The organism is Nocardioides sp. YIM B13467, from assembly GCF_042788075.1.
GTDB lineage: Bacteria > Actinomycetota > Actinomycetes > Propionibacteriales > Nocardioidaceae > Nocardioides.
Window position 1 is genome coordinate 1,358,552 of the sequence record NZ_JBHZPJ010000046.1, and the last position, 57,671, is coordinate 1,416,222.

Sequence of the window (57,671 nt, forward strand, 5' to 3'; positions counted from 1 at the left end):
GGCTTCTCGACGCGCACCCTGATCCGCCGGATCGGCGGGGCGAGCTACGGAGACCTGGAGAAGTTCAGGCTGGTCGTCGACAGCCGCAAGGTCTCCCCGGTCGACCGCAACATCTGGGGCATCACCTTCGCCGACGACGACCGCACCTTCTACGCCACCGTCGCCACCGGCGGACGGACCTACCTGGCCCGCGGCGACCTCACCGAACGCTCGCTGACGACCGTCGCCGACCACGTCGAGTGCCCCTCGCTCTCCCCCGACGGCACCCGGATCGCGTTCAAGGAGGCCGACAAGGACGGCACCCGGTGGACGCCCGCGGTCCTCGACCTCGCCACCGGGAAACGGACCGTGCTCGCCGGTGAGACCCACAGCATCGACGACCAGATCGAGTGGCTCGACGACGACACCGTCCTCTACGGCCTGGAGCGCGAGGGCGAGCCGGTCAGCGACATCTGGGCGCTCGACACCTCGGCCTCGGCGACCCCTCGCGTGCTCGTCCCGGAGGCGGCCTCGCCCGCGGTTCTACGCTGAATCGGGTACTCCATCGCGGGTCTGTCCAATCGCCGTCCGAGTCCCGGTTTGCTGTGGGAATGACCGTTGAGGAGACTCACGCCGCGCCCAGGATCGAGCCCAGGATCGAGCCCAGCGCGGACGTCGACGACCGTGCCACGATCGGCGACGGGACCCTCGTCTGGCACCTGGCCCAGGTCCGCGAGCACGCCCGGGTGGGCAGCGAGTGCATCATCGGCCGCGGGGCGTACGTCGGTCCCGGCGTCGTGGTGGGAGACCGCTGCAAGATCCAGAACCATGCGCTGGTCTACGAGCCTGCCGTGCTCGAGGACGGCGCGTTCGTCGGGCCGGCGGTGGTGTTCACCAACGACTACCTCCCCCGTGCCGTCAACCCGGACGGCACCCTCAAGGACGGCGAGGACTGGGAGGCCGTCGGCGTGACCGTACGCACCGGCGCCAGCATCGGCGCCCGGGCCGTCTGCATCGCGCCTGTCACCATCGGTGCCTGGGCGATGGTCGCGGCGGGCGCCGTGGTCACCCGCGACGTACCCGACCACGCGCTGGTCGTCGGGGTCCCGGCGCAGCGGATGGGCTGGGTCGGGCACGCTGGCGCGCCGCTGGTCGCCCAGGGAGATTCCTGGCGCTGCCCGAAGACCGGCACGCTCTACGGTCTGCGCGGGACGAGCGAGGACGACGGCCTGGTCGCGCTCTGACGAGCCGATCGACCGCGGGTCAGGCGGCCCGCCACTCGGCCTTGTGGGCGATGCTGACCGCGGCGATCTGCGAGGAGACGCCGAGCTTGGCGAGGATCGACTTCACCTGGGTGCGCACCGTCGCCTCGGACACGACACGGAGCTTGGCGATCTCGCCGACGGTGAAGCCGGCCATCAGGTGCTCGAGCACCTGCGACTCACGCGGGGAGAGCTGGGCGAGCCGGCGACGGATCTCGATGACACCCTGCTCCTGCCCCACCCAGGCCCGGATCAGGCGCTCACGGTCGTCGACGTCGAGCACGCTGAGGCCGTAGTTGAGCCTGCGTACGGTGCCCAGGATCTCGCCCAGCGGCACCGTCTTGGACAGGACCGTACGGGCCCCGACGTGCAGGGCGTGCCCCCAGCGGGTCTCGTCGGTCGAACCCGTCACCACGACGACGTCGGCACCCGCCCGGGCGAGCGGGGCGATGAGGCGTACGCCCGAACCGTGCTGGCCCAGGTCGAGGTCGAGCAGGACGATCCGCGGCTGGGAGCGCATGATCAGCGAGGTGAGCTTGGCCTCCGACGGCGGTTCCTCGGGAAGGTCGACGCGGTGGGCGTCGTAGCCCTCGAAGGTGAGGGCCAGCTCGAGAGACTCGGCGAACAGGGTGTGGTCCTCGACGATGGCCACCTTCACCCTTTTACGCGGCGACACCACGGTGACCTCCCCGGGTCGGGATGTCGTGCTGGTCGGCCCCGTCGCCTGCCCTGTCGCCTGCCCTGCCATCAGCACAGCCGAGCATCGGGATGCCGAGGACGAAGGCGGTGCGCTCGCTCGCCTCGACCAGCTCGAGGTAGCCGCCCTGGCGTTCCATCAGGTCTCGCGCGGCGTGCAGGCCGATGCCCTGGCCCGTCGACCCCGGTCGGCTGACGCCCCAGGCGAAGATCCGCCGGCGCAGCTCGGGCGCGACCCCCGGGCCGTCATCGGTCACCGCGATCTCGACCGAGGTGCTCGCCGGCTCGGCGGCACGTACCTCGATCCGGACCGATCCGCTCCCGTGGGCGGCGGCGTTGTCGAGGAGCACGTTGAGCGCCTCGGTCAGCTGGTCGGAGTCGCCCAGCGCCAGCATCCGGCTGGGGCGCCACACCACGTCGGTCCCCTTGGCCTCGTGGGCGAGCACCATGGTGGCCACCACGGAGTCGAGGTCGATCACCTCGGCCCGCATCTCAGCGGCCTGCGGCTCCGGGATCCCCGCCCGCGCGGCATCCTGCTGCCGGCGGACCATCCGCTCGAGTCGCTCCAGCTCGCTCTGCACCATCGCCGTCATCGCGGCCCGCCGGTCGTCACCGATCGCGCCGGGTGAGTTGAGCAGCGTGGTCGCCGCCCGGATCCCGGCCAGCGCGGAGGCAGCCTCGTGCAGCCGGGCACGCTCATCCCGACCGACTCTTGACATTGACACAGCTCTCCCCTGGTCATCCTCTTCGTGCCACGCCCTCCCAAGACGCAGCCAGGCGGCATGAAACACGCGTGGACCCGAGGGTCCGACGTGAACAGCGCCGTACGGCAAAGGGACTGTACTCACTCAATCCGGGGGACGTATCGCCTACCTATTTTTGGTTACCGGCCGTTACCGACTGGTGCCTCAAATTGAGGAATGGCGAGCATCTGGACCCCATCTGGAGGGAGTCCCGGGTCCCATACTCAGGTGGCCATCCTCGATCATCCGCCCGTGCCGCCGCAGCCGGAACCTGCGGACGAGCCCCCCGCGCGCGGATGGCGTCGTGCCCGCAAGCCGCTGATCGGGCTGCTGGTGTGTCTCCTCCTGCTCTGCGCCGCGGCCCTGACCGGGATCCTGTGGCTCCAGGCGAAGGTGGAGGGAAACATCCAGCGGCTGCCCGACACGTTCACCGGGCTCACCGACCGGCCTGCCAAACCAACCTCCGGGTCGGCCGCCGACGCGATGAACATCCTGGTCCTCGGCACCGACACCCGCTCTGACATGCCCACCACCGGGGCCGAGGCCCCCGGCTGGGAGCCGGGCCAGGCACGCTCCGACACCATGCTGCTCGTCCACATCGACGGCGACCGCGACTCCGCCTCGGTGATCTCGATCCCGCGCGACTCCTGGGTCGACATCCCCGGTCACGGCAAGGGCAAGGTCAACTGGGCCTACTCCTTCGGTGGCCCCAACCTCACGGTCGAGACCGTCGAGAAGATGACCGACGTACGCATCGACCACCTCACCGTCATCGACTGGGACGGCTTCAAGGCCCTCACCGATGCGATCGGTGGCGTCGACATCGACATCCCGAAGACCGTCTACGACTCCGCCCGCGACGTCCGCTGGGAGGCCGGCCGCCACCACCTCGACGGCGAACAGGCCCTCCTCTACGTACGCCAGCGCTACGGCCTTCAGGACGGCGACCTCGACCGCGTCGCCCGCCAGCAGGCCTTCTTGCGGACCCTCCTCAAGCAGACCCTCGAGCAGGAGCTGCGCAAGAACCCCGACCAGGTCCTCGACCTTCTCACCCTCTTCTCGAAGCACGCCTCCGTCGACGACGAGTGGTCCACGACCCAGATGGCCAAGCTCGCCGCTTCCCTCCGCAACCTCCGCACCGACGACATCAGCTACCTCACCGTCCCCACCGACGGCACCGGTATGGTCGGCGACCAGTCAGTCGTACGCCTAGACCCCTCCCGCGACCGCGACCTATGGCGCGCTGTCCGTGAGGATCGGATGGGCGATTGGGCCGACGACAACCAGGACCTGCTGACGCCCGACGTGGTGCGCTAAGTGTCACTCGGCCCATCGTTCTCTTAGGGCCGGCGGCCGCCGACCCTGCCCGGATCAGCCGGCCAGGGCGCGCCGAGTGAACCGGATCCGCCCGTCCGGGAGTCGCTCATACCCGTAGTTGGCGTCGTGGATCCGGCGATGGTCGCTCGGGCAGAGCAAGACCATGTTCGCCAAGTTCGTGAGGCCGCCTTCGGACCACGGTTTGAGGTGGTGGGCTTCTGTCCAGGCTGCGGGTGCGTCACAGTCCTCTGCTTGGCAGCACTTGTCGCGTAACCGGAGTGCACGGTGTTGGATCGGATGCGCCAACCGGGCGGTACGCCCGAAGTCGAGGATCTCGGAGTCGGTGCCCAACACGACCGGGACAAGATCGGCCTTACAGGCCATCCGACGAGCCTCAGCGGCAGTGATCTGCTCGCCATCGAACCCCAGGGCAGCGGTGCCGAGATCCTTGCGGAGGTCCTCCACGCTCATCGTGATGAACACCGTGGTCCCATGCCCACCGTGGCGGGGCAGGTTCTCGACGTCGTAGGTCTCGACCACCCGGGCAAACGCCTGACCCAGCAACCGGTCATACGGCGCTTTGCGGCCACGGTTCTCGGCCGAGAGCTTCCGCGGCTGCGCCAGGGAGTCCAGCAGGGTCCGCAACCTCATCCCGACCGCACGGGAGACGCGGGCGTGGATGTCGATGGTGCCGTCGCCGTTGTCGCGGGACGAGAAGAAGGTGCGCCGCTGCGCGTGCTCCTCCTCCCGCTGCAAAGCCTTGGCCTCAGCCTGCTCGAACCGCTCGGGGTCGATCTCGGCCAGGATCCGGCGCCCGACGATCTTCAACTCGTTCGCCGTCAACCGGGTCGCATAGTCGACCAGCAGCTTCTCGGCCAGGACCAGGTCCTGGGCACTGGCGGCGGGGTCGGCCTCGATGGCGTCGAGGGCTCGGGTGATCACCCTCGCCTTGTCCTGGGACACCACACCCTCAGCCAGACCGGCGGCCACGAGGTCGTACTTCGCGATCCCGGCGGCGAGTTTGACCTGGGAACGGGCTACGGCCTTGTCGACCATGAGCTCGGTCCGCATCCACCCAGACGCGTCCTTGGCGCCGGTCTCCTCGGCGATGTCGCCGGCAGAAGCGAGCACCCGCAGCGTCAACGCGGCCTGCTGAGCCTGGAGCTTCTCCAACCGCTCCAGCAAGTCCTTCTTCTGCCCGGTCCGCCAGTAGGCGGGATCGGTGGCCAGCAGGTCGTGGAGGGCGGTCTCGATGGCCTTCAAGGCAGCGTCAATCACCTCGCCGGGGTTGGTTCCCCAGGGGTCGATCTCGCGGCCGAGACTCATCGCCATCCCCCTTCAAAGAGGTGTTGTGATAGGCCTGATTCTACTCCTCGAACACCTCAAGGACCAGACATTTATGCAGGTCAGACGCCATTTCGCGGCGAGCGAACGACCTCAAACCTATGGATGGTAAGTGGCCCGAAGGGCCACCCTTCCACCCCATCAACCTCACCCTTCCCAGCAAGAATCCGCTGCGCCACACCCGGGCCGCCGCCCCGATAGCCAGCCAAATCTTTCTCGACGGGCCCCGGTGTCAAGGACCGCGAAGCGGCCGGCGAAGCCGGCGGCCGAAGGCCGTCCTTTACTCCGGGGCCCGTCGAGAAGACCCTCAANGCACTGGGTGACAGAATCGGACACATGGCCGATCGCAGTGCTCCCGACCAGCCCGCCAAGGGAAAGGTCCTCGTCGTCGATGATGATGCCTCGCTGAGCGAGATGCTTGCGATCGTGCTGAGACAAGAGGGGTTCGACTCACAGCTCGTCGCTCGTGGTGACATGGCGCTGCCGGCGTTCCACGACTACAAGCCCGACGTGGTGCTGCTCGACCTGATGCTTCCCGGGATGGACGGCATCGAGGTGTGCAAGCAGATCCGCAAGGAGTCGGGTGTGCCGATCGTCATGCTCACCGCGAAGGGCGACACGGTGGACGTGGTGGTCGGGCTCGAGTCGGGGGCCGACGACTACGTGGTCAAGCCGTTCAAGCCCAAGGAGCTGATCGCCAGGATCCGGGCGCGGGTCCGCAGGCACGGCGACGCCGTGCCCGAGGTGCTGGAGATCGGCGACCTCACCATCGACGTGGCCGGCCACCAGGTGACCCGTGGCGAAGAGCAGATCCAGCTCACGCCGCTGGAGTTCGACCTGCTGGAGTGCCTGGCCCGCAAGCCTCACCAGGTCTTCTCCCGCGAGGTGCTGCTGGAGCAGGTGTGGGGCTACCGTCACGCCGCCGACACCCGGCTGGTCAACGTGCACGTCCAGCGGCTGCGCTCCAAGGTCGAGCACGACCCGGAGAACCCCGAGATCGTCGTCACCGTCCGCGGCGTCGGCTACAAGGCAGGGCCCGTGTGACACTCCAGCAGGTCGTCCGCACGACAGCCCGGACGCCCAAGAGGCTCCTGACCACCTGGCGCCGGTCGATCCAGACCCGCGTCGTGGTCTACACCGTGCTCCTCACCGCGGCCGCCGTCAGCCTGGTCGGGCTGATCCTGCTCGAGCAGATCGGCGACGAGCTGGTCCAGGACCGGGTCGCCGCGGCGAAGGCGGAGGCCTCCGAGGAGCTCTCCGCGGCCCGCTCGAGCATCGCGGAGACCTCGGGCGCCAACGGCGGCACCCCGCTGCAGCGCAACGACCTGGGCGACCCGATCATCCAGCGCAGCGTCTCGCGCGGCTACGGCGTCGTCATGGCCGGTCCGGTGACCTCGACCTCCGGCCGGATCAGCGACGACGGTGTCGAGTGGACACCCGGTGTGGACGTACGCAGCGTCCCGCGCACCCTCGAGGACCGCTTCCAGACGATCCGCGCCGAGCCGGCCTGGACCTACACCCGGATCTCCTACGACGACGGCGAGCGGTCCTCGACCCCCGGCATCGTGATCGGGTCGCAGCTGGAGCTGCACGACGACACGTACAACATCTACTTCCTCTTCCCGATGGACCAGGAGCAGGAGACGCTCGGCGTCATCACCCGCGGGCTGCTGGCCGCCGGCGCGATCCTGATCCTGCTGATCGGTGTCGGCAGCTGGATCGTGACCCGCCACGTCGTCACGCCCATCCGGATCGCCCGCAGGACCGCCGAGCGGCTCGCCGCCGGCCGCCTCGAGGAGCGGATGGTCGTCCACGGCGAGGACGACCTCACCGGCCTGGCGATCTCGTTCAACCAGATGGCCAGCGGGCTGCAGAACCAGATCCGGCAGCTCGAGCACCTCTCCCGCGTCCAGCGACGGTTCAGCTCCGACGTCTCCCACGAGCTGCGTACGCCGCTCACCACCGTCCGCATGGCCAGCGACGTCCTCTACGAGGCCAGGGACACCTTCGACGCCCCGACGGCCCGGGCGGCAGAGCTGCTGCAGACCGAGCTGGACCGGTTCGAGACGCTCCTGAGCGATCTGCTCGAGATCAGTCGCTTCGACGCCGGCGCGGCCGTGCTCGACCTCTACGACACCGACCTGACCGCTTTGGCCCACGCCGTCGTCGAGGCCTACACGCCGCTCGCCGACAAACGTGACATCGAGCTGAAGGTCGTCGCTCCGAGCCATCCGTGCATCGCCCAGGTCGACCATCGCCGGGTCGAGCGGATCGTACGCAACCTGGTGGCCAACGCCACCGACCATGCTCTGGTGGGGCAGACCGTCACCATCCGGATCGACAGCGACGAGCACGCGGCGGCCCTGACCGTGCGCGACCACGGTGTCGGGCTGGCCCCGGGGGAGACCGCTCTCGTCTTCAACCGGTTCTGGCGTGCCGACCCCGCCCGGGACCGTTCCAGCGGCGGCACCGGCCTGGGCCTGTCGATCTCCCTCGAGGACGCCCATCTCCACGGAGGCTGGCTGCAGGCCTGGGGCCGTCCGGACCAGGGTGCGCAGTTCCGGCTCACGCTTCCGCGCTACGCCGGCGCGGCGCTGCGGCACAGCCCGCTCCCGCTCGTCCCGGCGGACGCCCGCGACACCCTGGAGGCATCGTGAGACCCGTCTTCGCAGTCTTCCTGGCCGCGCTCGCGCTCTTCGTCTCGGCGTGCTCGGGCGTGCCCGACTCCGGCCCCGTCCAGAGCGTCGACCTGGCCGCGCCGGACGCGCAGGAGGAGGTCATCCCCTACAACCCCGGCGCCCCGCGCGCGGGAGCGTCCCCGGGCGAGATCGTCGACGGGTTCCTCGATGCCATGAAGGCCACCCCGATGAGCACGGCCTACGCCCGCCGCTACCTCACCAAGGACGCGGCGATGAACTGGGCGCCGGCCGGCCGCACCCTGGTCTACGGCGAGCTCGGCAGCCACGTCAGCTCCTCGCCGCGGGTGTCGGTGGAGCTGGAGGACGCCGGCTGGCTCGACGAGCGGGGCGTGTGGCGCGGCAAGCTGGCAGCCTCACAGGCGATCCTCGACTTCGAGCTGACCCGCGCCGAGGGCGAGTGGCGGATCAGCTCGGCGCCCAACGCTCTGGTGGTCGAGGAGGACTGGTTCCTGACCCACTTCGCCCGCAGCAACCTCTACTACGTCGAACCGACCGGTCACACCCTGGTGCCGGAGCCGATCTTCGCCCCCAAGGGCACCTCCTACGCCACCACCCTGGTCTCCAGCCTGCTGAGCGGGCCGGGGGAGGAGGCGCAGGGCGTGATCCGCAGCGCGCTCCCGCCAGAGGCGGACGAGCCCCGCTCGGTGGACGTACGCGACGGGGTGGCCGAGGTCGACCTCGCCGGTGACCTGGATGACCACAGTTCCGAGGACCTTCAGCTCATGGGCGCCCAGCTGGCCTGGACCCTGCGACAGGACGTCAGCGTGGAACGCATCCGGCTCACGATCGACGGCGAACCGGTGATGCTGCCGGGCTACGGTGAGACGTTCAGCGTCGACAGCGGCGGCGGCTACGACCCCAACGGCAACACCGCCAGAGTCGACCTCTACGCGCTCCGTGGCGGAGCGCTGGTGACCAGCACCGGCGAGAACGGCGACCCGTGGGTGCCGGTGCTCGGCGCCTGGGCGAAGTCCCACGGTGTCACCGATGTCGCCGTCGACGCCGACGGCTCGACCGCCGCCGCGATCACCGCCGACCGCACCGGCGTCGTCGTCGGCCAGCTGACCAGCGATGGCGAGCTCACCAGGGCCCCGGTGAAGGGCACCCGGCTGCTGAGGCCCTCCTGGGACCTCGCCGGCCGGCTGTGGCTTGTCGACAAGGACTCCACCGGCGCCCGGGTGATGTACGTCGACGGCGGCCGCCGCGTCCGCGTCGCGGTGCCCGGCGTGACGGGGGAGAACGTGACCCGGTTCCTGGTCTCCCGTGACGGCACCCGGTTCGTGGCGGTGATCGACGGCGAGTCCTCGGACCGGATCGTGGTCAGCCGCCTGCAGTCCAGCTCGAAGGGCGAGATCACCACCGCGACGTCGGCCGTCCTGCTGCCGCACCCCGACTCCGCGACGATGCGGGTCACCGACATCGCCTGGACCTCGCCGACCACCATCGTCGCGGTCCAGCAGATCAGCTCGACCGCGCTCTTCCAGTCGGTCTCGCTCGACGGTGCCCCCAGCGGCGAGCGCTACACCCTCAGCGACCGGGTCACCGGCGTCGTCGGTTCCCCGGTGGCCTCGGCCCGCCTCTACGCCGTCTCCAGCTGGACCCTCCTGGACCCCCTCGACCGGTTCGACCTGGAGCTGCCCTCCGACCTCTCCGACATCACCTACCAGGGCTGACTCTCCACAGCTTCATCCACAGGTACGCAGCCCCTGGTTGCCCCGTCGCGCGCGCCCTGGTCGACTCGGGCCATGAGCTTCGCTGCGCTCGATCGCTTCGACCTTGCCGACGCCTGGCACGACCTTGTCGTCGGCGGCCGCTGCGTCGCCTGCCGGCGGCCCGGCAGGCTGCTCTGCCACGACTGCCGGGCCGACCTCCCGGACACGGCCCGGCCGAGCCCGCCGAGCCCGGCGCCGACGGGCATCGCCCCGGTCTTCGCGGCAGGGCCCTACGAGGGCACGCTGAAGCAGCTCGTCATCGGTCTCAAGGAGCACCAGCTCCTCGGGCTCCGCAGGCCTCTGGCCAGCCTGCTCGCGCTCTCCGTCCTCGAGGCGATGGCGACGACCGGTGCCGGCCCGACCGTCCTCGTCCCGGTCCCGTCACGCCCGGCCTCCGTCCGTGAGCGCGGCCTCGACAGCACCGCGGCGATCACGCGCGGGGCAGCCGCGATGCTGAGGCGGCACGGGCTCGGCGTACGCCACCACCAGCTGCTCCGCACCAGACCGGGCGTCGCGGACCAGGCCGGTCTCGACTCCAGGCAGCGACAGGCCAACCTCGACGGTTCGATCACCTGTCCCGCGTCCGGCATCCGGACACTTGCCCGGAAGATCCCGCGAGCGACGCTCATCGTCTGCGACGACGTGATCACCACCGGCGCGACCGCGCGGGAGGCTCAACGAGCGCTGGAATCGGTCGGTCTCGGCGTGAAAGCGATTGCGACCGTCGCGGCCACCCAGCGTCGGTCTCGCGTTCAAATGTAGGAAACCGTCATGTAATTCTGTTGAAGGGCTTTCGTGGGGCAGATCGGCGAACTACCGTCACTACATGGAGTCCGCCTGGGTCCGTGGTTGCGTCGCAGAGAGGTCCGCATTGCGGGCATCCGAGCGGCAAGCCGATGCCAGTCGCAGGCGAAACGGTCCACGTAACCCTGGAGACAGGGGATCACGGTGCGGCTTAGAGATAAGTCCTGCCCTTGCCCTCCCGTCAGATACGGGAACCAGCAAGGAGAAGGTGGAGTGGCATCAAGCTGCTAAGCCTCAGCAGGCGATTGTGGGGTCGAAAACCAGGTCGGCCGGGCGGACTCCGTACCCCGGAGGTCACATGCGCTGACCGTCCGGGATCCCGCCAACCCCGAAACACCGGGAGGTACCGATGGAAGTTGTCGTCACGGCTCGCAACGCCGAGGTCTCAGACCGCTATCGCGCTCACGTAGCAGAGAAGCTCGCGAAGCTCGAGAAGCACGACCACCGCATCATCAGGATCAACGTGGAGGTCGACAACGAGCCCAACCCGCGCCAGCACAAGGGCGCCGTACACGTCGAGCTCACCGCATACTCGAAGGGTCCGGTCATCCGGGCCGAGGCGTGTGCCGAGGACAAGATGGGGGCGCTGGACCTGGCTGTCGACAAGATGGCTTCCCAGATGCGCCGGGCCGCCGACCGCCGCAGAGTCCACCGCGGCCGTCGTACGCCGGTATCCGTCGGACAGGCACTCGCGGGCATCGAGCCCGACGGCCTGGCCACGACGTCCGAGTCCGAGCAGCTCGAGGAGGAGACCGTACGCGAGCACCAGGTCGGTCCGATCACGGTGACGGGGGAGGGGCCCTTGGTGGTCCGGGAGAAGACGCACACCGCGGAGCCGATGACGCTCGACCAGGCCCTCTACGAGATGGAGCTGGTCGGACACGACTTCTACCTCTACATCGACAAGGACTCGATGCGGCCGGCGGTCGTCTACCGCCGGCGGGGGTACGACTACGGGGTGATCGCGCTCAACCGCGCAGACCTCGTGTGACGGCTGTGGCGAGCGACTGCTCGTAAGCACGTCGGCCGGGACTTTTCCATCCCTCAGATGGATCAGTCCCGGCCATTCTCTTTGCATTCATCAGTTACGTGCCATGATGCTTTCGTGTCATCTACATCTGGTGCCGATCGTGAGCCGGTCCGCGTCCTGGTTGTCGACGACCAGGAGCTCTTCCGAAGGGGCCTGGTCGCGCTGCTCGCGAGCGAGCCCGGCATCGAGGTCATCGGAGAGGCGACCAACGGCATCGAAGGCACCGAGCGCGCCGCGGCTTCCGCTCCGGACGTCGTGCTGCTCGACGTACGCATGCCGAAGCAGACCGGACTGGAGGCCTGCGTCGCCATCAAGGAGGCCGTTCCCTCGGCCAACATCATCATGCTGACCGTCTCCGACGAGGAGGCCGACCTCTACGACGCGGTCAAGGCCGGCGCGATGGGCTACCTCCTGAAGGACTCCTCGATCGACCAGGTCGCCCAGGCGATCCGGGTCGTCGCCGACGGCCAGTCCCTGATCAGCCCTTCCATGGCGGTCAAGCTGATGGAGGAGTTCAAGCAGATGTCCCGGCCGGACCGCTCCCCGGTCCCCGGTCCCAAGCTCACCGACCGCGAGCTCGAGGTCCTCGGCCTGGTCGCCAAGGGCCTCAACAACCGCGAGATCGCCAAGCGGCTGTTCATCTCGGAGAACACGGTCAAGAACCACGTACGCAACATCCTGGAGAAGCTCCAGGCCCACTCGCGCATGGAGGCGGTCATGTACGCCGTGCGCCAGAAGCTCCTCAACGTCGACTAGGCTGACGCCAGCGTCGCGTGCCGGTGGCAGACCGTGTCAGGCATGGAGGCGCCGGATTCGAAGGAGCACGACTGATGTTGTCGTCCCCTTCGCCCTCACGTGACTGAGGGCGAGAAGACCAGGCTGATCGCCTGGAGCAACGAGATGCGCGACGTGCACGAGCGTCTGCGCAAGGCCCTGCGGGTGACGCAGGAGGCCATCGCCGCGGGAGATCCCGCCGAGCCCGCGGCTCGCGACCTGCTGCTGTTCTGCCATGGGTTCTGCGCGGCCCTGACCGGCCATCACGAGGGCGAGGACCGGGAGCTGTTCCCGGCGATCGCCCGGTCACACCCGGAGCTGCGCGAGACGATCCGCTATCTCGAGCAGGACCACTCCATGATCGGCCATCTCCTCGGCGGTCTCCAGGCCGCCGTCGATCGGGCCGCAACCCCCGAAGACCTCGGGAAGCACCTCGAGGGCATCGCCGCGATCATGGAGTCCCACTTCCGCTTCGAGGAGCGCAAGCTGCTGAGCGTGCTGGAGACCTTGGAGCTCGAAATCGACCCTGGCAGGGTCTTTGGGCCGCTCTGACGAGTCGGTTCCGGACGAGACTTGTCCGGAACCGGCTCTAGAGTCGGACTCGTGCCCAGCTCGCAGACACACAGCCGCTCTCAGACACTCAGCCGCTCCCAGGCCCGCCGGATCGCGCTGGCGGCGCAGGGGTTCGCCGACAAGCCCCACACGACGCCGACGATGCGTACGTTCCAGCGCACGCTGGAGCGCACCGGAGTCCTCCAGATCGACTCGGTCAACGTCCTGCAGCGCGCGCACTACATGCCGCTATACAGCCGGATGGGGGCGTACGACACCGGGCTCCTGCACCGCGCCAGCAAGGGCCTCAAGGACCGCAGGATGGTCGAGTACTGGGCCCACGTGCAGGCGTTCATGCCGGTCGAGCTCTGGCCGCACATGCAGTGGCGGATGGACCACTACCGCGCCCAGAAGGGCTCGAAGTGGTGGGGGAGCGTGCCGGACGGGATGAAGGAGAAGGTGCTGGCGCTGGTGGCCGAGCAGGGGGCGCTCACCGCGCGCGAGGCGGCCAAGGCGCTCGACGACGCCGGCCCGCAGACCAAGGACCATTGGGGCTGGAACTGGTCCGACTCGCGCAAGACCCTCGACATCCTCTACATGTTCGGCGAGCTGGCGATCTCGCACCGCAACGACCAGTTCGAGGTCGCCTACGACCTGCCCGAGCGGGTCATCCCGCGGATCCACCTCGACACGCCGACGCCGTCACCGGAAGAGGCCCACCTCGAGCTCGTCCGCCGCGCCACCCGGTCTCACGGGGTCGGCACCGCCAAGGACATCGCCGACTACTTCCGGATGCGCGTCGACGACACGACACGCGCACTCAACCAGCTCATCGACGCCGGCGAGGTGGAGCCGGTCGTGGTCGAGGGCATCCGCAAGCAGGCGTACCTCTTCTCGGGGTCCCGCCTCCCGCGGCGCGTAGCGGCCCGTGCGCTGCTGAGCCCGTTCGACCCGCTGGTCTGGGAGCGGGAGCGCACCGAGGCGCTCTTCGACTTCTTCTACCGGATCGAGATCTACACGCCGGCGCCCAAGCGGATCCATGGCTATTACGTGCTGCCGTTCCTCCTCGGCGAGCACATCGTGGGCCGCGTCGACCTGAAGGCCGACCGCAAGAACGGAACGCTCCAGGTCAAGGGCGCATACTCGGAACCAGGTGCGCCCGTGGAGACGGCCATCGAGCTCGCGGCCGAGCTCGAGCGGCTCGCCGGATGGCTCGGCCTGAGCGCCATCGAGGTCGATCCCAAGGGCGACCTGGCACCCTGCTTGCGCCGTTGGTGTGAGTGGGCGACCGGGAGGTGGGTAGAGTGAGCGTGCTATCTGTCTGCCGCTAGTAGGAGCCCGCCACCGTGGCAATTCTCGACAAGATCCTTCGCCTCGGCGAAGGCAAGATCCTTCGCGAGCTCGAGGCCATCTCGAAGGCCGTCAACGCGATCGAGGACGAGTTCGTCGCGATGAGCGATGACGAGCTGCGCGGGATGACCGACGAGTTCAAGCAACGCCTGGAGAACGGCGAGGATCTCGACGACATCATGGCCGAGGCGTTCGCCACGGTCCGCGAGGTCACCAAGCGCGTCCTGGGCCAGCGTCACTACGACGTGCAGATCCAGGGCGGCGCGGCGCTCCACCTCGGCAACATCGCCGAGATGAAGACCGGTGAGGGCAAGACCCAGACCGCGGTGCTCCCGGCCTACCTCAACGCGCTGGCCGGCAAGGGCGTCCACGTCGTCACGGTCAACGACTACCTGGCCAAGTTCCAGGCCGAGATGATGGGCCGCATCTACGGCTTCCTCGGCCTCACCGTCGGCGTGATCCTGCCGCAGATGACCCCGGCGCAGCGCCGCGAGGCCTACAACTGCGACATCACCTACGGCACCAACAACGAGCTCGGCTTCGACTACCTGCGCGACAACATGGCCTCCTCCATGGCCGACCTGGTTCAGCGCAGCCACTTCTTCGCGATCGTCGACGAGGTCGACTCGATCCTCATCGACGAGGCCCGCACCCCGCTGATCATCTCGGGTCCGACCGAGGACGACGTGAAGTGGTACGACGAGTTCGCCACGATCGCCAAGACGCTGACCAAGGACGTCGACTACGAGGTCGACGAGAAGAAGCGCACCATCGCCGTTCTCGAGCGGGGCATCACCCGGGTCGAGGACCACCTCGGCATCGAGAACCTCTACGAGGCGGTCAACACCCCGCTGATCTCGTTCATGAACAACTCGATCAAGGCCAAGGAGCTCTTCCGCCGCGACAAGGAGTACGTCGTCGCCAACGACGAGGTCCTGATCGTCGACGAGCACACCGGCCGCATGCTGGCCGGTCGCCGCTACAACGACGGCCTGCACCAGGCGATCGAGGCCAAGGAGGGTGTGAAGGTCCGCGAGGAGTACCAGACCCTGGCGAGCATCACCCTGCAGAACTACTTCCGTCTCTACGAGAAGCTCTCCGGCATGACCGGTACGGCCATGACCGAGGAGTCGGAGTTCGACAAGATCTACAAGCTCGGCGTGGTCCCGATCCCGACGAACAAGCCGATGATCCGCAAGGACCAGCCCGACCTCGTCTACCGCACCGAGGAGGCGAAGTACGACGCCGTCGCCGACGACATCGTCGAGCGCCACAAGAAGGGCCAGCCGGTGCTGGTCGGCACCGTCTCGGTGGAGAAGTCCGAATACCTCGGCAACATCCTCAAGAAGCGCGGAGTCCCGCACACCGTCCTCAACGCGAAGTACCACGCCGACGAGGCCAAGATCGTCGCGCTGGCCGGCCACAAGGGCGCGGTCACCGTCGCCACCAACATGGCCGGTCGAGGCACCGACATCATGCTCGGTGGCTCCGTCGACTTCCTCGCCGACCAGGAGCTTCGCAAGCAGGGCCTCGAGCCCGCGGGCGAGACCGCCGACGCGTACGAGCAGGCCTGGGCGCCGACCGTCGAGCGGATCAAGGAGCAGGTCGCCGCAGAGCACGAGGAGGTCACCAAGCTGGGTGGTCTCTACGTCCTCGGCACCGAGCGCCACGAGTCCCGCCGCATCGACAACCAGCTGCGTGGTCGTTCCGGCCGTCAGGGTGACCCGGGCGAGTCCCGCTTCTACCTGTCGCTGGAGGACGACCTGATGCGCCTGTTCAAGGGCGAATGGGTCGACCGCATCCTGACCACCCTGAAGATCCCCGACGACGTGCCGATCGAGGCCAAGTCGGTGACCAAGTCGATCGCCAACGCGCAGACCCAGGTCGAGGGCCAGAACTTCGAGTCCCGAAAGAACGTCCTCAAGTACGACGACGTCATGGACCGTCAGCGCAAGGTGATCTACGCCGAGCGCCGCGAGGTGCTCGAGGGCGCCGACCTCGAGGACCAGATCCGCACCTTCATCGACGACGTCGTCACCGGCGTCGTCACCGGCGCGACCCAGGACTACGCCGAGGAGTGGGACCTCGACCAGCTGTGGACCGACCTCAAGCAGATGTGGCCGGTATCGGTCGAGCCCGAGAAGCTGATCGCGGACGCCGGCGGCAGCAAGGACGACCTCGACCGCAACGAGCTGATCGAGATCCTCAAGAAGGACGCCCAGGAGGCGTACGACCGCCGCGAGGAGGAGATCGGCTCCGAGGGCATGCGCGAGGTCGAGCGCCAGGTCGTCCTCTCGGTCCTGGACCGCAAGTGGCGCGAGCACCTCTACGAGATGGACTACCTGCGTGAGGGCATCGGTCTGCGGGCCTACTCGCAGCGCGACCCGCTGGTGGAGTACCAGCGCGAGGGCTACGACATGTTCACCGCGATGATGGACGGCATCAAGGAGGCCGCGGTCGGCTACCTGTTCAACCTGGAGGTCCAGGTCGAGCAGGCGGAGCCGGAGTTCCACTACCACCCCGACGGCACCCGTCACGCCGGTCCGATGCACGAGGGTGCGCTCGCCGAGCCGCCGGTCGGTGTCGGTCAGGCCGGCGGTCTTCAGGACATCTCCGCTGCCCTGAAGTCGCAGTCCACGGAGCAGGCGCCGAGCGGGTCGCCCCACATCGTCGCGCCGGGTCTGCAGAAGCCTTCCGCCCCCAAGCACCTGGCCTTCTCCGGCCCGGACGAGCAGGGTCAGGCCGAGGCGCAGGGCAACACCGTCAGCAACGCCGACGACCTGTACGCCAAGGTCGGCCGCAACGAGCTGTGCCCCTGCGGCTCGGGCAAGAAGTTCAAGCAGTGCCACGGCCGCCCCGGCGGCCCGACCGGCCTCACCACCCGCGTCAACGGCTGAGGACCCTCAGCACACAACCCGTGGAGGGCTGTACGTACCAGANGAGGCAGATGTCGCGCTCGGTGGTCGTCCCGTCGGGGGCCACCGAGGTCGCGGCCAGGTGGTCGGGGCGTGGCCGTTCTCGACCCACCTCACCAAGGCGCCAAGCGGATCCGTCGGCGCGGGGCCGGCTCCGGCCTGGCAGTGCGAGGCACCGGGGGCGACGAAGACACGGTAGAAGTCGTCGATGTCACCGAAGCGCCGGGCGACCTTGTCGCGGTAGCTCAGCGTGCCCGCGAGCGGGACGAGCTGGTCGTCACCGCCGTGCCAGGTCAACAGCTTGGCGCCGGCGCGACGCAGGCCCGACAGATCGGTGTCGTCGCTACCGATGACCCGGTGGTACTCCTCGACCGACTGCGCGAACAGCCGCTCGTAGTCGGCGTAGGTGATGGTGGAGACGTCGAAGCCGGGGTCCTTCACAAGCAGGTTCTGCACCCACGATGACGCCACCGGGAACGGTGCGGGGCCGGCCAGGTAGCCGAGGTCGGCGCTGGGGGTCAGCCCGAACCAGAGCCGCTTCCCGTCGGCAGCGCGCGGGCCGTCCCAGATCTTCTCGACCACGGCCGCGTCCCGAGCCGAGATCGTCAGCTCCTCGCCCTCGCACAGGACCGTCTCGCCGACCAGGGAAGCAGCGTCGAAGTCGCAGGCGATCGCGTTGCCGACGATGCCGTCGATCGCTCCGTCGTCGCCGTCGCACGCCGCTCTGGCAGCGGCGGTGAAGGCGTTGAGCTCACAGGGCGAGAGGTGGTTGTCCTCCTCGTTCATCACGACGTACGGCCACAGGTCACCGACGGCGAAGCGGTCCCAGGAGATCGCCGGGGCGGCGGCGAGGATCCCGTCGAAGTCGCCCGGGTGTCGCTGTGCCTCCATGTAGCCCTGGCGTCCGCCGGTCGAGCAGCCGTTCCAGTACGCGTGGTGCGCGCCACGACCGTAGAAGTCCTTCGTGATCGCCTTGCCGAGGACGGCCAGCTCGTGGGGTCCGCGCTCGGCGAAGTTCTTCAGCACCGTCGTGTTGACGCGGCCGTCGTCGGTGAGGGCCCAGTCGGCGGTGAAGCCGGTGGTCGGGGTCGCACCGGCGTCGGTCGTGCCGACCGCGTACCCGGCCTTGACCGCGGTCGGAAGGCTCGGCCCGAAGTCGCCGCCGAGGTAGCCGCTGCCTCCGAGCGCCTGGAAGCGGCCGTTCCAACCGGTCGCGGGGAGCCAGACCTGGATCAGCTCCCGGTCGCCGGCCGAGCCGTGGGTGAGGGTCACGTCCACCTGGCAGTAGGGCGGGACGCCGGTGACCGGCGGGGGCGGCTCGGACGCTCCGGGCTGGGGCGGATAGGTCAAGGTGCCGCCCTGCTTCGGTGCGGCACTGACCGACACGATGCGGGCATCCTTGGGCGGCGCGAGTACGGGTGCCACACACCTGTCGGCACTCTGGGGCGTTGCTCTGTCGGACACGGCCGGGGGCGTCTCGGCAGCAGTGGCGCCGGGATGCACCGCCGTCAGAGCAGCGGCCAGCGGCAGTGCGGCGGCTGCTACCAGCAGCAGTCTCTTCATCGTCTCTCTTCTCCTCATTGGCCCGCTCGGTCGGGCATACGAGGAGACTTCCGGCACTGGTGCCCGGCCGGCGCCAGGGTGATGCCCTGGTGCACACCCTGGCCGGTGCCGGCTCACTGGTTGCGCAGGGCCGCGGCCAGCTCCCGCCTCGAGGAGATGTCGAGCTTGGTGAAGATCTTGCGCAGGTGCCATTCGACCGTCCGCGGGCTGAGGAACAGCACTGCGCCGATCTCCGGGTTCGTCCGCCCTGCGGCAGCGAGCCGCGCGATCTGGGCCTCCTGGGCGGTGAGGTCGACCTCGGCTCCGCGCGTACGTGTCCGGGCGACGCCGCCTGTCGCCGCGAGCTCCCGGGCCGCGCGCTCGGCGAACGCCTCGGCGCCGATGCTCGCGAACAGCTCATGCGCCGCCTGGAGCTGCTGACGACCCTCGGTGCGACGGTTCTCCCGGCGCAGCCACTCGCCCAGGAGAAGCTGAGCCCGAGCCGCGTACAGCGTCATGCCCGCCGAGGTGAGCTCGTCGATCGCCGTGCGGTAGTGCTTCTCGCCCTCGCCGGAGGTGTCGGTCAGCGCGTCGGCGTAGGCCGCCGTGCCGCGCGCCCACGGCGAGTCGACGACCGAGGTACGTGCGACGAGCCGGTCGCGCCCCGCCGCCGCGACGTCGTCCGCCCCGCTGCGGGCCGCCGCCTCGACGACCTCTATCAGAGCCCACTGCATCACCGCCAGGTCCTCGAACTCGATGGCCTCCTGCGCGGCCGCGAGCGCGTCGCGGTAGCGACCGAGGCCATTCGACAGCACGGCCCGGCCGTACGCCGCCACCCCCAGGTTCCAGCCGACCCCAGACGCTCGCGCGTCGCTGACGGCGGCATCGATGGCGGCCGTCGCCTCCTCGTCGCGTCCGCGGTAGGCGGCCAGGATCACGGCGCTCGCGGGATGGGGCGACACGCCGACCATGGCGCCGAGAGCGTCGGCCTCGTCGAGGATCGTGGCGGCCTCCTCGAAGCGGGCGGCATGGATCAGGGCAGTGGCGCGGAAGGTCAACGCGGCCGCCAGCAAGGACAGTCGTCCGCTGGCGCGGGCATTGCTCAGCAGGTCCTCGGAGCGTCCGAAGTAGGCCCCGGAGTCCCAGACCTCGTGGGTGACCGCGCTGCACAGCCACGCCAGCTCGAGATCGGTCTCGATCCCGATGTCCTCGACGGCGCCGACGAGCAACGACACGGAGGCGGCGTGCCCGTCGAGCACCCAGGTGCTCAGCCCGGTCAGCAGGCGGCCGACCGCATCTTCGCCACGAGGAGCGCCACGGCCCGCCAGGGCGGCCCGGCGCAGATCGTCGCCGCCCAGCCTCCCCGCGTTGATCGCGGCGGCGATCGCAGCCAGGTACGTCGTGCGGGAGAGCCCGGCATCGAGCTGCTCGAGCCGACCGGCGGCCTCGAGCAGTGGCGGTACCACGGACGGTCCGGTGTTGAGCGCGAACGCCAGCCGGGCGCGCAGACGCTGCACCTGGGCGAGCTGGGCCGGGTCGAGGGGTCCGATCTCGGCGGCGTCGAGCAGCTGCGCGGCCTCGGCGATCGCGCCGGCAGCGAAGCGTGCCTCGGCCGCGGCCAGGGCACGCCCGGCACGTGTCGCCGGGTCGGTGGTGAGCTCGACCGCCCGCTCGAGGAATGCTGCCGCGGCGGCCCGTCCGCCGCGCGCCAACGCCCGGTCGGCAGACTCCTCCAGCTCGGCGGCGACGGCCTCGTCCGGCCCGATCGCCGCATGCGCCCGATGCCAGGCCCGCCGGTCAGGGTCCTGCGCGGGGTCGGTCACCTGCGCGAGCGCGTGATGCACCGCCCGCAGGGCGGCGGGCCCGGCCGAGCGCCGGCTGGCCGAGCGGACCANGCGGTGACGGAGACCTCGGTGGCGTTGTCGTCGACGGTGAAGAAGAGGTCGCCGACGATGTTGCCGACCCTCTTGAGGTCCGGTGCCGCGGCTTCGGCGTCCTTGACCAGCTTGGCCGGGCCGGTGACCTCGGCCTTGGCCAGCGGGTGGCGCATCTTCACCTTCGCGGTCGACTTCGCGCCGCGGATCCCGGTCAGGGTCGCCGCGACGGCGTCGAGCGCAGCCGGGTCGGCGGCGGCAGCGGTGCCGAGCTCGAGCTCACGCGGCCACGAGGAGGTGTGGATGGAACCGGTCTGCCACCACGACCAGACCTCCTCGGTGACGTACGGCAGGAACGGCGCCAGCAGGCGCAACTGGACGTGGAGAGCCGTGGCCAGCGTCGCGCGAGCGGACTCGGTGGCGAGACCGCCGTCCTCGTCGTAGGCGCGTTCCTTGACCAGCTCGAGGTAGTCGTCGCAGAACTCCCAGAAGAACTTCTCCGAGGTCTCCAGCGCCGTGGAGTAGTCGTAGGCCGCGAAGGCGTCGGTCGACTTGGTGATCGTCTCCTTGAGGCGGGCCATCAGCGCGCAGTCGACCGGCTGGGTGATCGCGACCGGGTTCAGCGTGGTCGCGCCGACGTTGCCGAGGACGAACTTGGAGGCGTTGAGGATCTTCATCGCCAGGCGGCGACCGACCTTCATCTGGGTCTCGTCGAACGGCGAGTCCATGCCCGGGCGGGTCAGCGCGGCACGCCAGCGAACCGCGTCGGCGCCGAACTTGTCGAGGATCTCGGTCGGGACGACGACGTTGCCCTTCGACTTCGACATCTTCTTGCGGTCGGGGTCGAGGATCCAGCCGGCGATCATCGCGTGGCTCCACGGGACGGTGCCGTCCTCGAGGTGGGCGCGGACGATGCGGCCGAAGAGCCAGGTGCGGATGATCTCGTGGCTCTGGGTGCACAGGTCCATCGGGTAGACCCGGCTGAACAGGTCGGGGTCGGCCTCCCAGCCGCCAGCGATCTGCGGGGTCAGCGACGAGGTCGCCCAGGTGTCCATGACGTCCGGGTCGCCCTGGAAGCCGCCCGGCTTGCCGCGCTGCGCCTCCTCGTAGCCGGCCGGGACGTCCGTGGACGGGTCGATCGGGAGCTGGTCCTCGCTCGGCAGCAGCGGCTTGTCGTAGTCGGGGTTGCCCTCGGCGTCGAGCGCGTACCAGACCGGGAACGGGATGCCGAAGAAGCGCTGTCGGGAGATCAGCCAGTCACCGTTGAGACCGCCGACCCAGTTGTCGTAGCGGTGGCGCATGTGCTCGGGCAGCCAGGTCAGGTCGCCGCCGCGGGACAGCAGCTGCTCACGCAGCTCGGGGTTGCGACCACCGTTGGTGATGTACCACTGCCGGCTGGCGACGATCTCGAGCGGCTTGTCGCCCCGCTCGTAGAAGTTGGCCATCCGCTGGGTCTTCTTCGGCTCGCCGTCGAGGTCACCGGACTCGCGGATCATCGCGACGACGGCCTCGCGGGCCGAGTGGACGGTCTTGCCCTTCAGCTCCTCGTACGCCGCGACCCCAGCCTCGGTGGTGATCCACTCCGGGGTCTCGCGGGAGAAGCGGCCGTCGCGGCCGATCAGGGCGCGGGCGGGAAGATTGAGCTCACGCCACCACTGGACGTCGGTGAGGTCACCCCAGGTGCAGGACATCGCGATGCCGGCGCCCTTGTCCATCTCGGCGGCCTCGTGAGGCAGGACGGGGATCTCGACGCCGAAGATCGGGCTGGTGACGGTGCTGCCGAACAGGTCCTTGTAGCGGTCGTCGTCGGGGTGTGCGATGAGCGCGACGACGCTCGGGATCAGCTCGGGGCGGGTGGTCTCGATGTGGACCGGGGTGCCGTCAGCGCGGTGGAAGGCGACGCGGTGGAAGAAGCCGGGGTAGTCCTTCGCCTCCAGCTCGGCCTGGGCGACGGCGGTCTGGAAGGTGACGTCCCACAGGGTCGGCGCCTCCTGCAGGTAGGCCTCGCCGCGGGCCAGGTTGCGCAGGAACGCCTTCTGCGAGGCGGTCTGGGAGACCTTGCCGATGGTCGTGTACTGCTGGTCCCAGTCGAAGGAGAGACCCAGGGTGCGCCACAGGTCCTCGAAGACCTTCTCGTCCTCGACGACCAGCTGGTTGCACAGCTCGACGAAGTTGGGCCGGCTGATCGAGATCTGGCGCTTCGGGTCCGGCTTCTCGGGCGGGGTGAAGTCGGGGTCGTAGGGAAGGCTCGGGTCGCAGCGGACGCCGAAGTAGTTCTGGACCCGCCGCTCGGTCGGCAGACCGTTGTCGTCCCAGCCGATCGGGTAGAAGACCGACTTGCCGTTCATCCGCTGGAAGCGGGCGATCAGGTCGGGGTGGGTGTAGGAGAAGACGTGGCCGACGTGCAGGCTGCCGGAGACGGTGGGCGGCGGGGTGTCGATCGAGTAGACGTTCTCGCGCGGCTGGGTGCGGTCGAAGGCGTAGGTCTTCTCGTTCTTCCACTGCTCGGCCCACTTGGCCTCCAGGCCCTCGAGGACCGGCTTGTCCGGTACGGCGACTACGCGCTGCTCAGCGGGCGTAGTCGTCTCCGGTGCGGTCTGCGTGGGCGTGGTCTCAGTCATGGGACCAAATCCTATGGGCGCGCGGTGGCTGGCGCGAAACCGGTTGAGACCGGGGTTGCCCACTCGCCATGCTTCGGTCATGGGCACCATCGACTTCTTCACCGACCCAGCCGAGTTCCTCACTCTCGCGAAGGACTATCTCGCCGCGGAGCCGGTGACCGCCAACGTGGTCGCCACCAACGCGGAGAAGGCCACGCGGATGGAGCAGGAGGGGCCGTACCGCTGGTTCGCCGTCGCTCGCGAGGGCGACCGGGTCGTGGGGGCGGCGATGCGGACGGCCAACTTCGAGCCCTACCCGCTCTACGTCTGCCCGATGCCCGAGCCGTCGGCGCTCGAGCTGGCGCGTGCCCTGCACGCGCGGGGCGAGTACGCCGGAGGAGCCAACGGCGCCCTCCCGGCAGCCCGAACGGTGGCCGAGGAGACCGCCCGGCTCGCGGGCGGGCGGGTGAGCGTCGCGATGGCGTCGCGCCTGCACGAGCTCGGCACGCTGGTGATGCCGTCCGGTGTGCGCGGGCACGCCCGCCCGGCGACGTACGACGACCTCGAGCTGTGCCGGGAGTGGCTGGCCGACTTCGGGCACGCGGCCCGGGAGCAGTCCTCGAACAAGGCCTACGCCCACGAGCACGCTGCTGTCGGCGAGGACGAGGTGCGGCGCCGGATCGAGGAGTTCCTGCTGCTGTGGGAGGTCGATGGTGAGGTCGTGTCCCTGGTCGGCGCGACGCCGCCGGCGCACGGCGTGGTCCGGATCGCGCCGGTCTACACGCCGAAGGAGCAGCGGGGCCACGGCTACGGCACCGCGGTGACCGCCGAGGCCTCACGCCTCCTCGGCGCCGACGGCACCCGGCTGTGCCTGTTCACCGACGCCGACAACCCCGTCTCCAACCACGTCTACGCCAAGATCGGCTACCGCCCCGTCGTCGACATGGCCAACCACACGATCGTCCCCTGACCTGCCGAGCCGGCTCAAACTGACGAGATTCACCGCCGAGTCGGCTCGTTAGAACGAGCCGACTCGGCCGGGATTGCGGTCAGGATGAGCCGAGTCGGCGGTTCAGTCGACGGTGAAGCGGCGGCCGAGGTAGTGGTCGACGGCCGGCCAGATGTGGCCCTCCGACTCGGCGGCGTTGGTCCAGCGCAGGGACCAGCCTCCGCCGGCGGCGATGGTGATGTCGGCGGAGCGGCGGCCGCTGCTGCTCTGCTTGAGGTGGAGGGCGCGGATCTGGTCCCAGGGGACGTAGGCGGCGTTGGAGGCGGTGGCGAGCTCGGCGGGTGACCTGTCCAGGGCGCGCTGGATCAGTTTCCTGCCGGGTGAGCCGGAGGTCACCGACGCCAAGCCGGTGGCGAGGCGGTCGGAGCCGGAGGGCTTGAGCAGCATCAGGCCGGTGTCGGTCACCAGGAGCGTACGGAAGCCGTCGCCGGAGATCGGGGCCAAGGCGCCGATGTAGCCGTCGGGCGGCGTCGGGGCCGGCGTCTCGGCGTCAGTGGGCGCCGGCGTCTCGGCGTCGACCTGCGCGTCGAGCTGGTGCACCCAGGCGCGCAGCGCGGCGGCGTAGCCGGGGGAGCCGAGGGCCTCGTAGGCGAGGGCCTCGGGGTCGACCTCCTGGCCGGCGATGTCGACCAGCCGCCACGGACCGGCCCAGCTGAGCTCGTAGCGTGCCTTGTCCTCGCCGACCAGCTCGTGGGCGATGGCGGCGCCGAGGAGCCGGACGATGACCTTCCGCTTCGCCTCGTCAGCCTCGTTGCCAGCCGCCTCGGGGGTCGTGGACTCGACGTCGACCAGGTCCAGGAGCGTGTCGAGGTTGCCCGAGGCGATCAGGTCGAGGGCCCCGCGGACGGTGGCCGGCACGATCTGGTTCTCCTGCATCGCGTTCAGGAGCGTCTCGGCGTTGATCGCGGCGGCACGGGCGCCGGCGACGCTCACGATCTCGGCCATCGGCGCCGGCGTCAGACCCGAGCCGGCGAACGTCTTGTCCTCGAGGGCGAGGAAGTTCTGGGACGGGTAGCGCAGGATGCTGGCGGCGTTGCCTGACTTGTCCGCCTCGTCCGCGGAGATCATCGCCTCCAGCCGCTCGATCCGCTCCGACAGCGGTGGGTGGGAGTCGTAGGCCGACGTCTTCGCCTCGGGTGGTGCCGAGCTGATCCTGGCGAGCTCCTCGAGCCGCTCGGGGTCGCTCATCAGGTTGGTGAAGTTGTCGAAGAAGCGTGTGGGCCGCAGACCGTAGTGGGTGCCGGCCTCGACGTACTGCTCCAGGTAGATGTGCCAGGCGGCGTCGAGCGCGGGGAGGGTGCGCAGCGTAGTGGCCGCGGTCCTCGGGCCGGCGACCGTCGCGCTGAGCCGGTCGGCGTCGATCTCATGGGCGTGCGCGAGCGGGCGGGTCAGGGAGAAGAAGAGACGGGCGTACGTCCGGAACGGCCGCTTCACCAGCGGGTTGGAGACGCCCGCGGCGACCTCGGCGATCGCCAGGCGGCTCCGGTGGATCAGGGCGCCGAGCCGGGTGTGGCTGGTGCTGTGGTGGCCGAGCTCGTGGGCGAGCACCGCGTGGAGCTGGTTGCGGGAGAGGCCCTGGAGGAGAGGTACGCCGAGGAACATGCGCCGGGTCCCGGTCCTGAGCCCGAGCAGGCTGGTCTCCTCGCTGACCGCCGCGTTGACCTCCGGCACCAGCCGGATCTCGTCGGGTGCGCGGGTCCCGGCGGTGGCGGCCAGCGCGCGGACCTCGGCCCACAGTCCGGGCTGCTCCTGCTCGGTGAGGACCAGCCCGCCGGGGTCGCCCGCGGTCCTGGCGCGCCGCCGGGGGGCCATCTGCTGACCGACCAGCGCGAAGGCAGCCAGGACGTAGGCAACGGCCAGGAACGAGACCGCGAGAGCAGCCCGGAGCGTACGCATGAATGGTGGACCTTGTGGGGGATGGGGTTCAGTCCGAGATCAGTGGGAGGGTAGCGGGTCTGGCAATTCGCTGGGAAGCGCCTACACCATAGACTCGACCCGATGAGTGAGACTCCCGCGCCGCGTCTGGCGGCCACGATCGAGGAGGTCTGGGAAGCGCTGCAGTCGCGCTGGCCCGAGACCCGGCTCGAGCCTTCCCTGGACCGGATCCGCGCCCTGCTCGAGATCCTCGGTGATCCGCAGAACGCGTTCCGGATCATCCAGCTGACCGGCACCAACGGAAAGACCTCCACCTCCCGGATGATCGACACGCTGCTGCGGTCCCTCGACCTGCGCGTGGGGCGGTTCACCTCGCCACACGTGGAGCGGATCAACGAGCGGATCTCGATCGACGGCGAGCCCCTGACCGACGACGAGTTCGTGGCCGCGTTCAACGACGTCGCCCACTACCTCGGCATGGTCGACGACGACCAGCCGCACCCGCTGTCGTTCTTCGAGTCCATGGTCGGGATGGCCTACGCCAAGTTCGCCGAGGCTCCGGTCGACGTGGCCGTCGTCGAGGTCGGGCTGGGCGGTGGCTGGGACGCGACCAACGTCGCGAACGCCGACGTCGCCGTGGTGACGCCGATCGCGGTCGACCACGCGAAGTACCTCGGTGACACCCCGGTCGCCATCGCGCGCGAGAAGGCCGGGATCATCAAGCCGGACGCGGTCGCCGTGATCGCCGAGCAGTCCGTCGAGGTCGCCGCTGTGCTGGACCAGCACGCGGCGGAGGTCGGCGCCCGGCTGCTGTGGGAGGGCACCGACTTCGGGGTCGTCTCCCGCACCCCGGCGGTGGGCGGACAGATCCTCACGCTGCGCGGACTGCGGGGGGAGTACGAGGATCTCTTCCTGCCCCTCTACGGCGCCCACCAGGCGCAGAACGCGGCGACGGCGCTGGCCGCGGTCGAGGCGTTCCTGGGAGACACCGTGCTGGCCGACGAGCTCGTGCGCGACGCGTTCGCCAAGGTCGACTCGCCGGCGCGGCTGGAGATCATGCGGTCGTCTCCGACGGTCCTGCTCGACGCGGCCCACAACCCTGCCGGTGCGGAGGCGACGGTCGCCGCCCTCGAGGACTCGTTCTCGTTCTCCGGTGTCGTCGGTGTCATCGGGGTGATGGGAGACAAGGACGTCGAGGGTCTGCTCGCCGTCTTCGAGCCCGTGCTCGAGCATCTCGTCGTCACCCAGAACTCCACCGAGCGAGCCCTTCCGGCCATCGAGCTCGCCAAGATCGCCGTCGACCTCTACGGCGAGGAACGGGTCTCGGTGGTCCCGCGTCTCGCCGACGCCATCGACGCCGCGATCGGCCTCTCGGAGTCCTCCGGCGGCGGCTCGATCTCCGAGGGTGCGGTGCTGGTGACGGGCTCCGTGGTGACCGCCGGAGAGGCGCGTACGCTGCTGGGCTCCCGCGGCCCGGCCGCCCGGTCGGCTGCGACCGCCCGGGTCGTACCGACCGCCGACCCCGAGCTGGAGGCCTACCTGGAGGCGGACGCAGATGACGAGTGAGCGGGAGAAGTCGCCGCGGCGCGGGATGTGTGCCGCGATCGTCTCGATGGAGGGACTCGCGGTCGCGCTGGCCGCGCCCGTGATGATCTCGATCGGCGGGGTCTCCGCCGGGCTGGCGCTCCCGCTGGGCCTCGGGTTCTTCGTAGCCTGCATCGTGGTGGCCGGCCTGCTGCGCCGCCCCTGGGCCTACTGGCTCGGCTGGGCGCTGCAGGTCGTCGCGATCGGGATGGGCTTCCTGATCTCGATCATGTTCGTCGTCGGCGTGATCTTCGCGGTCCTGTGGGGCATGGCCGACATCCTCGGTCGCAAGATCGAGAGCGAGCGGGCCGCGGCCTTCGAGGCGTTCGACCGGCTCGCCGCCGAAGAGAGCGCGGAGGAAGACGCCGCGGAAGTGGCCGGGGAAGAGGCCGAGCCCAGGTAGGTTGGCTGCCGTGGAGGAGCGCGACGAGCTTCAGATGGCGACCGACGACGAGACGGCGACCGACTGGGCTTTGTGCCCGGCGTGCGGGAACGCGCTGGTGCTTCGGCGGCCGCGGACGCGTACGGCCCACTACGCGCACAAGGCCGGGGAGTCGTGCCGGCTCGTCGGCGCGCAGCTGCGGCGTACCAGCTCCGGGTGGGCCGTCGGCGGTGGCGAGGACGACCCGGACAGCCTCGAGAACCTCTTCGACCTGATCGAGGACGACGCACCCGGCCGCTAGCGCGCGAGGGCCCCGGTGAGCGCTGCGAGCGCTTGATCGAGCTCCGCCTCGGTCACGCCGCCGAAGCCGATCACCAGGCCGGTCAGGCCGCTTGAGCGGGCATAGGTGGAGAGCAGGTTGATCTCGAAGCCGGCGACTCGGGCGGCGTCGCGGGCTCTGCGCGCATCCGCCTCGGGCAGCAGCCAGGTGGAGTACATCCCGGCGAGCGGGCCGGCGAGCGTGGCGTACGGGCTCATCGCCTCGGCCACCCTCGGGGCGCGCTCGGCGTAGACGCGGCGGGCGGAGCGTACGGCCCTGTCCAGCCAGCCGTCGCGGAGCAGCGTCAGCAGTGCGCGCTGCGAGGGCCAGGCGGCGCCGGCGTGGGTGATGGTGCGGCGGCGCAGGATCAGCTCGTGCAGGTCGGGCGGCGCGACCAGCCAGCCGAGCCGAAGCGTCGGGACCACCGACTTCGCCGCGGTGCCGAGATAGACCACTCGGCCGCGATCCAGCCGCGCCATCGCGGGCACCGGCGCGACGTCGTAGCGGAACTCCGAGTCGTAGTCGTCCTCGATCACCACCGCGTCCGCCCCTCGGGCGGCCTCCAGAAGGGCCAGCCGGTCGGCCGCCGGCATGACGCGTCCCAGCGGGTGCTGATGCGCCGGAGTGACGTACGCAGCCACCGCATCACCCAGGTCGCCCACCGTCTCCACGGCGGGCAGGTCGACGACCTCGCGCCCGTAGGTGAGCACCGTCTCGGCAGCCGCGCGGTATCCCGGATCCTCCACCGCCACCGGCCCTGGGCGCAGCTCGGGAAGCAGCGCGCGCAGCCCGTCGGTGGTGCCCGCGGTCACGATGATCTCGTCCGGATGGAGCTCCAGGCCGCGGGTGCGTCCGAGCCTCGCCGCCAGCGCCTCGCGCAGCTCGAGCAGCCCGCGCGGATCGTCGTATCCACGCGGGGGAGCGGCCACCGAGACCTCCCGCCACGCCCGCCGCCATCCCGGCTCCAGCCGCGGGTCGAAGAACGGCGTGCCCGTATCCAGCCGAGACGTCGCCCCCGTCGGCCGAGACGTCGCCCCTGTCGGCCGAGACGTCGGCCGCGTCGGCCGAGACGTCACTCGTGGTGCCACTGCGGTCGTCGGGGTGCGGGTCGCGGTGACGTACGTCCCGGATCCGCGTCGCGCCTCGAGCCAACCCTCGGCGGTGAGCTGGTCGTAGGCCTGCTCGGTCACCGCGCGCGAGACGCCCAGGTCTGCCGCGAGCGCCCGGCTCGAGGGCAGCCGGTCGCCGGTCCCGAGGGTGCCGGAGAGGACCAGGGCGCGGACCTGGCCGGCGAGCTGGGCGGGGAGCGGCTCGCCGGAGGTGCGGTCGAGGGTCACGGGAAGCATCGGTCGAATGGCCTGTCGGAGTGGGTCTGAATTGGCCCGTGCGTGCAGGCCACTTCACTACCAGGATGGTGCCATGAGCACGACGTTGTCACCCACCCCACGCACCCGGATCAGCCGCGGGAAGAACCGCGCCGTCCCCGACCGCGCGCGCCTGCACGCCTTCCTCGGCGAGGCACTCATCGCCCACCTGGGCGTCACCGTCGGGTCGGGCGAAGAGGCCCACCCGGTCGTGCTGCCCACCGCGTACGGCTTCGATCTCGACGGCCCGGACGCAGGCGGGTCGCTCTACCTGCACGGCTCGGTGGCCGCCGGCTGGCTCGCGCGGGCGCTGGAGCGCGACGTGTGCGTCACGATCACCGAGCTCGACGGTCTGGTCGTGGCGCGGAGCGGGTTCCACCACTCGATGAACTACCGCTCGGCCGTGGTCATCGGCCGCGCACGCCTGGTCNGAGACCCCACGCGTCCCGGCGTGGTCCGGCCGGCGGTAGCGCCCGACGATGACGGCGAGGAGCACCAGTGCGCCGACCACCGCAGCCGTGCCCAGCAGCTGGCCCTGGCTCCCCGACCGTGACTCCGGGTCGCTCACTATCAGCGCGGCGGCGACGGCGTACGCGATCGCGGCGAAGGCTAAGCCGATCGGCCCCAGCCATGGCTTCCGGGCCCGAGCTGGCACCCACGCCTCGGCGAGCGCGACAGGCGCGGCGAAGCTGAAGATCACGTGCCCGACGATGAACGAGTAGGCGTTGTATCCGCTGAGTCCCATGGCCGGGATCAGCGTCGGCTCCCGGTTCTCCTGCCAGCCCTCGTAGCCGCCGTAGTCGGCACTGAACAGCGACTGGTCGATCAGGCCGGCCTGTGCCGTACCCAACGCCGCGAAGACCAACAGCAGGCTCGGCCAGCCCCAGCCGAGGCGACGCGCCAGCTCCCGGGCCAGCAGCGCCGGCGCACCGTAGAGCGCGCCGAAGAAGACCAGCGCGAAGGCGATCCCTCCCGGGTCGCCGGTGCTGTCCGAGTACGCCGCCAACAGCTCGGCCCCGATCCCGCACAGCACCAGCAGGCCGGCGATCTGGAGCACCTTGCTCCGGTCACGGCGAGGTCGTTCACCGGCTGTCCCCTCCGGCGACCGGCGTGCCGCCAGTCGCCGGACCAAGGCGTACGCCGCAGCAGCCAGCCCCGCCAGCTGGACCCAGCGCGCCACGGCAACCGGCAGCCCACGGTCGCCGATCAGGTCCGGTCCGAGGCCGGAGCCGATCGAGGCGACCGTCACCACGCTGACTGCGACCAGCCCGAGGACGGCGCCGGGAGCGCCACGCCACCACCACGTCACGGCCGCACCGACCAACAGGATCGGCACTCCCGGCGGGATCCGGAGCCCACCGTCCGCTGCCGGAGGGCCGACGACACCGAGCCCGAGCAGGCCGAGCATCGCGACCAGAAGTCCGGCTGGGGCCAACCATGGGCAGCGCATGGATTCAGGCTAGGAACCTGCCGGCCGTGCCACATCGACCTTCTGTCGGTGCGGTCCGCGACTTTGGTCGCGCCGGGCTCAGACCTCCGGCGACGGCTCCTCCGCGGCACCGTCCTGGCGCTGCGGACGCCAGAACGCGGCGAGAAGCAGGGCGGTGCCGAGGACACCGGCACCGAGCGCGACCGCGCCGCCGACCCAGCCGTCGTAGACGATGTCGAGGGCCGAGTCGAGCGAGATCGTCCCGGGTCCGGTGACACCGAGCACGACCGCGACGACAGCCAGGATCATGACGTACTCCCAGCCGTCCTTGAAGATGAAGAACCCGTTGGGGCGGTGCGCGAGCAGCGCCGCCACGAGCATCACCGAGACGACGGCGGCCGCTGCCAGCGGCGTGATCAGGCCCAGGATCAACAGCACCCCGGCACTGATCTCGGTCACCACGCTGGCCCACGCCTGCAGGGTGCCGTGGCGCAGGCCGAGACTCTCGAACCAGCCCGCGGTGCCGGCGATCTTGCCGCCTCCGCGCCAGTGGTTGACGCCGTGGGCGATCATCGTGCCGCCCACCGCGAGCCGGAGAAGCATCAGAGCCAGGTCGACGGGGTCCATCACAGAAGTCCTCGGTGTTGTGGGGTTGGAGTAGTGGCCCACCCTAGGCCGTGTCTGCCAAAGACACGGCGGCCGCGAGCGGCGTTTCGGGCCGATCTGGCAAGGCGTCCGCCGCGAAGGCATCCTGGAGGCTGTCGAGTGGCGGCAACGCAGCCAGATCGGATGCGAAACGTCGCGTAGCGGGCGTGGATTTGGGAGACACGGCCTAGGAGGAGTCCGGTCACGATGCGTGCAGCGACGCCGTAGGCTCACCCGAATGCTGCTGCTCGGAGTCGTTCTCGCCCTGGGCTCGGCGGTCGCCCACGCTGCCTGGAACACGGCCTCGAAGACCATCGCGCCGGCGGGGAGGCCGGCGCTGTGGGCGGTGGCGATCGTGGAGAGCTGCCTGGTCGTCACGGTCACCGCGGTGGTGATGATCGTGCGCGGGCACGGCATCGCGGTGTCGTGGGAGCTCCTCCTGCTCTCGCTCGGCAGCACCGCGATGCACGCGCTGACCATGGGCCTGGTCCAGGTCGCCTACCAGGACTTCGACGTCAGTCAGATCTACCCGCTCTCCCGCGGACTGGCCCCGGTCGTGGTGGCGCTCACCGGCATGGTGGTGCTCGGGCAGTGGCTGAGCTGGGCGCAGTGGGGCGGCGTACTCCTGATGGCGGCGGCGGTCGGGGCGCTGCTCTTCGAGACCGTCCGCACCCGGGGATCGCTGCAGGCGAAGCCGCTGCTGTGGTCGGCCTGCATCGCCGTATCGATCGCCGGCTACACGACCTACGACGGCTGGGTGGTCGTCGAGCGCGGCCTCGACCCGATCGCCTACTACGCCGTCGGCACGGTCATCCAGGTGCTGCTGTGGAGCGTCATCGTGCACGGGAAGTACGCCGAGGGACTGCGCCAGGCCAGGACCCACGCGCGAACCGTGGCCGTGCTCGCGGTGCTGATCCCCACCTCGTACGTCCTCAGCCTCTACGCCACCCTGCACGCCCCGGTCTCGCTGGTGGCCGCGGTGCGCAGCTCGAGCCTGATCTGGGTCGCGCTCTCGGCGGCGCTGGTGCTGCGCGAGCCGATCGGGAGGGTACGCGTCGCCGCGACGATCCTCGCCGCGGCGGCCGTGGTCGCGATGGTGGTGTGAGGCTCAGGTGCGCAGCGCCGGCCGGGCGATGAAGACGTAGAGGAGCGCGCCCAGCCAGCCGAGGAAGATCATCAGCAGGACGTAGAGGATCTTGCTCTGACCGGCCGCCGACCAGACACTGTCGGGTGTCCGGAGGGCCTGGATCAGCATCAGCAGCCACCACACGGTGACCGCCAACCCGATCAGCAGCAGCACCATGCCACCGACCAGGTAAGCCAACTCGGCTCCGGTGGGCAGGCCGATCATCGGTGTCATCGCAACTCTCCCGCCACGTGACCGGTGGTGATCTCGGAGCGCTGCGCCAGCAGCATCGGCATCAGCCCGACGACCTGGTTGCGCAGGTCGTCCAGGGCGCCGTCTCGACCGTTGAGGTGGCCCAGCAGCGCCTGCTGGAAGATGCCGTCGAACATCCCGTAGGCCACCGGCGCCGCGATCGCGGGCTCGGTGCCGGCGAGCTCGGCGTAGCGGTGCACGACGCGCGCGATCATGTCCTCCAGGCTCTGGTCGATCTGGGTGACCGCCTCGCGCAGGCTCTCCTCGAACATGGACTGAGAGCGCAGGTCGTACCAGAGCCGGTGCATCGGCGCTTCCTCGACGATCGTCTCGACCAGCTTGTCGCCGAACCGGACCACGAGGTCCTCTGGAGAGGTCGCCTCGGCGACGACACCGTCGTAGCGATGGACGCAGGTCTGCTTGTAGTAGCGCACGCAGTAGACGATCAGCTCGAGCTTGTCGTTGAAGTAGTAGTGCACGACGCCGTGGCTGAACTCGGAGTTGTTGGCGATCTCCCGCAGGCTGGCGCGGGCGTAGCCCAGCTCCCCCAGCGTGCGCAGCGCCGACTCGGCGAGCGCCTTGCGGCGTTCGTCGTGCTTGTCAGCAGGCGGGCGGCGAGGCGACTTGGGTGCGGCGACCTGGGTCATGGGCGGCAACGATACCCCCTCCCGTGCATCGTTCGATGCCATCCGGACCATTTTCTAGTCAATCGTCAAGAGAAATCTTGACACTCGTCAAGATTCGCGATTGTCTGTGAGCCCGATCACAGCGACGAAGGAGTCACAGATGACCGATCTGAGTGGACGCACAGCACTCGTCACCGGCGGTGCCCAAGGCTTGGGCGAGGGAATGGCCCGAGCGCTCGCGGCGGCAGGCGCCAAGGTGGCCGTCGCTGACCTGAAGGACGACCAGGGCGCCAAGGTGGCCGAGTCCATCGGCGGCACCTTCGTGCACCTCGACGTCACCGACGACGCCTCCTGGGAGGCCGCCGCGGCCGCCGCGGTCGACGCGCTCGGCGGGCTCGACATCCTGGTCAACAACGCCGGTGTCGAGATCACCAGCCTGGTCACCGAGCTCGACCCGAACGACGTGAAGAAGATGCTCGAGGTCAACGTGCTCGGCACCGCCCTCGGCCTCAAGCACGGGCTTCGTACGATGCGGCCCGACGGCGCCGCCGGCAACGGCGGCGTGATCGTCAACGTCGCCTCGGTCGCGGCCACCATCGCCTTCCCCGGCATCTCGGTCTACTCGGCCACCAAGAGCGCCGTCGACCGGCTGACCCGCGTGGCGGCGATGGAGAGCGGCAAGCTCGGCTACGGCGTACGCGTCAACTGCATCTACCCCGGACTGGTCCCGACCGAGATGGGTGCCGGGCTGGCCAACGACGTCGCCCAGCTGGGTCTCTTCGAGTCCCCGGAAGCGGCCGTCGGCGGCGTCGTCGAGCTGACCCCGTCGGGACGCCTCGGCACGGTCGAGGACATGGCCAACGCGGTCGTCTTCCTGGCCTCCGACCAGGCGGCCTTCGTCAACGGCGTCGGCCTCGCGGTCGACGGCGGAATGGGGATGTGACCATGAGCGAGAGCAAGCCTGTCGTCGTCTACGGCGCCTCCGGCTACACCGGTCGGCTGGTATGCGAGTACCTGCGCGAGCTCGGTGTGCCGTTCGTGGCCGCCGGCCGCTCCAAGGACAAGCTGGTCGCCTCGATGGCGGCCAACGTGCCCGGCATCGAGACCGCCGACTACGAGGTCGCGGAGGTCGAGCACTCCGTCGAGGCGCTCATCGACCTGCTCACCGGCGCGCGTGTCGTGCTCAACACGGTCGGCCCGTTCTCGACGTACGGCCCCCAGGTCGTGGAGGCCGCGCTGGCCGCCGGCGTCCACTACACCGACACCACTGGCGAGCAGGACTGGCTGATCACCTGCGACGAGACCTACAGCGAGGGGTTCGCCGAGAAGGGCCTGCTGCTCGCGCCGGGCATCGCGCAGATGTACACGACCGGCGAGATCGCGGCCGAGATCTGCCTCGAGCAGCCGGGCCTCGACACCCTCGACATCGCGGTCTTCTGGGGTGGCTCCCCCACGATCGCCTCGACCCGCACGATCCTGGTGAACGCGGCGACCTCGAAGGCGCACTACCTCGAGCAGAACGCGTACGTCGAGTTCGACCCCACCGCCGGGCTGGTCCCGCTGGTGGTGCCGGGTCAGCACGAGCTCGCGCTTTCGCTGCCGTGGGGCGGCACCTCGCACCCGGTCTGGTACCGCCGCGACCCGAAGGTGGCCAGCTGCAAGGCCCAGGGCGGCGTCTTCAACGCCGCGCTGATGAACGGGGTGCCGCAGATCGTGGCGGCCGCACTGGAGGCGACCAAGGACATGGACGCCGAGCAGCGCGACGAGGCGCTGACCGCCACGGCGGCCCAGGTGATGAACCAGATGCCGCCGCGCGAGAACCCGCGGCTGAACAAGTCGCTCGACTCGGTGCACGCCTCCGGCCCGCTGGGGCGCGCGCACTGCGTCATCCACGGCAACCAGAACTACAAGCAGACCGGCCTGCTGCAGGCGTACGTCGCCTACTCCCTGCTGCAGCAGCCGCCTCGCCGGGTGGGCTTCGCCTCGGGCTGCCAGGCGTTCGGCCACCGCGAGCTCCTCGGCCAGCTGCAGGCCTTCGGGCTGGTCTCGGAGCCGGTCGTGACCCGGCAGCGCGGCTGAGGGCGGCCGGATGCGGCTCGTCGACTATCTGGACAAGGGTGCCTCGCTCGGAGGCGACGCGCCCTGTCTCGTCTGCGGCGAGGACACCTGGTCGTACGCCGAGGTCGTCGATCTCTCGGTACGCGTCGCCGCGGGCCTCCGGGCCCGCGGCGTCGCCCCGGGCGCGAAGGTCGCCATCCTCTCGGCCAACGACCCGGTCGCCTTCGCCTCCGTCTTCGGGATCAGTCGTGCAGGGGGCGTCTGGTGCCCGATCAACCCGCGCAGCGAGGCGGCGGAGAACCGGGAGCTCCTCGACCTCTTCGGATGCTCGGCACTGATCTTCCAGTCGGCCTTCGCCGGCCTGGTCGACCAGATCCGCGGAGATCTGCCGGAGCTGACCACCCTGGTCTGCCTCGACGCGACCTATGACTGGGCGATCGGCTGGGACGACTTCCTCGGCTCCGCCGACGAGGTGTTCGAGCCCGTCGACCTCGTGGACGACCTGGCCATGGTCGTCGGCACGGGCGGAACCACCGGACGACCCAAGGGCGTCATGCTCACCGGCGCCAACCTGGAGACGATGTCGGCCATCACCCTGATGGCCTACCCGTGGCCGGGTGCGCCTGAACGTCCGACGTATCTCGCACTCGCGCCGCTCACCCATGCCGCCGGGGTGCTCTGCTTCCCGGTGCTGTGCCTGGGCGGCAAGATCGTGGTGATGCGTACGCCGGACGTGGGTGCGTTCCTCGAGCACATCGAGCACCACCACGTCACCCACACGTTCCTGCCGCCGACGCTGATCTACCTGGTGCTGGACCACCCGGCACTGAAGTCGACCGACCTCGACTCGCTGCGCTGCTTCTGGTACGGCGCGGCACCGATGTCGGCGACGCGTCTGGAGGAGGCGCTGACCCGGATCGGCCCGGTGATGGCGCAGCTGTTCGGGCAGACCGAGGCGCCGATGATGATCGCGACCATGGCGCCCGCCGACCACTTCCACGAGGACGGCAGCGTCGCCACCGAGCGCCTCTCCTCGGCCGGTCGGCCGGCACCGCTGGTGACCGTGTCGATCATGGGCGAACGCGGCGCGCTGCTCGGCTCCGGTGAACGTGGCGAGATCGTCGTACGCAGCTCGCTGGTCATGCGCGGCTACCTCGACAACCCCGAGGCGACCGCCGAGGCGAGCGCGCACGGCTGGCACCACACCGGCGACATCGGCTTCCTCGACGAGGACGGCTTCCTGCACATCGTCGACCGCGCCAAGGACATGGTGATCACCGGTGGTTTCAACGTCTACTCCACCGAGGTCGAGCAGGCGCTGATGACCCACCCCGCTGTCGCCGACTGCGCCGTGATCGGGCTTCCCGACGAGAAGTGGGGCGAGCGCGTCACCGCCGTCGTCCTGCCCCGGCCCGGTGCCGAGGTCGACGTCGCCGAGCTCAAGGCGTACGTCAAGGAGCGGATCGGCGCGGTCAAGACCCCCAAGCAGATCGAGGTCTGGCCGGACCTGCCGCGTTCGAAGGTCGGCAAGGTGCTCAAGACCGAGATCAAGAAGAGCCTTCTTGGTGGCGCCGAGTAAGCACTCAGCCCGGGAACGAGGTGGGTTCGGCGGCGTACGCCACCATCCAGCTCGGCTCGATGGTGGCGTAGACGACGCCCGGTCCCTCCCAGGTCTGCGGGTCCGAGCCGTAGAACTTGGTGAAGTAGGCGTTGTGGTCCTCGAACTCCGGCCCCTCGGAGACCACGTGCGCGGTGCCGTGGGTGAAGACGCCGATGCGCTCCCCGTCGACGTGGGTCGCGCTGACGGCGGGGCGGGCGAGCATGTGCTTGGCCTTGATGGCGGTGGGAGAGGTCCCGAACAGCCAGCGACCGTGTACGAAGTGGCCGTCGACGCAGCTCGTCCGCGGCTCACCGCGGGCCGTCACGGTGGCCAGCACGAGCACCTTCATGCCCGTCAGCTCGGTGACGAGCTGACGGGCGTTCAGGCGCTGTTCGTCGTTGACGATGCCGGTCAGATGGCCGCTCGCGCGGCCGATCGAGGCGTCCAGGAGGTGTTGCAGGTCGGCGATCTCTTCGTCTGTCTCGAGCACACGAGGAGTCTCACACCGACGGCCCCGGGGTCGCTTGACCGTTCTTGCGCAGCTAGCTGATCGCGGCGACGATCTCCGGCGGGATGGCGGTCGACCCCGAGCCGTCGGCGGCGACGACCACGTAGACGACCGACACGGCGCAGGTGACGTCCTCGCCCCGGCGGAACTCGAACTCGAGCGTGAAGCTCTTGGTGCCGATCCGGGTGCTGCGCACCGGCACCTGAACGCGGTCGCCGAAGCCGATGCCGGCCTTCCAGTCCAGGTCGGCGTGGGCGAGCTGGACGTCGACACCCAGCTCCTGCCAGCGGCTGTAAGGCACCCCGCGGGTGTCGATGAAGTGGGTCATCGCCTCATCGACGTAGGTGAGGTACCAGCCGTTGAACATCACCCCCTGCATGTCGACCTCGAGGTAGCGGGGCGTGAACTCGTAGACCGTCGTCACGGCCGCTCCTTCGCGGGCAGGATCCGCCCGCTGACCTCGCCGAGAGCGATCCGGCCGCCGCCCGGCGCGGGCGCGGTGGCGGTGATGGTCACCTCGTCGCCGTCCTCCAGGAACGTACGCATCGACCCGTCGTCCAGCTTGAAGGGCTCGGCCCCCGACCAGCTGAGCTCGAGGAACGAGCCGCGCTGGCCCGGCTCGGGGCCGCTGATCGTGCCGCTGGCGAACAGGTCGCCGACGCGCAGCGAGGCGCCGTTGGCGGTCATGTGCGCGAGCATCTGCGGGGCTGTCCAGTACATGGTGGCGTACGGCGGCTCGGCGACCAGCGAACCGTTGAGCCGCACCTCGAGGGCGAGGTCGAGGGCCCAGGGCTCCAGCGCCGAGTCGTCCAGGTAGCCGGCCAGCGGAACGTCTCGTTCCGGGGGCCGGACCCGCGCCGCCTCGAGTGCGGCGAGCGGGAGAACCCACGGCGAGATCGAGGTGGCGAACGACTTGCCGAGGAACGGGCCCAGCGGGACGTACTCCCAGGCCTGGATGTCACGCGCCGACCAGTCGTTGAGGAGCGTGATCCCGAAGATGTGGTCGGCGGCCTCGGCGAGCGGGACGGGGTGGGCCATCTCGGAGCCGACGCCGACCACGAACCCGAGCTCGGCCTCGATGTCGAGCCGGATCGAGGGGCCGTCGACGATCCCCTCGGGCGTCTTCCGCAGCCCGGTCGGCCGGACGACGTCGGTGCCGGAGACGACCACCGTGCCGGAGCGGCCGTGGTAGCCGATCGGCAGGTGCTTCCAGTTGGGCGTCAGCGGCTCGGAGTCGGGGCGGAACATCTTCCCGACGTTGGACGCGTGGTGCTCGGAGGCGTAGAAGTCGACGTAGTCGGCCACCGTGAACGGCAGCAGCAGGTCGGCGTCCTCGATCGGCACCAGGTGCGGCCTGACCTCTGCCTCGCAGGCGGGGTCGCCGAGCAGCCGGGTCGCTTCCGCGCGTACGTCCTTCCACACCGCCGGGCCCGCAGCGAGCAGGGCATCGAGCCCGCCTGCGCCGACGCCGGTAACGGCGGCGACGTCGAGCACGAAGTCACCGATCCGCACCCCGAGTCGCGGGGCGGGATCCGCTGCCGTGCGGAAGGTGGCGTACGGCAGCGCCTCGAGGCCGAACTGACTGTCCTCGAGGTCCAGCCACGGGGTCACTGGCGGCCCCCGGCCCAGGTCCAGGCGTACTTGCCGTCGTCGACCGTGGCGCCGGCCTCGCCGACCTCCAGGGGCCGGAAGGTGTCGACCATGACCGCGAGCTCGTCGAAGAACTCCGCACCCAGGCTGCGCTCCATCGCGCCGGGCTGCGGCCCGTGGGCGTGGCCACCGGGGTGCAGCGTGATCGATCCGATGCCGATCCCGGAGCCCTTGCGGGCCTCGTAGTCGCCACCGACGTAGAACATGACCTCGTCGGAGTCGACGTTGGAGTGGTAGTAGGGCACCGGCACCGCGAGCTCGTGGTAATCCACCTTGCGGGGCACGAAGTTGCAGATCACGAAGTTGTTGCCCTCGAAGACCTGGTGGGCGGGCGGCGGCTGATGGACCTTGCCGGTGATCGGCATGTAGTCGGCGATGTTGAAGACGTAAGGGTAGAGGCAGCCGTCCCAGCCGACGACGTCGAACGGGTGGTGCGGGAGGACGTGGACCGACCCGGCGATGCCGCCAGGACCGGGGCCGCGGTGCTTGATGTAGACCTCAATTCCTTGGGCCTCGGCCTCGGTCGCGTCCACGGTCTGCGGGTCGGTCGGGAGCCGGAGGTCCCGCTCGCAGTAGGGGGCGTGCTCGAGGAACTGGCCGAACCGGGAGAGGTAGCGCTTCGGCGGGGCGATGTGGGAGTTCGCCTCGATCGCGTAGACCCGCAGCGGGGCGTCGCCGCCCGGCACCCACCGGTGGGTGGTGGCACGCGGGATCACCACGTAGTCGCCCTCACCGACCTCCAGGTTGCCGAAGACGGTCTCGACGACACCGGTGCCGGACTCGACGTAGACACACTCGTCGCCGATCGCGTTGCGGTAGAGCGGCGAGGTCTCCCCCGCCACCGCATAGTGGAGACGTACGTCGCCGTTGCCGAGCACCAGCCGGCGCCCGGTCACCGGGTCGTGACGCTTCCATTCCTCACCAGGGAAGAGGTCGTGAAGCCCGAGGTGCATCGGGCGCAGGGGATGGTTGGGGGTGGTGCCGTGGTCGGGCAGCTCCCAGATGCGTACGTCCTTCACCGCCGAGGGGATGTGGCGGTGGTAGAGCAGGGAGGAGTCCGAGGAGAACCCTTCCTCGCCCATGAGCTCTTCGTAGTAGAGATTCCCTTCTCCGTCGCGGTGTTGGGTGTGCCGCTTGGGCGGGATGTGCCCGCGCTGTTGGTAATGCGCCATACCCCGGATCGTACGTGACCTGGACCACAGCGATCACGGGGGCCGAACGTCCTGAATTCGTCTCAGATACCTCCCAGGGCATGGCTCCCTCCCCTAGGCTCCGGAGATGCCCTCCGACACCCCCGAGACCCTCTTCGTCGCACACGCGACGGGTCGTCTCCTGCATGTCCGGGCCTGCCCCCAGCTCCTCGGCCTCGACGCCCCGATCAGGGCCACCGCCGCGCAGATCGAGACGCTGGGCACGTGCGCTTGGTGCGCCAAGGAACTCTCCGAGGCCGGCCGAAAGTACTTCGACTCCGTCGAACAGGCCGTACGCACCCTCGACCCCTCCGACGATGCTGTCCGGGCTACCGAGGCGGCTCTGGGTGACGTCGACTACGAGCTCGTCTGGGTTCCGCCTAGCTATTCGCATATTGCTGTCGGGGACAAGGAACATGCGGTCGCTTGGATTGGGCGAGGCTGTGTCATGCATGAGGATGGGCGGCTTATCGACTTCGGTTGAGGGTGGTGGGTCTTCACCCGTTCTCGCGGGCTGTGTTTTCGGGGTTGGGGTGGGCCGCCGACCCGTTCTTTGAGGGTCTCTCGATCTGGACCGGCGTCAAGGACGCCCTTCGGGCGCCGGCTTCGCCGGCCGCCTTCGGCGGTCCTGGACTCCGGACCAGATCGAGAAAAGATTTGGCTGGCTATCGGGGCGGCGGCCCGGGTGTGGCGCAGCGGAATCTTGTTTGAGACAGGTGAGGTTGATGGGCGCAAGGGTGGCCCTTCGGGCCACTTACCATCCACAGATACGAGGCCGTTAACTCACCGCGAAAAAGCGGTTGACCTGGGAAAATAGATAGCCAGGTAAGGGCTGGAAGCGTAGAATCAGACCCATCACAACACCTCTTTGAAGGAGAGGATGGCGATGAGTCTCGGCCGCTCGATCGACCACTGGGGCGCCAACCCCGGCGACGCGATCGACGCTGCCTTGAAGGCCATCGAGACCGCCCTTCAAGAACTCCTCTCAGCCGATCCCGCCTATTGGCGCACAGGCCAGAAGAAGGACTTCCTCGAACGAGTAGAGAAGCTCCAGGCCCAACAGGCCGCACTCAGACTCCGGGTACTCGCCACGGCCGGCGACATCGCCGAAGAGACCGGTGCCAAAGACGCCTCCGCGTGGATGCGGACCGAGCTCCTCGTCGACAAGGGTGTCGCTCGCTCCCAGATCAAGCTCGCGACCAGCATCGCGAAGTACGACCTCGTCGCCGCCGGCCTCACCGAAGGTGTCGTCTCCCAGGACAAGGCCGGGGTGATCACTCGGGCACTGGACAAGATCGAGACCAACCCGGTCGCCAGTGCCGAGGACCTGGTGTTGGCGGAGAAGCTGCTGGTCGACTACGCCACCCGGTTGACCGCGAACGAGCTCCGGATCGTCGGCAAACGGATCCTGGCCGAGATCGACCCGGCCCGGTTCGAAGACGCCGAAGCCAAAGCCCTCCTCGCCGAGGAGGAACGGGCTCATCAGAAGACCGCCCTTCGGGTCTGGGACAACCACGACGGGACCATCGGGTTCGACGGTGTTCTCCCGGTCTCGATCGGGATGCGGTTCAAGCGGCTGGTCGAGGCCTACGCCCAACCCCGCAAACAACAACTCGTCGCCAAGGGTGCCCCGCTGCCGCCGTGGGAACGGCTCATGGGCCAAGGCTTCTCGCGGTTGTTGGAGACGGTGGACCCGGCTGCGTTGCCCCGCCACGGTGGTGATGCGACCACCATCAACGTGGTCATCTCCCTCGAGGAACTCCGCAAGGACCTCGGGATCGCGACCCTGGGCTATGACGAGACCAACGGCACCACCATCACCGCAGCGGAGGCCCGGCGGATGGCGTGCAACGCGACCATCATTCCCTGGGTGTTGGGCGGCGACAGTGAAGTCCTCGATGTCGGCCGTGGCAGTCGGTTCTTCCAGCCGATCCAACGCAAAGCGCTCCGGTTGCAGCAGAAGTGCTGCCGAGCCGAGGGCTGTGACATGCCACCGGAATGGTGCGACGCCCACCATCTCGAACCCTGGGCGGAGGGCGGAAAGACAGACTTGAAGGACGGGGCGTTGTTGTGCCCCCATCATCACCGCCTGGCGCACAACCCTGCCTACACGCATGAGCGGCTACCGGATGGCACGATCCGATTCAGCCGCCGCCCCTAGGCCGGCAGGCACCAACCACTCCACCACGGTGCCAACAGCGCGCCCATCTCGGGCACGCCGACACCAGAACCCGACCCGGTCACAGCGACGGCTCGCTTGTGAACGGTTCACAAGGTCTCGCCCACTGCCATAGGCGAGCCACGAGGCATGGACCCGCCGGGCGCACGACCGCCCACGGCCCCCAAGCCCGTACCCAACTGAATCCGCTGCGCCACACTCTCGCCGCCGACCCGATACAGGCGAAATCTTTCTCGATCGGGTGCCGGGTCAAGGATGGCCGCAGGCCACCGCGAAGCGGCGGGCGAAGCCCGTCCTTGACGCGGTGCGCGATCGAGAAACAATCGAACCAAGGGTCGGCGGCGAAACCCTGAAACGAAGCCACGGTCCCTTCCGCGCGGCTACCCGGGACCAAACCAAGACTCGGCAAAGCCCGACCACCGCCCCCCACAACAGGCGGTATCCTCGAAACATGACCGCGTTGCCCGACTGGATGCACCCTCCCCGTGAGGAGGGTTGGTACTCCGAAGACCTCGACATGCTCGTCGAGGCGCCGCGTCATACCGAACTCATCGACGGAGCCCTGGTCTTCAATATGTCACCGCAGCGCCGCTGGCACAGTCGGCTCGTCACGGCCCTGACCAACTCGCTGACGGCGCAGGCGCCGGACGGGTTCGAGGTGGATCGGGAGCTGACGGTGGTGCTCGACAGGCGCAACCGGCCGGAGCCGGACGTGCTGGTGAGCACGGCACGGATCTCCGACCAGGCGTCGTTCTACGATGCCGATTCTGTGGTCCTGGTGGTCGAGGTGGTCTCACCGGAGTCCGAGCACCGCGACCGGGCGGTGAAGCCGCAGAAGTACGCCGAGGCGGGGATCACCCACTACTGGCGCATCGAGAACGAGGACGGCGCGCCCGCGATCCATGTCTACGAGCGCGACGACCTCACCAACGCCTACGTCCCGACCGGGATCTTCCGCGACCGGCTCGACGTCCCGGTGCCGTTCCCGGTCAAGATCGACCTCACCGATCTGCTCCGCTGACATCCGCCACCGGCACCTCGGCGGGCAGCTGCTCCTGCTGGACGAGGTGGAGGTAGGAGAGGTGGCGCTCGTACTGGTCGAGGACGTCACCCATCAGCTGCTCGCGTGAGTAGCCGTTGACGTCGTAGCCCTGGGTGCCCTCGGCGAGGTGGACCTCGGCGCGGAAGTAGACGTCGCCGGTGACCCGGCCGACGGCGAAGGTCGGAGCGGGGCACGGTACCGGGGTGACCTTGTAGACGAACGCGGGCGCGTCCTCCAGATCGGTGTGGATCTGGACGCCGGCGACGCCGCGTACGGCCTTGGTCTCGGTCACCACCGAAGTCAGCCCGTGTGAGCAGAGCTCGGCGGCGACCTCCTCGAGGACCGGCTTCGCGACCATGTCGATGAATCGCTCGGTGTCCCTGGCGGTGGGATAGGTGACCGAGCGGCGCAACCGCTGCGCGAGCGAAGGACGTACGCCGCCCTCGCCCGCCCCGGCCAGGCGGGCCGAGGAGATCGCGCCCGGGAAGGAGTAGCGCGCGCTCGCCGTCTTGAACGACTCCAGCCGTAGCGAGCGGTGGAGTCCTACGGCGACCAGGGCGAGCACGACCGAGAAGGGCAGGCCCATGATGATCGTCGCGTTGGTCAGCGTGGTCAGCCACGCGTCCCCGCCGGCGAACATCAGAGCGAGAGTCAGCGCGCCGATCGCGACCGACCAGAAGATCCGCACCGGGATCGAGCAGTCGGCCATCGGGTGCGGCAGCCGTGAGGTGAAGTTGCCCATCACCAGCGCGCCCGAGTCGGCCGAGGTGACGTAGTAGAGGAACCCGGTCATGGTGGCGAGCGCGACCAGCGCGATCGCCCCCGGGTAGTTGTCGAGGAAGGCGTAGAAGCCCTGCGCGTAGTTGGCGTTGGTCAGCTCGCCGAACTCGGCGTCGCCGCCGCGGATCCGGCCGAGCGCGCTGTTGCCGAAGATCGAGACCCACAGCAGGATGAACCCGAACGGGATCATCATCACGCCGACCAGGAACTGCCGGATCGTCCGCCCGCGCGAGATCCGCGCCAGGAACAACCCGACGAACGGCGACCAGGCCACCCACCAGGCCCAGAAGAAGAGCGTCCACAGGTTCTTCCAGACGCCGACGTCGGGGTTCTCGACGGTGTCGTACGGCATCGTGTCGAAGCTCATCCCGGGCAGGTGCACGAGATAGTCGCCGAGGTTCATCACCAGGGAGTTGAGCAGGAACGCGGTGTCGTCGGAGAAGAGCACGTAGAGCATCAGCGCCAGCGAGAGCAGCACGTTGAGCTCGGAGAGCCGCCGGATGCCCTTGTCGACCCCGGAGACGGCTGAGATCGTGCCGAGCAGCACCGCGACCACGACCAGGCCGACCTGCGCGCCACGGCCTTCGGGGATGCCGAAGAGAACGTTGAGACCCGCGTTGAGCAGGGCGATCGAGATGCCGAGCGAGGTGGCGATGCCGAAGATGGTGCCGAGCACCGCGGCCATGTCGATGCCGTCCCCGAGCCGCCCGTGGACCCGCTTGCCGAAGATCGGGTAGAGCGCGGAACGGATCGAGAGCGGCAGCCCGTGGCGGAAGGAGAAGTAGCCCAGCGCCATGCCCATGACGGCGTACATCGCCCAGCCGGACAGGCCGTAGTGGAACAGCGTCCAGCCCACCGCCTGCTCGGCGGCAGCGATGTTGCCGCCCTCGCCGGTCGGCGGGGTGAGGTACTGCGAGACGGGCTCGGCGACCGAGTAGAACATCAGGTCGGCGCCGATCCCGGCCGCGAAGAGCATCGCCGTCCAGGTGAACATCGAGTATTCCGGCCGGGACTCCTCCGGGCCGAGCCGGATCCGCCCGTAGCGGGACAGGCAGATGAACAGCACGAACGCGATCAGCGCAGCGGCGAGCGCGAAGTACCACCAGCCGAAGTACGTCGAGATCCACCCCACGACGCGCCCGATCGCTGCGCCAGCGGTGTCCGGCGCGAGCAGCGTGAAGAGCGTGAACGCGACCACCACCCCGGCGGAGCCGAAGAAGACGGTCTTGTTCAGCTCCGGCTTCGTCGTCGGGATCTCGTCTGGGTCTGCGGCGGGTTCACCCAAGGGCGTACGCGACGGGTCGATTGTCTCCGGCATGAACTGTCTCCTCCGGTTGGGGTGCCCGGCACGCTAGTCCACCCGGCGCCGGTTCGGGTCACGGTTGGGTTTCAGGACTTGTTGCGCGGGTCCCCGGCCGGCCACAGCGGCGAGTCGTCGCGGTGGCGGTAGTAGGGCACGTCGGAGGGCGCCAGCGGGGTGTTGCCGGCGATCAGGTCGGCCGCCTTCTCCGCGACCATCATCACGGGCGCGTAGATGTTGCCGTTGGTGACGTACGGGAAGACGCTCGCGTCCACGACCCGTAGTCCTTCGGTGCCGTGCACCTTCATCGAGGTGGGATCGGTGACGGCCATCTCGCCGGTCCCCATCGCGGCGGTGCAGGAAGGGTGCAGCGCGGTCTCGGCGTCCTTGCGGACCCACTCGAGGATCTCCTCGTCGGTCTCCACGCTCGGCCCCGGTGACATCTCGCCGGCGTTGAACGGCGCGAAGGCAGGCTGGTTGAGGATGTTGCGGGCCACCCGGACCGCCTCCACCCACTCCTTGCGGTCCGTCGGGGTGGAGAGGTAGTTGAAGAGCATCGACGGCTTGCGCATCGGGTCGGCGCTCTTGATCCGCACGTAGCCGCGGGTGTCGGCGTACATCGGGCCGATGTGCACCTGGTAGCCGTGCTGGCCCTTCTCCTGGCCGGGCGCCATCGACCCGTCGTAGCGGATCGCGATCGGCAGGAAGTGGAACATCAGGTTGGGCCAGTCGACGTCCTCGTTGGACCGCGCGAACCCGCCACCCTCGAAGTGGTTGGTCGCGCCCAGGCCCTTCTTCTGGAAGAGCCACTGCCAGGCGATCTTGGGCCGCTGGTGCCACACCAGACCGGGCGCGATCGAGACCGGCTGCTTGGAGGCGTACTGGATGTAGACCTCGAGGTGGTCCTGGAGGTTCTCCCCCACGCCGGGAAGGTTGTGGACGACGTCGATCCCGTGCTGTCGCAGCAGCGACTCCTCCCCCACTCCCGAGAGCTGGAGGAGCTGAGGCGTGTTGATCGCGCCGCCGCAGCAGATCACCTCGCCGGCGCTGACCGTGTGCTCCCGGCGCGCCCGGCCGACACCGCGTACGTAGTCCACACCGGTCGCCCGCGGGACGTCACCGGAGGTGTCGAAACGGATCTTGGTGGCGTACGCGAAGGTCTCGACGTCGAGGTTGGGGCGGTTCATCACCGGGTGCAGGTAGGCGCGGGCGGCCGACCAGCGGCGGCCGTCCTTCACGTTGCGGTCGAAGGGGGCGAACCCCTCCTGGCGGTAGCCGTTGACGTCGTCGGTGAGCGGGTAGCCGGCCTCCTGGGCGGCCTCGAAGAAGGCCGAGAAGAGCGGGTTGGAAGCGGGACCGCGCTCGAGATGGAGCGGCCCGGAGCCACCGCGCCACTGGTCGGCGCCGGAGGTGCCGTCCTCGAGGAAGCGGCTCTCCATGCGCTTGAAGTAGGGCAGGCAGTGGCGGTAGTCCCAGGTCTCCATGCCGGGGTCGGCCGCCCAGCGCTCGTAGTCCATCGGGTTGCCGCGCTGGAAGATCATCCCGTTGATCGAGCTCGAGCCGCCGAGCACCTTGCCGCGCGCGTGGTAGACCTTCCGGCCACCGAGGTGAGGCTCAGGATCGGTCTCGTAGCCCCAGTCGTAGAGCTTCGAGCCGATCGGGAACGGCAGTGCCGCGGGCATGTGGATGAACGGGTCGATCTTGAAGTCGCTGTGACCGGCCTCGAGGACCAGAACCTTCGTGGACGGGTCGGCGCTGAGCCGGTTGGCGAGCGCGGAGCCGGCCGAGCCACCGCCGACGATCACGTAGTCGTAGGTCTGGGTCATCGTCTTCACTTCTCCTCGGCGGTGCGCGGGGCGAACCAGTGCTGTGGGCTGGGATCGATGTTGTGCCAGATGTGCTTGGTCTCGCGGTACTCCTCCAGCCCGGCCTGGCCGAGCTCGCGGCCGATCCCGGACTGCTTGTAGCCGCCCCACTCGGCCTGGGCCACGTAGGGGTGGTAGTCGTTGATCCAGACCGTGCCCATCCGGAGCCTCGCGGCGACCCGCTCGGCGCGGCCGGCGTCGGAGGTCCACACCGCGCCGGCGAGGCCGTAGATGGAGTCGTTGGCGATGCGGACGGCGTCATCCTCGTCGGTGAAGGTCTCCACGGTGAGGACCGGCCCGAAGGACTCGTCCTGGGTGACGGACATGTCGGTGGTGCAGTCGTCGAGGATCGTCGGCAGGTAGTAGAAGCCGTCGGCGAGCGCGGGGTCGTCGGGGCGCTTGCCGCCGGTGCGGAGGGTGGCACCCTCGGCGAGACCCTTCGCGACGTACGCCTCCACCTTGTCCCGGTGGGCGCTGCTGGTCAGCGGGCCGGTCTCGGCCTCCTCGTCGAAGGGGCCACCGAGACGGATCTGCTCGGCCCGGGCGACCAGCTCGTCGACGAAGCTGTCCTTGATCGACTCCTCGATGATCAGCCGCGCGCCGGCGGAGCAGACCTGGCCGGAGTGCAGGAAGACGGCGGTCAGCGCGAAGTCGAGCGCGGTCTCGCGGTCGGAGTCGGCGAAGACGATGTTGGGGTTCTTGCCGCCGAGCTCGAGGGCCACCTTCTTCACCGTCGCCGCGGCGTTGGCCATCAGCCGCTTGCCGGTGGCCAGGCCCCCGGTGAAGGAGACCAGGTCGATGCGGGGGTCCTCGGACAGTGGCGCGCCCGCGGTCGGTCCCTCACCGAGGACGAGGTTGCCGACACCCGCCGGGAGCCCGGCCTCCTCGAGCACCTTCATCAGATGGATCGCACTGTGCGGCGTGATCTCGCTGGGCTTCAGCACGAACGTGTTGCCCGCGGCCAGGCACGGCGCAACCTTCCAGGCGACCTGCAGCAGCGGGTAGTTCCACGGCGTGATCAGCCCGCAGACCCCGATCGGCTCGTGCACGATCCGGCTCTTCACAGCAGGGTTGCCGCTGTCGATCACTCGACCGGCGTCCTCGGTGGCGACATGCCCGAAGTGGCGGAACACCGAGACCACGTCGGCGACGTCGTACTCGCTCTCGACCAGCCGCTTCCCGGTGTCGAGCGACTCCGCCCGGGCGATGATCGCGGTGTCCCGCTCGAGCAGGTCGGCGACCCTCAGCAGCAGGTCGCCCCGCTCCCGCGCGGACGTCGCCGGCCACCCGCCGCTGTCGAAGGCGTTCCGCGCCCCGGCGATCGCGGCCCGGGTGTCCTCGGCTCCAGCCTCCGCAACGGTTCCGACGACCGCGCCGTCGGCGGGACAGCGGATCTCCCGCTGCTCGCCCGACTGCGCGGGCAACCAGCGCCCGTCGATGTAGATCTGGCTCATGCAACCTCCGACGTCGGGTTGCTCAACAGGCAACCGCGGGTGAATTGCAAATGATCCTGCGCCGACGTGAAGGGCCAGGTCAAGGGCTTGGAGGACAAAGTTGTTGCAGGTGGTACAAATTTGTTCCACCTGCAACAAATGGCTGCGGCAGTTGTTACAGTCGCCGCATGACGACCGCTGGGACCGCGCCTGCGAAAGATCCACAGCGCCGCGCTGCCTGGGCCGAGCTGGCGACCGACTATGTCCACGAGCACGGCCTGATCGGCCTGAGCCTGCGCCCACTGGCGGCCGAGCTGGGCACCAGCAACCGGGTCCTGCTCTACCACTTCGGCACCAAGGACCAGCTGGTCGCCGACGTGCTCCGCACATCCAACGAGAGGTCGGTCGCCGAGGTCGCCGCGCTCGAGCCCTCCAAGGACCTGCGATCCGCCGTCCACGACCTCTGGTCAGTGATGGCGGGCGACCGGTGCAGCTGGATCTATGTGGAGGCGGCCGCGCTCGGCCTCTTCGGCAGGGAGCCGTACGTCTCGGCGGTCCAGGAAGCCAACACACTGTGGATCGCCGGTCTCATCGCGCATCTGAACAAGTCCGGAGTGGATCCCGCCGTCTCCGAACGGGCAGCCCACGTCATCGACGCCGCCTTCATGGGGTTCCAGCTCAGCCAGGGTCCCGACGGCAGCCTCCCAGAGCGTGCCCGGTCCGTCGACGATCTGGCGGACGCCGTCGCCGCTCTGGCCTGATCCACGCGCCCGCGACGCGTTCCGCTCCTCCAACCTGTCACGGATCGGCGATCGCCGGTGTCCTAGGGGTATGAACCTCGACAAGCAGGAGGAAGACATGAGCAAGCCCCACGTGATGGTCGTCGGAGGCGGATACGCGGGCGTGATGGCCGCGAACCGGCTCACCAAGCGCGAGGACGTCGCCATCACCCTGGTCAACTCGCGCGACCACTTCGTCGAGCGGATCCGGCTGCACCAGCTGGTCGGCGGCACGTCCGATGCGGTGGTGGCCTACGCCGACGTCCTCAGCCCGCGCGTGCGGCTGCTCGTCGGCACGGTGAGCGCCATCGACGCCGCGGCGCGGACGGTCGCGCTCGAGGACGGGCAGGAGGTGGCGTACGACTATCTGGTCTACGCCGTCGGCAGCACCGGCGAGACGCAGGTGGCGGGGGCGCAGGAGCATGCCTTCGGGGTCTCGACCTATGAGGAGGCGACCCGGCTGAAGGCGGCGCTGGAGACGACGCCGGCCGACGCGCCGGTGGTCGTCGTCGGCGGCGGACCGACCGGCATCGAGGTCTCCTCCGAGCTCGCCGAGGCCGGCCGGAACGTGGCTCTGATCTGCGGAGACAGGCTTGGTCCGTGGCTGCACGAGAATGGCCGGGCAGATGCCGAGCGCGCCCTGCGGCGGCTGGGCGTAGGCATCGTCGAGGGCGCCCGCGTGGCGGAGGTGCTGGACGGCCGCGTACGTCTCGACAACGGCCGCGAGCTGACCAGCTCGGTGACGATCTGGACCGCCGGTTTCACCACCCCGGACCTGGCGCGCCGCAGCGGGCTCTCCACCGACGAGATCGGCCGGCTGGTCACCGACGAGACGCTGACCAGCGTCGACGACGACCGGATCGTCGCGACCGGAGATGCCGCGGCGCCCTCGCGACTGGCGTACCGGATGAGCTGCCAGGCCGCCAACCAGCTCGGGCCGCTGGCCGCGGAGACGGTGCTGAGCCGGCTCGCCGGCGCCACGCCCGAACCGATCAGCATCGGCTTCGTGGGACAGTGCATCAGCATCGGCCGCGGGCTCGGCCTGGTGAACTTCGCCCGCCGCGACGACTCGGCCGTGGGCGGCCGGCTCCGTGGGATGCCCGCGGCGAAGGTGAAGGAGCTCGTCTGCCGCAGCACGGTCTGGGCCCTGGGGATGGAGGCGCGTCGTCCCGGATCCGCGATCGGCTTCAAGGACCGGTCTCGCGCCGCACGCGTCCAGGTAGCAGCGACCACGCCGCTGGTCCGGGAGCCCAGCCGGTGAGTCTCACGTACGCCGGCCTGGCGGACTTCGTCTGTCTCGGCTGAGGTCTCGGCTGAGGTCTCGTCCGAGGTCTCGTCCGGCGGTTTCGGGAGGAGTTCAGGCAGGGGACGTACGGCGGTTGCCACGGGATCACGTGGTCCGGCCAGGTTGAGGGCCACCCTCACCGAAAGAGATCCTGATGCGTACCTTCGTCCGGTCGCTGACCGCGGTGCTCGCCGCGGCGGCATTCCTCTCCCCCACCGCCGCCACGGCGAGCACGACCGAATNCGTCGGCGTCCCGGCCGGCGTTCGGCTCGACCTGGGTGCGACAGCGAAGGCATGGGCCGCCGACGAGGCTGCCCGGCGAGTCCACGCGCGGTTGGGCCACGCGGTGCTGGTGGGGATCGGCGGCGACCTCGCCGTCGCTGGTGTCGGGGAGAGTCCTTGGCACATCGACGTCTCGGAGGTGGCCGACGGTCCTGTCCATCGGGTCGACGTCGCGTACGGCGGCCTGGCGACCTCGTCGGTCCTCTCCCGTGCATGGACGTCGGACCGCGGTCCCGAGCACCACGTGATCGACCCGGCCACCGGGCGTCCCGCAGCCGGTTCGGTGCGGACAGCGACCGTCTGGGCGCCCACGGCTGTCGCGGCCAACACCTGGAGCACTGCAGCCATCGTGTGGGGTGGCTCGGCCGCGTCGCGACTGTGCGCCGCCGGCGTCGACGCTCGCCTGGTCCGTACCGACGGACACGTCACCGTGCTGGGCAGCTGGCCGGCCGACAACGAGGTGGCGGCATGACACTGTGGTACCTCGCCCGGGCGGCCGGCTTCGCCGCGTTGGTCGCGGCGACCGCGTCGGTGATGCTCGGCGCTCTCGCCTCGGGCTCTCGCACGGGCGACCCGCAGAGCCGGGACCGGCGGGTCCTGCGGCAGCAGGCTCATCGATCCGCCGCCGTCGTGACGGTCGCAATGCTGCTGCTCCACGTCACCCTGCTCGTGCTCGACAGCTACGTCGACGTGAGCGTGCCCGGTGCCCTCGTGCCGTTCACGGCCGGCTACCGCAGCATCGCGCTCGGCCTGGGCACCCTCGCGACGTACGCCTTGCTGGCAGTGGCTGTGATCGGCGCCGCTCGCGGCCGAATCGCGGTATCCGCCGCGGGCGCGCGAGCGTGGCGTGCGGTCCATCTGTCGGCGTACGTCGTCTGGGTCCTGGCCATGGCGCACGGGTTGCTCGCCGGGACCGATACCGGGACCTGGTGGTCGTGGATCCTGTACGGCGGGTGTGCGGTGGCAGTTCTCGTCGCGGTCTGGATCCGCGTCGTCGCTGCCGATACCCAGCACGTCGCGCCGCTGACGACCGCGCGTCGGCGGCTGACCTCCGGAGGAGTCCGATGACTGTCCTCGACTCCCGCCCGGCACCCGTCGCGTACGGGACGGCGCGGCTGCTCGCCGGGGTCACCTCCGGCCGGCCGGCGGATCTGGCTCGACACCGTGAGCACCATGGTGAGCAACGTTTCCGCGGGCACGGTGAGCTGGCCGCGCTCGCCGACCAGGTCCGCCTTCTGGGGCGCGGGGGAGCGGCGTTCCCGGTGGGCACCAAGCTGCGCGCGATGCCGGCAGGCGGCGGAACGCACGTGCTCGTCAACGGGTCCGAGAGCGAACCGGCCAGCCAGAAGGACCGGACGCTGATGCGGCTTGCGCCGCATCTGGTTTTCGACGGCGCACTCGTCGTCGCGCGCGCACTCGGCACGCGCCGGGTCACGATCGTCCTTCATGATCCGGTCTCGGAGCGGACACTGGCTGCGGCGCGCGGAGAACGCCGGGACGCGGCGGATGTGCGCTTGGTCCGGACCGACGGCGGATTCGTCTCCGGCGAGGTCCGCGCCGCGATCAGGGGACTGAACGGCGGAACAGCGGTGCCGCCGGGCCGTCGTGTGCTCCCCCACGAGCGCGGCATCGACGACGCACCGACGTTCGCCTCGAACGTCGAGACCTTCGCGCACCTTGCGTTGCTCTCATCACTTGGAGCTGACCGATTCGCCGCGGTCGGGTCACCGGAGGAACCCGGAACCACGCTGCTGACCCTGGTCGGCGACCTACCGCATCCCGGTGTCGTCGAGGTTCCGACCGGCCTGCCCCTGTCGGCTCTCCTGCCCGAACAGGGCGCCAGCCCACGGCCGGTGCTGGTCGGCGGGTACCACGGCAGCTGGATTAGCGACGTCCGCGGTCTGCGGATCACGCGCCCTTCGCTCAGGGCCGCGGGGCTGCCCTTGAACGCCGGTGTGATCGCTCGACTCTCGAGCGCGACCTGTGCACTCGGCGAGGTGGCCGCCGTAAGCTCCTGGCTCGCCGATCAGTCCGCGGGCCAGTGCGGCCCGTGCTTCTTCGGTATCCCGGCCGTCGCGCATGACGTGCACCGGCTGCTGGCCGGGATCGACTCCGGCGGCGACCTGGAACGCCGGGTCGCCCATCTCCCAGGGCGGGGCGCGTGTGCCCACCCGGACGGCTCGGCCATGTTCGTCCGGACCGCCCTCGCGGCCCTCGGTGACGAGATCGAAGCTCACCGCCGGTACGGCACCTGTGGACAGCCGTGGCGGCACGAGCTCCCCACGAGCACGCAGGCAGGTGCAGCGTGAAGATCGAGGTCGACTGGACCCGCTGCGACGGCCATGGACTGTGCGCGCGTCTGCTGCCGGAGAGGATCGCCGTCGATGAGTGGGGCTTCCCGGTGATAGGCGACGCCGACATCGACGCTTCGCTCAGGCGACACGCACGACGTACCGTCTCGGCGTGCCCCCAGCTCGCCCTCCGGCTGACCGACGTCCGCGCGCCGTCCTGAGCCGGGCCGGCCGCCGGACGATCGAGATCATCCGGCGGCCGGCCGTCGTCGCTGCTGTGACCTACTCGAACGGGTCGAAGTAGGCGACCGTGGCAGCGTCGAGGTTGCTGTCGAGACCGGCGGGGTCGAACGAAGTGGTGCTCACCCCGGTGACGTACAGGCGTCGCTTGCCGTCGGGCCCGCGGTCGATCGCCACGCCGTTCGCACCATCAGGTGCGGCCGTCGCGTCGTAGGCCGCCGACCACACCTGCTCGCCGTCGGTCATGTCGTAGGCGATGGTGGTGTAGTCGTTCTTGGTCTCCGAGTCCATCGTCTCGCCGGTGACGACCGCGTGGGTGCCGTCCTCGGAGATCGTCACGTCCCAGGGGACGTCGGTTCCGTGGGCAGTGCCGTCGTGGTGCGTCGCCCAGACCTCGTCGCCGGTCGTGACGTCGTACGCGACGGTGGAGTAGTCCATGTCGGTGGCGCCCTCGACGTTGCCGGTCACGAGGACGGTGCTCCCATCGGGGGAGACCGCGGTGGCCTGGGGCGTGTCGGTGCCGGCCCCGCCGTGATCCGCCGACCATCGCTCCTCGCCGGTGGCGAGGTCATAGGCAACCGTGCTCCAGTCACCCTGGCGGTCCGTGTTGCTGACCACGCCGGACACGATCACGGTGTCCCCGGCGATCTGCACCTGGCCGGAGATGTCGATCTGCCCCTCGGATCCGTTGCGCAGTACGTCCCACAGCTGGTCGCCGGTCGCCGCGTCATAGGCCACGGTGCCCCAGTCGGTGAGACCGGTGCCCTCGCCCCGGCTCTGACCGGTGACGACGATCGTGCTCCCGTCCTCGCTGACGGCGATGGCCCGGGCGTCGTCGGTGCCCTGCACCGGGTCGTCGTAGCGAGAGGTCCACAGCTGCTCGCCGGTGGCGGCGTCATAGGCGACCGTGGCGTAGTCCAGCTGTGCCTCGCTCACGGTCTGGTAACCGGTGACGTAGATCCGCTTGCCGTCGGGGCTGACCACCAGATCGTTGACCGTGTCCCCGGCCTGGCCGGGGCCGTCGAGCCGGGTGTTCCACTTCTCCGTGCCGGTGGCGCCGTCGTAGGCGATGGTGACGAAGTCTCCGCCGCTGGTTCCTGCCACGTAGACCGTGTCGCCGTCAGGGCTCATCCCGAAGCCGCCCGGCTCGTCCGACCCGCCGTTCGAGCCGTCCCACTGGACCTCCCAGAGCGGGTCACCGGACTCGGGGTCGTAGGCCGCGGTGAGGAAGTCGGTCACCAGGGTGCCCGGCACCGGCGGGGAGCTCAGGCCGCTCATGTAGAGCCGTGTCCCGTCGGGGTGAAGGAGTAGGTCGCTGCCGACGTCGGCGGATGTGCCGAAGGCGCCGCGTGCGCCGTCGTACCGGGTCGCCCAGTCCTCCTCGCCCGGGCGCTTGGCACGCAGCACGATGGGGGAGCGGACCGTGTGTGATCCGTCGGTCCAGGACAGCTGGCCGCCGAGGTAGCGGAACAGCTCGGCGTCCTCGAGGGTGAAGGTCGCGGTGAAGGTCGCGCTCTCGCCCGGCTCGATCGTGAGGGTGCTCGGCTTGATCTCGACGTCGACGCCGTCGAGCCCGGTCACCGATGCCTTGTACGTCGCCGTCTTGCGGCCCACGTTGGTCACCGTGCGGGTGACGGTCTTCGCCGTGTCGAGCAGCCCGATCCCGATGGAGGGCGTGTTCAGGTCGCTCGGGTCGAGCGAGCGGCCGGAGTCCTCGAGGGCCTCACAGGTGCTGTCGAGTACGCCGCTGGTGGATCCGCACAGGAAGGCCAGCCAGTCGTTCGTGCCGCTGTCGTAGACCAGACCGGGGTCGGCGGCGGAGTTGGGCCGAACGTGTCCCGCGCCCTGCTTGAAGATCACCTTGGGATCCGTGGCCGCACCGTCGCGTACGTCGGATCCGGTGGTCATCAGCGCGGACTTGATCGCCATCGGCGACCAGGAGGGGTGCAGGTCCTGCAGCAGCGCCGCCAGGCCGGCGACGTGCGGTGCGGACATGGACGTGCCGCTCATCAGGTTGAAGTCCATGCCGCCCTGTCCCGGGGGAGCGACCGCGGCAAGGATGTCCTGCCCGGGCGCGATCACGTCCGGCTTGAGGAGGTCGCCGTTGCCCGCCACGAGCGGCCCGCGAGAGGAGAACTCAGCGGTGTTAGGCGCGTCTCCGCCACGCTGGATGGTCGCGGCCTCGATCGTCGCGGTGGCGCCCGAGGTGGCGGCGTACGCGTTCACCGCACTCCACTCGGTGTCTGCCAGGTGCACGGTGGGGACCGAGTGGAAGTCGGAGTTGAGCGAGTTCTCGTAGGCGTTGACGAAGATCATTCCGACCCCGCCTGCTTCGGCGACCGCGCGGCTGGAGTTGACGCGCGCGATGTCACCGCCGCGCTGGCACAGGACGATCTTGCCGGCCACCTTGGCCGGGTCGAGCGCCGGCTTGCCGTTGTTGTCGCTGGCCGGATAGCAGCGCGAGCCCGCGCCGATCGACACTCCCGGCAGCCGGGCCGCGGCGCCGGTGATGAGCGGGGCCGGACCGACGCCCTTGGTGGCGACCGAGGCACCGGTGTAGCGGCTGCCGTTGCCCAGGGTGACCGCTCCGGTGGTGGTGCGGTCGTGGGTGCCCGCCGCGACGGTGGTCAGCCACGGTCCCGGGTGCGCGACGGTGGACTCCGTCGGGCCGGAGTTGCCGGCCGAGGCCGACACGAAGATCCCGGCCGCGGCCGCGTTGAGGAACGCGACCTCGGTCGGCTCGAGGAAGTCGGTGCTGGAACCCGAGACCGAGTAGTTGATGACGTCCACGCCATCGGCCACGGCCTGGTCGATGGCTGCGACCATGTCGGAGGTGTAGCCGTTCGCGGTGCTGCCGTCCTCGGCGGACCACAGGGCCTTGTACGACGCGATCCGCGCCCGGGGTGCGATGCCGGTGATCTCACCGAACGCTGCCGCGGGGCCGGTGACGTCGACACCATGGTTGCCGCCGGAGGTCGAGGCGGTGTGGGTGCCGTGACCGTTGTAGTCGCGCGGCGAGCTGAACTCCCAGGGAAGCTGTTCGTCGATGCCCGCGTCTCCTCCCCAGCCCTCGTTGAAGTAGCGAGCCGTGACCAGCTTGCTGTTGCACAGGTTGGCGTCCCAGGAGTCGTCGCCGACGGTCTCGGCCGATGCGCAGGTGCCTCGGAAGCCCCTCGGCTTGCCGATGTAGACCTTCTTGCCCGCCTTGTTGCGGTCCGAGAAGCTCTTCGACTCCGGCCAGATCCCGCTGTCGATCACGCCGATGATGACGTCCTCACCCGCGCCACGCGAGTGCTTGCCGCCTTCGGGTCCGCCGAGCTTGTCCCAGAGGCCGTTGCGAGCGTCGAGACCGAGGAAGCTGGCCGTCGAGGACGTGTCGGCCTCG

General features: G+C 69.6%; 49 protein-coding genes (2 of these 49 running past the window's edge). 30 read left to right on the plus strand and 19 right to left on the minus strand.

Going from position 1 to position 57,671, the window contains the following annotated elements:
- Together ACFX43_RS13675 and ACFX43_RS13680 are read left to right on the plus strand one after the other, a co-directional pair.
- Positions 1 to 531: the 3' portion of a hypothetical protein gene (locus tag ACFX43_RS13675; protein ID WP_378822610.1), read on the plus strand. Its footprint begins 501 nt before the window's first position; 531 of the gene's 1,032 nt are visible here — the last part of the coding sequence; its start codon lies off the left edge, out of view; the stop codon is at positions 529 to 531.
- A gap of 59 nt (positions 532 to 590) precedes the next feature.
- The gene (locus ACFX43_RS13680) at positions 591 to 1,223 is read left to right on the plus strand and encodes a DapH/DapD/GlmU-related protein (protein ID WP_378822613.1); all 633 of its coding nucleotides are present in this window, start codon (positions 591 to 593) and stop codon (positions 1,221 to 1,223) included.
- A 19-nt stretch (positions 1,224 to 1,242) separates the two neighbouring features.
- On the opposite strand, the gene ACFX43_RS13685 is transcribed toward ACFX43_RS13680, so the two are convergent.
- Positions 1,243 to 1,893 (minus strand): LuxR C-terminal-related transcriptional regulator, encoded by a 651-nt coding sequence (locus ACFX43_RS13685; RefSeq protein WP_378822618.1) that lies wholly within the window; start codon positions 1,891 to 1,893, stop codon positions 1,243 to 1,245.
- A gap of 10 nt (positions 1,894 to 1,903) precedes the next feature.
- Entirely contained in the window at positions 1,904 to 2,656 is a 753-nt protein-coding gene (locus tag ACFX43_RS13690) for a sensor histidine kinase (protein ID WP_378822622.1), read from the minus strand.
- Between the two features lie 252 nt (positions 2,657 to 2,908).
- Here ACFX43_RS13690 and ACFX43_RS13695 point away from each other — a divergent pair, with 252 nt between their 5' ends.
- On the plus strand, positions 2,909 to 3,997 hold the full coding sequence (locus ACFX43_RS13695) for an LCP family protein (RefSeq protein WP_378822627.1): 1,089 nt from the start codon (positions 2,909 to 2,911) through the stop codon (positions 3,995 to 3,997).
- A gap of 54 nt (positions 3,998 to 4,051) precedes the next feature.
- Here the strand turns inward: ACFX43_RS13695 and ACFX43_RS13700 are convergent, their stop codons facing one another.
- On the minus strand, positions 4,052 to 5,323 hold the full coding sequence (locus ACFX43_RS13700; protein ID WP_378822636.1) for a DUF222 domain-containing protein: 1,272 nt from the start codon (positions 5,321 to 5,323) through the stop codon (positions 4,052 to 4,054).
- Between the two features lie 354 nt (positions 5,324 to 5,677).
- Between ACFX43_RS13700 and mtrA the strand changes: the two genes are divergently transcribed.
- From mtrA to secA, 9 genes are all read left to right on the plus strand, one after another.
- Positions 5,678 to 6,385: an MtrAB system response regulator MtrA gene (mtrA, locus tag ACFX43_RS13705; protein WP_160027305.1), complete on the plus strand. Its 708-nt coding sequence runs from the start codon at positions 5,678 to 5,680 to the stop codon at positions 6,383 to 6,385.
- Positions 6,382 to 7,998, plus strand: a complete 1,617-nt coding sequence (mtrB, locus tag ACFX43_RS13710; RefSeq protein ID WP_378822669.1) for an MtrAB system histidine kinase MtrB — start codon at positions 6,382 to 6,384, stop codon at positions 7,996 to 7,998. Before mtrA ends, mtrB begins: the two co-directional genes overlap by 4 nt.
- Positions 7,995 to 9,713: an LpqB family beta-propeller domain-containing protein gene (locus ACFX43_RS13715; protein ID WP_378822681.1), complete on the plus strand. Its 1,719-nt coding sequence runs from the start codon at positions 7,995 to 7,997 to the stop codon at positions 9,711 to 9,713. The genes mtrB and ACFX43_RS13715 overlap by 4 nt, the downstream gene beginning before the upstream one ends.
- A 72-nt stretch (positions 9,714 to 9,785) precedes the next feature.
- The gene (locus tag ACFX43_RS13720; RefSeq protein WP_378822688.1) at positions 9,786 to 10,514 is read left to right on the plus strand and encodes a ComF family protein; all 729 of its coding nucleotides are present in this window, start codon (positions 9,786 to 9,788) and stop codon (positions 10,512 to 10,514) included.
- A gap of 391 nt (positions 10,515 to 10,905) precedes the next feature.
- On the plus strand, positions 10,906 to 11,547 hold the full coding sequence (gene hpf, locus ACFX43_RS13725; RefSeq protein WP_378822698.1) for a ribosome hibernation-promoting factor, HPF/YfiA family: 642 nt from the start codon (positions 10,906 to 10,908) through the stop codon (positions 11,545 to 11,547).
- 114 nt (positions 11,548 to 11,661) lie between these two features.
- Complete coding sequence (locus ACFX43_RS13730) at positions 11,662 to 12,342, plus strand: response regulator transcription factor (protein ID WP_045547972.1); 681 nt, start codon at positions 11,662 to 11,664, stop codon at positions 12,340 to 12,342.
- A 99-nt stretch (positions 12,343 to 12,441) separates the two neighbouring features.
- Positions 12,442 to 12,912, plus strand: coding sequence for a hemerythrin domain-containing protein (locus tag ACFX43_RS13735; protein ID WP_378822719.1), 471 nt, complete (start codon positions 12,442 to 12,444; stop codon positions 12,910 to 12,912).
- A gap of 51 nt (positions 12,913 to 12,963) precedes the next feature.
- Complete coding sequence (locus ACFX43_RS13740; RefSeq protein WP_378822725.1) at positions 12,964 to 14,220, plus strand: winged helix-turn-helix domain-containing protein; 1,257 nt, start codon at positions 12,964 to 12,966, stop codon at positions 14,218 to 14,220.
- Between the two features lie 38 nt (positions 14,221 to 14,258).
- A complete protein-coding gene (secA, locus tag ACFX43_RS13745) occupies positions 14,259 to 17,159 on the plus strand; it encodes a preprotein translocase subunit SecA (RefSeq protein ID WP_378822735.1) in 2,901 nt (966 codons plus the stop codon).
- 6 nt (positions 17,160 to 17,165) lie between these two features.
- Here secA and ACFX43_RS13750 read toward each other — a convergent pair whose 3' ends face one another.
- From ACFX43_RS13750 to valS, 3 genes are all read right to left on the minus strand, one after another.
- Positions 17,166 to 18,740 carry a tannase/feruloyl esterase family alpha/beta hydrolase gene (locus ACFX43_RS13750; RefSeq protein ID WP_378822741.1) on the minus strand — a complete coding sequence of 525 codons (1,575 nt, stop codon included), beginning with the start codon at positions 18,738 to 18,740 and terminating at the stop codon, positions 17,166 to 17,168.
- 113 nt (positions 18,741 to 18,853) lie between these two features.
- On the minus strand, positions 18,854 to 20,563 hold the full coding sequence (locus ACFX43_RS13755) for a LuxR C-terminal-related transcriptional regulator (RefSeq protein ID WP_378822751.1): 1,710 nt from the start codon (positions 20,561 to 20,563) through the stop codon (positions 18,854 to 18,856).
- Entirely contained in the window at positions 20,539 to 23,214 is a 2,676-nt protein-coding gene (valS, locus tag ACFX43_RS13760) for a valine--tRNA ligase (protein ID WP_378822758.1), read from the minus strand. The genes ACFX43_RS13755 and valS overlap by 25 nt, the downstream gene beginning before the upstream one ends.
- Before the next feature lie 79 nt (positions 23,215 to 23,293).
- On the opposite strand from valS, the gene ACFX43_RS13765 reads away from it, so the two are divergent.
- Positions 23,294 to 24,163, plus strand: a complete 870-nt coding sequence (locus ACFX43_RS13765; RefSeq protein WP_378822764.1) for a GNAT family N-acetyltransferase — start codon at positions 23,294 to 23,296, stop codon at positions 24,161 to 24,163.
- 102 nt (positions 24,164 to 24,265) lie between these two features.
- On the opposite strand, the gene ACFX43_RS13770 is transcribed toward ACFX43_RS13765, so the two are convergent.
- Entirely contained in the window at positions 24,266 to 26,098 is a 1,833-nt protein-coding gene (locus ACFX43_RS13770; RefSeq protein ID WP_378822767.1) for a M48 family metallopeptidase, read from the minus strand.
- A 102-nt stretch (positions 26,099 to 26,200) separates the two neighbouring features.
- Here ACFX43_RS13770 and ACFX43_RS13775 point away from each other — a divergent pair, with 102 nt between their 5' ends.
- The 3 genes from ACFX43_RS13775 to ACFX43_RS13785 are packed head-to-tail and all read left to right on the plus strand — an operon-like array spanning position 26,201 to position 28,344.
- Positions 26,201 to 27,643 (plus strand): bifunctional folylpolyglutamate synthase/dihydrofolate synthase, encoded by a 1,443-nt coding sequence (locus tag ACFX43_RS13775; RefSeq protein ID WP_378822771.1) that lies wholly within the window; start codon positions 26,201 to 26,203, stop codon positions 27,641 to 27,643.
- Entirely contained in the window at positions 27,633 to 28,064 is a 432-nt protein-coding gene (locus tag ACFX43_RS13780) for a DUF4233 domain-containing protein (RefSeq protein ID WP_378822776.1), read from the plus strand. The genes ACFX43_RS13775 and ACFX43_RS13780 overlap by 11 nt, the downstream gene beginning before the upstream one ends.
- 10 nt (positions 28,065 to 28,074) lie before the next feature.
- The gene (locus tag ACFX43_RS13785) at positions 28,075 to 28,344 is read left to right on the plus strand and encodes a competence protein CoiA family protein (protein WP_160024663.1); all 270 of its coding nucleotides are present in this window, start codon (positions 28,075 to 28,077) and stop codon (positions 28,342 to 28,344) included.
- On the opposite strand, the gene ACFX43_RS13790 is transcribed toward ACFX43_RS13785, so the two are convergent.
- Positions 28,341 to 29,708: a PLP-dependent aminotransferase family protein gene (locus ACFX43_RS13790; RefSeq protein ID WP_378822827.1), complete on the minus strand. Its 1,368-nt coding sequence runs from the start codon at positions 29,706 to 29,708 to the stop codon at positions 28,341 to 28,343. The two genes, ACFX43_RS13785 and ACFX43_RS13790, sit on opposite strands and share 4 nt — an antisense overlap.
- A gap of 73 nt (positions 29,709 to 29,781) precedes the next feature.
- Between ACFX43_RS13790 and ACFX43_RS13795 the strand changes: the two genes are divergently transcribed.
- Positions 29,782 to 30,279: a pyridoxamine 5'-phosphate oxidase family protein gene (locus tag ACFX43_RS13795; RefSeq protein ID WP_378822852.1), complete on the plus strand. Its 498-nt coding sequence runs from the start codon at positions 29,782 to 29,784 to the stop codon at positions 30,277 to 30,279.
- 975 nt (positions 30,280 to 31,254) lie between these two features.
- Here ACFX43_RS13795 and ACFX43_RS13800 read toward each other — a convergent pair.
- A complete protein-coding gene (locus ACFX43_RS13800; protein WP_378822872.1) occupies positions 31,255 to 31,782 on the minus strand; it encodes a DoxX family protein in 528 nt (175 codons plus the stop codon).
- A 256-nt stretch (positions 31,783 to 32,038) separates the two neighbouring features.
- Here ACFX43_RS13800 and ACFX43_RS13805 point away from each other — a divergent pair, with 256 nt between their 5' ends.
- On the plus strand, positions 32,039 to 32,905 hold the full coding sequence (locus tag ACFX43_RS13805; protein ID WP_378822878.1) for a hypothetical protein: 867 nt from the start codon (positions 32,039 to 32,041) through the stop codon (positions 32,903 to 32,905).
- 3 nt (positions 32,906 to 32,908) lie between these two features.
- Here the strand turns inward: ACFX43_RS13805 and ACFX43_RS13810 are convergent, their stop codons facing one another.
- The gene (locus ACFX43_RS13810; RefSeq protein ID WP_378822883.1) at positions 32,909 to 33,160 is read right to left on the minus strand and encodes a hypothetical protein; all 252 of its coding nucleotides are present in this window, start codon (positions 33,158 to 33,160) and stop codon (positions 32,909 to 32,911) included.
- Positions 33,157 to 33,825, minus strand: a complete 669-nt coding sequence (locus ACFX43_RS13815; protein ID WP_378822890.1) for a TetR/AcrR family transcriptional regulator — start codon at positions 33,823 to 33,825, stop codon at positions 33,157 to 33,159. Before ACFX43_RS13815 ends, ACFX43_RS13810 begins: the two co-directional genes overlap by 4 nt.
- 139 nt (positions 33,826 to 33,964) lie before the next feature.
- On the opposite strand from ACFX43_RS13815, the gene ACFX43_RS13820 reads away from it, so the two are divergent.
- The 3 genes from ACFX43_RS13820 to ACFX43_RS13830 are packed head-to-tail and all read left to right on the plus strand — an operon-like array spanning position 33,965 to position 37,441.
- A complete protein-coding gene (locus ACFX43_RS13820; RefSeq protein ID WP_378822914.1) occupies positions 33,965 to 34,747 on the plus strand; it encodes an SDR family NAD(P)-dependent oxidoreductase in 783 nt (260 codons plus the stop codon).
- A 2-nt stretch (positions 34,748 to 34,749) separates the two neighbouring features.
- The gene (locus ACFX43_RS13825) at positions 34,750 to 35,883 is read left to right on the plus strand and encodes a DUF5938 domain-containing protein (protein WP_378822934.1); all 1,134 of its coding nucleotides are present in this window, start codon (positions 34,750 to 34,752) and stop codon (positions 35,881 to 35,883) included.
- A 10-nt stretch (positions 35,884 to 35,893) separates the two neighbouring features.
- Positions 35,894 to 37,441: a long-chain fatty acid--CoA ligase gene (locus ACFX43_RS13830; RefSeq protein ID WP_378822939.1), complete on the plus strand. Its 1,548-nt coding sequence runs from the start codon at positions 35,894 to 35,896 to the stop codon at positions 37,439 to 37,441.
- 4 nt (positions 37,442 to 37,445) lie between these two features.
- On the opposite strand, the gene ACFX43_RS13835 is transcribed toward ACFX43_RS13830, so the two are convergent.
- Genes ACFX43_RS13835 through ACFX43_RS13850 form a run of 4 tightly spaced genes read right to left on the minus strand, consistent with a single transcriptional unit; the run spans position 37,446 to position 40,792 of the window.
- Entirely contained in the window at positions 37,446 to 37,952 is a 507-nt protein-coding gene (locus tag ACFX43_RS13835) for a pyridoxamine 5'-phosphate oxidase family protein (RefSeq protein WP_378822958.1), read from the minus strand.
- Between the two features lie 52 nt (positions 37,953 to 38,004).
- Positions 38,005 to 38,394, minus strand: coding sequence for an acyl-CoA thioesterase (locus ACFX43_RS13840; RefSeq protein WP_378822978.1), 390 nt, complete (start codon positions 38,392 to 38,394; stop codon positions 38,005 to 38,007).
- Positions 38,391 to 39,581, minus strand: a complete 1,191-nt coding sequence (gene fahA / locus ACFX43_RS13845) for a fumarylacetoacetase (RefSeq protein WP_378822984.1) — start codon at positions 39,579 to 39,581, stop codon at positions 38,391 to 38,393. The genes ACFX43_RS13840 and fahA overlap by 4 nt, the downstream gene beginning before the upstream one ends.
- Positions 39,578 to 40,792: a homogentisate 1,2-dioxygenase gene (locus ACFX43_RS13850; RefSeq protein ID WP_378822993.1), complete on the minus strand. Its 1,215-nt coding sequence runs from the start codon at positions 40,790 to 40,792 to the stop codon at positions 39,578 to 39,580. Before ACFX43_RS13850 ends, fahA begins: the two co-directional genes overlap by 4 nt.
- 106 nt (positions 40,793 to 40,898) lie before the next feature.
- Here ACFX43_RS13850 and ACFX43_RS13855 point away from each other — a divergent pair, with 106 nt between their 5' ends.
- The 3 genes from ACFX43_RS13855 (at position 40,899) to ACFX43_RS13865 (ending at position 44,010) form a co-directional block, all read left to right on the plus strand.
- Positions 40,899 to 41,294 carry a hypothetical protein gene (locus ACFX43_RS13855; RefSeq protein ID WP_160024036.1) on the plus strand — a complete coding sequence of 132 codons (396 nt, stop codon included), beginning with the start codon at positions 40,899 to 40,901 and terminating at the stop codon, positions 41,292 to 41,294.
- Between the two features lie 402 nt (positions 41,295 to 41,696).
- Entirely contained in the window at positions 41,697 to 42,971 is a 1,275-nt protein-coding gene (locus ACFX43_RS13860) for a DUF222 domain-containing protein (RefSeq protein WP_378823009.1), read from the plus strand.
- A 469-nt stretch (positions 42,972 to 43,440) separates the two neighbouring features.
- Positions 43,441 to 44,010, plus strand: coding sequence for a Uma2 family endonuclease (locus tag ACFX43_RS13865; protein ID WP_378823020.1), 570 nt, complete (start codon positions 43,441 to 43,443; stop codon positions 44,008 to 44,010).
- Here the strand turns inward: ACFX43_RS13865 and betT are convergent.
- From betT to ACFX43_RS13880, 3 genes are all read right to left on the minus strand, one after another.
- Entirely contained in the window at positions 43,991 to 46,129 is a 2,139-nt protein-coding gene (gene betT, locus ACFX43_RS13870; protein WP_378823028.1) for a choline BCCT transporter BetT, read from the minus strand. The genes ACFX43_RS13865 and betT overlap by 20 nt on opposite strands.
- Positions 46,130 to 46,200: 71 nt before the next feature.
- On the minus strand, positions 46,201 to 47,937 hold the full coding sequence (gene betA / locus ACFX43_RS13875) for a choline dehydrogenase (RefSeq protein ID WP_378823060.1): 1,737 nt from the start codon (positions 47,935 to 47,937) through the stop codon (positions 46,201 to 46,203).
- A 5-nt stretch (positions 47,938 to 47,942) separates the two neighbouring features.
- Positions 47,943 to 49,430 (minus strand): aldehyde dehydrogenase family protein, encoded by a 1,488-nt coding sequence (locus ACFX43_RS13880; protein WP_378823109.1) that lies wholly within the window; start codon positions 49,428 to 49,430, stop codon positions 47,943 to 47,945.
- A 167-nt stretch (positions 49,431 to 49,597) separates the two neighbouring features.
- Here ACFX43_RS13880 and ACFX43_RS13885 point away from each other — a divergent pair, with 167 nt between their 5' ends.
- The 6 genes from ACFX43_RS13885 to ACFX43_RS13910 all read left to right on the plus strand — a co-directional run bounded on the left by ACFX43_RS13885 (position 49,598) and on the right by ACFX43_RS13910 (position 54,267).
- A complete protein-coding gene (locus ACFX43_RS13885) occupies positions 49,598 to 50,170 on the plus strand; it encodes a TetR/AcrR family transcriptional regulator (RefSeq protein WP_378823134.1) in 573 nt (190 codons plus the stop codon).
- A gap of 97 nt (positions 50,171 to 50,267) precedes the next feature.
- On the plus strand, positions 50,268 to 51,449 hold the full coding sequence (locus tag ACFX43_RS13890) for an NAD(P)/FAD-dependent oxidoreductase (protein WP_378823164.1): 1,182 nt from the start codon (positions 50,268 to 50,270) through the stop codon (positions 51,447 to 51,449).
- 178 nt (positions 51,450 to 51,627) lie between these two features.
- Positions 51,628 to 52,227: an FAD:protein FMN transferase gene (locus tag ACFX43_RS13895; protein ID WP_378823262.1), complete on the plus strand. Its 600-nt coding sequence runs from the start codon at positions 51,628 to 51,630 to the stop codon at positions 52,225 to 52,227.
- Entirely contained in the window at positions 52,224 to 52,823 is a 600-nt protein-coding gene (locus ACFX43_RS13900; protein WP_378823342.1) for a hypothetical protein, read from the plus strand. Before ACFX43_RS13895 ends, ACFX43_RS13900 begins: the two co-directional genes overlap by 4 nt.
- Positions 52,820 to 54,064, plus strand: a complete 1,245-nt coding sequence (locus tag ACFX43_RS13905) for an NADH-ubiquinone oxidoreductase-F iron-sulfur binding region domain-containing protein (RefSeq protein ID WP_378823406.1) — start codon at positions 52,820 to 52,822, stop codon at positions 54,062 to 54,064. The genes ACFX43_RS13900 and ACFX43_RS13905 overlap by 4 nt, the downstream gene beginning before the upstream one ends.
- Entirely contained in the window at positions 54,061 to 54,267 is a 207-nt protein-coding gene (locus tag ACFX43_RS13910; RefSeq protein ID WP_378823527.1) for a ferredoxin, read from the plus strand. The genes ACFX43_RS13905 and ACFX43_RS13910 overlap by 4 nt, the downstream gene beginning before the upstream one ends.
- Before the next feature lie 61 nt (positions 54,268 to 54,328).
- On the opposite strand, the gene ACFX43_RS13915 is transcribed toward ACFX43_RS13910, so the two are convergent.
- Positions 54,329 to 57,671 carry the 3' portion of a S8 family serine peptidase gene (locus tag ACFX43_RS13915; RefSeq protein ID WP_378823558.1) on the minus strand. 527 nt of this gene lie beyond the right edge of the window, so only the last 3,343 of its 3,870 coding nucleotides appear in the window; its start codon lies beyond the right edge, outside the window; its stop codon occupies positions 54,329 to 54,331.

Bases quoted from the DNA above. Each gene is read 5' to 3' on its own strand.
- ACFX43_RS13680 (WP_378822613.1), top strand. From the start codon at position 591: ATGACCGTTGAGGAGACTCACGCCGCGCCCAGGATCGAGCCCAGGATC.
- ACFX43_RS13690 (WP_378822622.1), bottom strand. From the start codon at position 2,656: ATGTCAAGAGTCGGTCGGGATGAGCGTGCCCGGCTGCACGAGGCTGCC.
- ACFX43_RS13700 (WP_378822636.1), bottom strand. From the start codon at position 5,323: ATGAGTCTCGGCCGCGAGATCGACCCCTGGGGAACCAACCCCGGCGAG.
- mtrA (WP_160027305.1), top strand. From the start codon at position 5,678: ATGGCCGATCGCAGTGCTCCCGACCAGCCCGCCAAGGGAAAGGTCCTC.
- ACFX43_RS13720 (WP_378822688.1), top strand. From the start codon at position 9,786: ATGAGCTTCGCTGCGCTCGATCGCTTCGACCTTGCCGACGCCTGGCAC.
- hpf (WP_378822698.1), top strand. From the start codon at position 10,906: ATGGAAGTTGTCGTCACGGCTCGCAACGCCGAGGTCTCAGACCGCTAT.
- ACFX43_RS13765 (WP_378822764.1), top strand. From the start codon at position 23,294: ATGGGCACCATCGACTTCTTCACCGACCCAGCCGAGTTCCTCACTCTC.
- ACFX43_RS13770 (WP_378822767.1), bottom strand. From the start codon at position 26,098: ATGCGTACGCTCCGGGCTGCTCTCGCGGTCTCGTTCCTGGCCGTTGCC.
- ACFX43_RS13775 (WP_378822771.1), top strand. From the start codon at position 26,201: ATGAGTGAGACTCCCGCGCCGCGTCTGGCGGCCACGATCGAGGAGGTC.
- ACFX43_RS13780 (WP_378822776.1), top strand. From the start codon at position 27,633: ATGACGAGTGAGCGGGAGAAGTCGCCGCGGCGCGGGATGTGTGCCGCG.
- ACFX43_RS13790 (WP_378822827.1), bottom strand. From the start codon at position 29,708: ATGCTTCCCGTGACCCTCGACCGCACCTCCGGCGAGCCGCTCCCCGCC.
- ACFX43_RS13800 (WP_378822872.1), bottom strand. From the start codon at position 31,782: ATGGACCCCGTCGACCTGGCTCTGATGCTTCTCCGGCTCGCGGTGGGC.
- ACFX43_RS13805 (WP_378822878.1), top strand. From the start codon at position 32,039: ATGCTGCTGCTCGGAGTCGTTCTCGCCCTGGGCTCGGCGGTCGCCCAC.
- ACFX43_RS13810 (WP_378822883.1), bottom strand. From the start codon at position 33,160: ATGACACCGATGATCGGCCTGCCCACCGGAGCCGAGTTGGCTTACCTG.
- ACFX43_RS13815 (WP_378822890.1), bottom strand. From the start codon at position 33,825: ATGACCCAGGTCGCCGCACCCAAGTCGCCTCGCCGCCCGCCTGCTGAC.
- ACFX43_RS13820 (WP_378822914.1), top strand. From the start codon at position 33,965: ATGACCGATCTGAGTGGACGCACAGCACTCGTCACCGGCGGTGCCCAA.
- ACFX43_RS13825 (WP_378822934.1), top strand. From the start codon at position 34,750: ATGAGCGAGAGCAAGCCTGTCGTCGTCTACGGCGCCTCCGGCTACACC.
- ACFX43_RS13830 (WP_378822939.1), top strand. From the start codon at position 35,894: ATGCGGCTCGTCGACTATCTGGACAAGGGTGCCTCGCTCGGAGGCGAC.
- ACFX43_RS13850 (WP_378822993.1), bottom strand. From the start codon at position 40,792: ATGGCGCATTACCAACAGCGCGGGCACATCCCGCCCAAGCGGCACACC.
- ACFX43_RS13855 (WP_160024036.1), top strand. From the start codon at position 40,899: ATGCCCTCCGACACCCCCGAGACCCTCTTCGTCGCACACGCGACGGGT.
- ACFX43_RS13860 (WP_378823009.1), top strand. From the start codon at position 41,697: ATGAGTCTCGGCCGCTCGATCGACCACTGGGGCGCCAACCCCGGCGAC.
- ACFX43_RS13865 (WP_378823020.1), top strand. From the start codon at position 43,441: ATGACCGCGTTGCCCGACTGGATGCACCCTCCCCGTGAGGAGGGTTGG.
- betT (WP_378823028.1), bottom strand. From the start codon at position 46,129: ATGCCGGAGACAATCGACCCGTCGCGTACGCCCTTGGGTGAACCCGCC.
- betA (WP_378823060.1), bottom strand. From the start codon at position 47,937: ATGACCCAGACCTACGACTACGTGATCGTCGGCGGTGGCTCGGCCGGC.
- ACFX43_RS13880 (WP_378823109.1), bottom strand. From the start codon at position 49,430: ATGAGCCAGATCTACATCGACGGGCGCTGGTTGCCCGCGCAGTCGGGC.
- ACFX43_RS13885 (WP_378823134.1), top strand. From the start codon at position 49,598: ATGACGACCGCTGGGACCGCGCCTGCGAAAGATCCACAGCGCCGCGCT.
- ACFX43_RS13890 (WP_378823164.1), top strand. From the start codon at position 50,268: ATGAGCAAGCCCCACGTGATGGTCGTCGGAGGCGGATACGCGGGCGTG.
- ACFX43_RS13900 (WP_378823342.1), top strand. From the start codon at position 52,224: ATGACACTGTGGTACCTCGCCCGGGCGGCCGGCTTCGCCGCGTTGGTC.
- ACFX43_RS13905 (WP_378823406.1), top strand. From the start codon at position 52,820: ATGACTGTCCTCGACTCCCGCCCGGCACCCGTCGCGTACGGGACGGCG.